We start from the raw sequence: 54,057 nt of genomic DNA on the forward strand, positions 1-54,057 counted from the left end.
ATCAACGAGGCGGGCATCGTCGTCGGAGGATTCGCCCTCGAAGGTCCTGAGACCGGTGTGCGCGTCAGGAGGGCGGCCGCTGAAACTGTCGTTACCTCGGGACCGTTCGCAGAAAGCAGCGAATTTGTCGGCGGTAGCTATATCATCGAGGTCGCGAATATCGACGAGGCGATCGCGTGGGCGGAGAAGAGCCCGGGTTCGGCTCTTGGCCACATCGAGATACGGCCTCTCGCCGATTACTGATGGTCTCTGCAGACAGGGCCGAGCGGCCGGCAGTCGCCGCGATTCTTCATACAATCGATGTTGAGGATCGTGGGCGACTGCTTGCAGCTCTGGCAGCGAAATTCCATGATCTCGACCTCGCCGAGGATGTCCTCCAAGAGGCCATGGTGCGGGCCTTGGAGACCTGGACTCAACGTGGTGTGCCGCAGAATCCGCAGGCATGGCTGATGACTGCTGCGAAAAATCGGGCACTCGACATCATCCGCTCCGATGTGGTGAAGGCGCGTCGACTCGCCAGACTTCGGATCGAATCCGAAGCCGACACCGGTGATCATGTCGACCACGCGGTCCGCCTCGGCGAAGAGCTGAGCTCGGTGAGCATTCCCGATGAGCGACTTGGCCTGTTCTTCACCTGCTCGCACCCGACGCTGAAGGAACGGGAGAAGATCGCCCTCATCCTGCGCTTCCTGGCCGGTCTGAGCACCGCCGAGGTGGCGGCAGTCTTCCTCGTGGATACGACGACCATGCAGCAGCGTATCGTCAGAGCCAAGAAACGGATCACCACGACGGGAATTCCTTTCGGCGCACCCACTGTGGAGCAGCTGCACGAGCGCCTTCCCGGGGTCCTGCGGGTTGTCTATCTCATCTTCACCCAGGGGTTCACACCCACGACAGGTGTCGACCACAGCCGAATCGATCTGCAGCGGGAGGCAATAGCATTGGCGCGGCTGCTCGTGACGGCGTTGCCGCAGGTGACCGAGGCCAGAGGTCTGCTGTCGCTGCTGCTGATCACGGGTGCGCGAGCCCCGGCACGAACTGACTCCGCCGGGGCGCCAGTGCCCTTGGCCGAGCAGGATCGCAGGCTGTGGGATTCGAAGCTCATCGCCGAAGGGCTGGGGCTGGCGCTCACCGCCGCGAGTGAACCAGAGGCCGGCTCGTACACAGTCCAGGCCGCGATTGCGGCCCTGCACGCTGAGGCCGCCACCTATTCGGAAACCGACTGGGCGCAGATCCTCGTCCTCTACGGACTTCTCGCAAGACTCGAGCCTGGGCCCGTCGTGGAGCTCAATCGGGCCGTGGCCAAGGGAAAGGCGAAGGGCCCCGAGGACGGGCTCACGGCGCTCGAGGAGCTGGCCGCGGAACCAGGGTTGGAAGGGTATCGCCCCTTCCACATCGCACGGGCCCTGACATTCGGTGAGCTGGGGATGCCGGAGCTTGCAGAAGCGGCATTCAGGAAAGCGCTGGACTGCCCGGGGAATGATGCCGAGTCCGACTACATTGAGAATCAGATCAGGGATCTGCTCTCCTGAGATTGCTTCAGGCTGCGAATCGGATGATCGGTTCGCCTGACCTCACCGAGACACCGGAATCGACGAGCACCTCGGAGACGGTGCCGGAATGACCGGCCTTGAGCGGCTGCTCCATCTTCATCGCCTCGATCACGGCCAGGGTGTCACCGGCTTCGACAGTGTCACCGGCTGCTACGGAGACTGACACGATCGTGCCCTGCATGGGTGCGTTGAGCGAGTTCGAGTCGTCGGCCAACGAAGCGCCCTTGCGGCTGAGGCTGCGTTTGCGGCGCGGCACACTCGGGCTCGGGACATGCCCGAGGTCGGAGATGACGTCCTTGGGTACCGAGACGGTCATCCGGCGGCCATCGACTTCGACCACAACACTGAAACTATCGGCTGCTGTGCTCATCTGATCTCCTGGTTGAGGGTCGGCAAGTGGATTGACGAAAGTAGTTTCGAGCCAATTGGTCCAGACGTCGAAGTCCTGGGCAAAGGCCTTCTCCGCGAGGAGTACGCGATGGAGGGGAAGCAGGGTCGTTACGCCCTCGATGCGGTACTCATCCAAGGCCCGTCGAGCGCGCGCCAGAGCCTGGTTCCTGTCGGCTCCGGTGATGATGAGCTTGGCCAGCATCGGATCGAAGTCCGTGCCGACGACGCTGCCTTCGCCGATGCCCGAGTCAAGGCGTACGCCCGGCCCGGCCGGAGTCCGGTAGTTCTTCACCGTACCCGTGGCGGGGAAATACGTCGTAGGGTCCTCGGCATTGATACGGAACTGAATCGAGTGACCGCGAACCTGCGGGAACGCCTCCGGAAGGTGTTCTCCCGAGGCGATGCGCAGCTGCCAGGCGACGAGGTCGACGCCTGTGACCTCTTCTGTCACCGTGTGCTCGACCTGGATCCGCGCGTTGGCCTCCATGAAGATGATCGTGCCGTCGGTGCCCAGGAGGTATTCGCAGGTGGCCGCCCCGACATAGCCGACATGGGCGAGAACGCGGCTGGAGGCCTCGGTGACGAGTCGCTCCTGATCGGGGGTGAGGAACGGCGCTGGGGCCTCCTCGACGATCTTCTGATTTCGGCGTTGCAGGGTGCAATCGCGGGTGGAGAGGACCTGCACGTTGCCGTGGGCATCGGCCAGACACTGGGTCTCGATGTGGCGCGGGCGCACGATCTGCTTCTCAATGAGGCATTCGCCGCGTCCGAAGGCGCTGAGTGCTTCACGGGTGGCAGCGGTGTAGGCAGTCTCGAGGTCCTCGGCTGCGGCGCACGCGCGAAATCCGCGTCCGCCGCCTCCGTGCACGGCCTTGATGACGATCGGATAGCCGATCCTGTGGGCCACCTCGGCGGCCTCTGTCAGATCTGCGACGGCTCCGTCGGAGCCGGGAGCGACCGGAGCTGAGACAGCCTCAGCGACCTCCCGAGCACCGGACTTGTCACCCAGGAGCTCGATCGCCGACGGGGGAGGACCGATCCAAGTCAGACCGGCATCGATCACGGCCTGAGCGAACAGGGCGTTCTCGGCCAGATATCCGTAGCCGGGATGGATCGCATCGGCTCCGGAGCGTTTGGCCAGGGCGAGGATCTTGTCCATGTCGAGGTAGGTCTCCCCGGGACCGGCTCCGTCGAGGAGCCATGCGTCGTCGGCCAGATGCACGAAATCCGCGTCTGAATCCGCGCGGGTGTAGACGGCGATGGCTTTGACACCGAGGTCGTGGGCCGCACGAATGATGCGCAGTGCGATCTCACCGCGATTGGCGATGAGGACGCGGCGCACAGCAGCTGTGGGGACGCGGGTGTGCAATGGTGCAGTCGACTGTTCGGGGAGAACTGTGGTCATGGCGCTCCTTTGTATGATCACAGAACAATTTAGAGATCGACGCCAAGTGTTTGTAGGTCAGGGATAAAAACTTCGGCCGAAAACTTCAAAGGCTTCGGGCGTGTCCGTCTGCCCTCAGCGATTCTACTCGCGTGGTGACCACAGATCAGGCCAGAACAGGCCCGAGTCGCGGACAAGATCACGGATCACAGGGAGGCTGAGGCCGAGGACGGTGAGATGGTCGCCTGCAAGGCGTTGGACGAACGCTCCTCCGTACCCGTCGATGGTCAGTGCACCGGCTACGTGGAAGGGCTCCTCGGTCGCGATGTACGCCTCGAGCTCCTCAGGAGTGGGCTCGCCGATGAGCACCGATGTCGTCGATCGCTTCGAGCGGATGTCGACGAGCTCGAAATTCACCGTCGACGAGTTTGCACGTCTGAGCACGGCGAGCGTGTGTCCCGAGTGCAGCTCGGTCCACGCCCCTGCTATGTCCGCCCACACCTCACGTGTGCGTTCGGCTGTTCCGGGCTTGCCGATCGCTTTGCCTTCATGTTCGAGCAGCGAGTCCCCGGCAATGATCACTGCGGTATCCGCTGCGGCCAGCTGCGCGGGAGGGGAGGCGAGCACACGGTCGATGACGGCACGCGCCTTCGCCTCGGACAGGGCCGTGGTGAGATCCGCGACAGAGCCCGCGAAACGTGACTCTATGGCGGACTCGTCGACCTTGGAGACGATGATGATCGGATCGATTCCCGAAGCGGTGAGGATCTCTCGGCGGGAAGGGGACTGTGAAGCCAGGACGACAGGGATCACAAGGCTGCCTCAGCTTCGGGGACAGGATCGGCGTCTGTCTCAGGTTCCGTCTCCGCCAGCGCTGCGGGGACCGGCCTGCGTGCGCCCTCGCCCTTCTCCGGGATGTCGAGGCTGCGGTCGACCTCGATGGGGGCTTCGATGCGATCGGCGATTGCTGCGAGAACGGTCGAGGACAACTGGGCATAGCCCAAAGTGCTGGGGAACCGCCCTGACTCGTTGAGCAGTGATCTGCGTGTGGTCCCACTCAGCGAACCGGTGGCTCGCAGCGGAGTGGCGCGGGCAGCCAGGGCCGCCAGCCACTGCGAGCCGGCGAGCACTCGGGAAGTCCTTCGCAAGGACGTTTTAAGTGGGTCCCGCAGGCCCGGAAGGCCGCCGAGGTTGGGGCAGACCAAGACGAAGACGGTATACCTGCCCTCTCTCTGGAGTCGATTGATCGCCTGATTGAGCACGGGAATGCCGATGGTGCCGTGAATCGGGTGGATGATGTCGCCGGTACCGATGGAGATGATCGCGAATCGACGCTGGTCGGTCCAGGAGTCAGAGAGCTGGCGCGAGAGCCAGGCGGAGCGCAGAATCTCATCGACTTGCCGCGGCAGGTCTTCGGACAGAGCTGAGGGGCGCGCGGTTGATTGGACGCGCACGGTTGTGCCCAGGATGCGGCCAAGCCCCCGGGCGATGAGGTTAGGCGGAGCCATCGTCGGGTCGTCGACATCGATTCCGCAGAGCCATGAGTCGCCGATGATCGCCAGCGCGGCGGAATCCTCGTCGTCGTAGTTGCGTGGGGGAGCGACCGCCTCGGCGAAGGTGGAATACGCCCGCTGGGCGTCGTCGTCGAACGCTTTGCGAAGCGCGCCTGCCTGGTGGCGGAGGAGACCAACGGCCGACGCGCCGACACCTACAACGGTCCCCGTCATGGTGGCCAAGGTGTACAGCATGCGTTTTCCCACGAAATTCCCTCCTTTAACCGTCATCATTGCACTTGTCCGAGCTTCCCAACAACTATTGTTGAGTTATGTCTGACAATGAGAAGAAGCAATCCCCGAATCGGTTCCGTGGGGCCTGGGAAGCGTTCCGTAGGGGCCGCAGCGACGGCCGTTCCAAACCTGCCGAGCAGCCTTCGCGTGTTCAGGACGTCAGCGCTGAGGAGATCGCGCACAGCCGCATCGAAGCCGAAGCCGTCCCCTATGTGGCACCGGGTCTCAAGCTCGCTGCCGCGTGGTCCTGGCGTTCACTTGTCGTGCTCATTGCCATCGGAGTCGCATTCTGGCTGCTGGCGAAGATCTCGAGCGTCGTTCTGCCCGTGCTCATCGCCCTCCTGCTCACGGCCCTCCTCGCACCGTTCACCAACTGGATGGTGAAGAAGGGGCTGCCCCGCGTCGCCGCCGCTCTCATCGCCTTCCTCGGGTTCATCGTCGTCGTCTCGGGACTCTTCACCCTGGTCGGACAGCAGATCTACTCGGGTATGCCAGACCTCGTCGATCAGGTGATCACAGGAATCGCCGGCATCAGCGACTGGTTGGCCAGCAGGCCCTTCGGTCTGGACGCGTCGACGGTCACCCGTTATATCAACGATTCACTCGATGCGGCCACGAACTTCTTCCAGAACAACAGTTCCCAGCTTCTCGGCGGAGCATTGCAGGCGACGTCATCGGTCGGCACCTTCCTCACCGGTGCCGCGGTGTGCCTGTTCGCGACCTTCTTCTTCCTCTATGACGGAGAGAAGATCTTCCGCTGGGCCATGCGTCTGCTGCCGCTGCCGGCTCAGCCAGTCGCCACCGGAGCGTCGGAGCGTGGCTGGACCACCCTCGTCCAGTATGTGCGTGTCCAGGTCCTCGTGGCCGGTGTCGACGCCATCGGCATCGGCATCGGTGCGGCCTTCCTCGGGATCCCCCTGGTCATTCCGATGACGGTGCTCGTGTTCCTGGCCTCGTTCGTCCCCGTTGTCGGTGCGATCGCCTCGGGCGTCGTGGCTGTGTTGGTGGCCCTGGTCTCAAGCGGTCCTGTCAGTGCCCTGATCATGCTGGGCGTAGTCCTCGCCGTGCAGCAGATCGAGAGCCAGGTCCTGCAGCCCTTCCTCATGGGCAAGGCCGTGTCCGTCCACCCCTTGGCAGTCATCCTCGCGGTGACCGGTGGTGGCTTCCTGTTCGGCATCGTCGGCGCACTGTTCGCTGTTCCTCTGGTCGCCGTCCTCAATACGGTGGTGACCTACATCGTCCGTGCCAAGAATCCGACCAGTGCCTCCGATCGTGAAGGGGATGAGGCAGCGGCCGTTCTCGAGCGAGCAAAGGAAAAGCTCGATGCCGCTGTCCACGAGGCTGCGGTCGAGTCATCTGAAGGTGACGCGACGAAGGGCGACACTCGGACCGACTGAGTGGGGCCGAGCCGGTGGATCAGCACAATGAATGAAGCAGCAGCACAATGAATGAAGCAGTGGGCGGGTGATGATCACCCGCCCACTGCTTCATTCTGCTTGGTGGCTGAACCCGTTCGGGTCCATCGATCAGCCGGAGAAAGGCTCGATGCCCGTGACCTCGACCTTGATCTCCTTGCCGTTGGGAGCTTCGTAGCTGGTCTTTCCTCCGACGGCGACACCGAGCACCGCGGCGCCCAGTGGGGACTTCTCCGAAAACACGTCGATATCCGAATCGCCGGCGATCTCACGGCTGCCCAGCAGGAACCGCATCTCGTTTCCGGCCACCTTCGCGGTGACGACGGAACCGGGGGAGACGGTTTTTCCATCGCTGTCGCTGGATCCGACCTTCGCGGACTGCAGGAGCAGCTCGAGCTGGCGAATGCGAGCCTCCTGTTTGCCCTGCTCCTCGCGCGCCGCGTGGTAGCCGCCGTTCTCCTTCAAGTCACCCTCGTCGCGGGCGGCTTCGATCTTCTCAGCAATCTCTGCACGTCCCGGTCCGGAGAGGTGTTCAAGTTCCTGCGACAGGCGGTCGAAGGCTTCCTGAGTCAACCATGTTTCTTCCTGGGTGACATCCTCGGTCATGACTTCTCCTTCTTCGGTTCGGTGCACTGACAGGCGCGTCAGGCAACGAAAAACCGGGCGTTGGGTACGCCCGGATGTTGAATGAAACTACAGTCTAACGCATCTGCTCGCGAAAACGATGATCTCCGTCACGCGCGCTTACAGATGTTGTGGGCGGTGTGTTCGTGTCGGATGCGAGGCGCATCGTGCTCCACAGGAAGCGTGCAGAAGTTGCTATTCGAACCAGCAGGCGTCGGCGTGCCCGGACGACGCGAATTGTGTCGTGGCCAGATCGACGTCCATCTGTCTGGGCGAGTTGGGGTCGGCGGCGGGATCGGCCGGGAGCGTGATCTCGGTGAAGCCGACAATGGCCTCATTATCGTTCGTCGCCTGCACGATGCAGTGAACATCCCGATCCTGATCAGGAAATATTGCCACTGTGACCTGTGTTAACGAAGAGTCGACAACTGAATAGTCGAGTGTCTTGGGGGTCGTGGGACTGGTCTGTGGACGAAATGCCACAAACGCAATCGCGATGATCAGGGCAGAGACGATGACGACGGCGATGATCTTGGCTGTTTTTCCGAGATGCCGTTTGGGCTCGCGGACACGGCCGTATCGATCATCATGCAGTGGCTTGTCCACTGTTACCTCAGTCATTGAATTCCTCATCTACGAACATTGCGCACTAATCTAGAGTAGTCGATCCGTCTCCTGCGATCATTTCAGCCATTGCGCAGGAAACGGAACGTCACCAGGCTGAATCGAAAGGGACACACCAAACATGACTTCGCTTCCGTACCATGGACTGCGTCTGCTGACGGTTCATGCTCATCCTGACGACGAATCCTCGAAAGGTGCGGCCACGAGTGCGAAGTACGCGGCACTCGGAGCTCGAGTCCTCATCGCCAGCATGACCGGTGGTGAAGCCGGAGACATCCTCAACCCTGCACTGCTGCAGAGCCCGAAGGCCAGCCGCGATATCGCGGGCCTGCGTCGCGAGGAGATGGCCACGGCCGCAGCGGCTCTGGGCGCCGAGCACGTGTGGGTCGGTCACGTCGATTCAGGACTGCCCGATGGTGACTTCGACAACCAGACGCCTCCCGGCTGCTTCTACCGTGTCCCCGACGAGGTGGCCATGCTGCCCCTGGTGCACATCATTCGCAGCTTCCGACCTCAGGTTGTGACGACTTACGACGAGCTGGGCGGGTACCCTCACCCCGATCACATCAAAAACCATGCCGTGACGATGGCGGCTGTGGCGGCCGCAGCCGACCCGGAGAAGAATCCGGAACTCGGCGAACCGTGGCAGGTCGAGAAGGTCTACTTCAATCAGGACCTGTCCGCGAAGAAGTGGGTGACCATCCACGAGAAGATGACAGAGGCGGGTCTCGAGTCGCCCTTCGCCGACCACATCGAGGACTTCAAGAAGCGCGATGCCCAGCGGGTCAACTGGTTGAGCACGACGATCGACTGCGCGGAGTTCTTTCCCTCACGTGATCGTGCTCTTCTCTCTCACGCCACACAGATCGACCCGGAGGGCGGGTTCTTCTCCGCCTCGCGTAAAGCCGCGCGGACGTATTGGCCCACGGAGGAGTTCGAACTGGCTGTCGACAACACCGGCCGGACGCCTCTGACTCCCGGCGTTGATTTCCAAGAGACGGACCTCTTCGCCTCGGTGACCATGGATGATGGCCGCAAGGTGCCGGCAGAGGGCATGCTTCCTGCATCACCAGACGAAGACGACTACGACGAAGTGACAGGTGAGAGTGCATGAATCTGGCTGCAGCGCAGGGCGCGACCCCCAGCGGAGGCCCTGACCCCGATCTGGTCACTCCCGGCACGATCGGCTTCCTGTCGACTTTGGTGATCGTCATCTTCGTGATCTTCCTCATTCGTGACGCGCTCAAACGAGTTCGGCGTGTGCGCGCACGGGCCCATGCCGATGATGCGTATCCGATCCCGATGCGCAAGCATGCTGTGCCCAACCAGTCGAAGCTCTCAGGCGAGTCTGCACCGGTCGCGGAAGAGGAATCGTCGCCGGTCGAGACCGAGAATTCGAAGACAGAGGACGGCGACGCCGGGCAGGGCGAACCAGAGCAGAGCGTCGAGCAGCACAAGCCCTTCAGCTGAGTACGAGCCCAGCCGGCAGCAGGCGCCTAGTAGGCGGCCACCGCGGCGACAAGGAGTGCGGCAAGATGGCAGCCGTAGCCGGCGATAGTGAGGATATGGAAGATCTCGTGGAAGCCGAGCCACTTCGGTGAGGGATTGGGCTTTTTGATTCCGTAGATCACGGCACCGACGACATAGCAGACTCCGCCTGCCACGACGAGGATTCCCACTGCGGGATTGCTCGCCCAGATCTGGGGGATGTAGCCGACTCCGGCGACGCCGAAGCCCACATAGATGGGAACGAAGAGCCACCTCGGCGCGGTTGTGAAGATGGTCCTGAAGGCCGCCCCCAGAATGGCTGCGCCCCAGAGGACGGACAGGAGCAGGATCGTCTGGTCTGTGCGCAGGGTCAGCACCGCCAGGGGCGTATATGTTCCCGCGGTGATGAGGAAGATGTTCGCATGGTCGAGTCGGCGCAGGATCAGTCGAGCCCGAGTGCGCCACCGTCCCCGGTGGTAGACAGCGGAGGTCCCGAAGAGCAGCATCCCGGTGATGGCGAAGATCGCGGCGGCGATCCGCGATTCGATGGTGGGGGAGATGATGACAAGAGCCAGGCCGCCGACCATCGCCAATGGAAAGGCTGCGGCATGGAACCAGCCACGCAGCTTGGGTTTGACCTGACCGGCCAACTTGTCCAACTCACGCCGCAGAGCCGAGCGCCTGCGGGCAATGTGCACAGGGTAGCCGGACCGCGACTCAGCTGAGGGTGTGGAGTCGACTGACCGCTGACCTTCGGAGCCGGGTGAAGATGGTTCAGTGACTGGAGCGTTCATGGTTCCAGGATATCGACCTCAGCTGAGGGAACGTGCAACGCCACCGCCGGCGGAGCCGACGACGACGTGAAGCCGTTCGGGATAGTACTGTGTAAGGTGGTCGAACCGACCGGATATCGAGTGTGAAAGAGGACAGTGTGGCGCGACCGGTGAGCCTGCTCTACCGTCTCTATGAGCGGCGGCTCCTGCGCGAGCTGGACAAATCTGTACCCGTGCCCAGGCACGTCGGTGTCATCACTGACGGCAACAGGCGCTGGGCGAAGGAATTCGGTGCCACCACCGCCGACGGGCACCGGGCCGGAGCAGAGAAGATCGTCGAGTTCCTCGGCTGGTGCGACGAGATCGACGTCGATATCGTCACTCTCTACGTCCTGTCCAAGGAGAACCTCGCCAGATCTGCCGAGGAGGTCGAGGTCCTCATCGAGATCATCTCCGATCTGGTTGAGAAGATCGCGGCACTCAAGGGCGTGCGTGTGCAGTTGGTCGGGGACCTGGAGATCCTGCCACCTGGCCTGCGGGCACGTTTGGAAGCGGCCACATCGACGGGGGACTGCCAGATGCGCGTCAACGTCGCCGTCGGCTACGGAGGACGGCAGGAGATCGTCAACGCGGTGAAGTCGCTGCTGCGTCTGCGCACGGATGAGGGCACAGACCTGGAGACGATCATCTCCGAACTCTCCCCGCAGCAGATCAGCGAACATCTCTACACCAAGGGTCAGCCGGACCCTGACCTCATCATCCGTTCCTCCGGTGAGCAGCGCCTGTCCGGGTTCCTCATGTGGCAGAGCGCCTACTCGGAGTTCTATTTCTGCGAAGCGTACTGGCCCGACTTCCGTCGCACCGACTTCCTACGTGCGGTCCGGGACTACGGACTGCGCCAGCGGCGCTTCGGAAAATAGGTCTCGGGCACACCTCGGTTCATGCGAAGTTCACGCCCACGACTCTCCCGAACACGCGTGCCGTCACTCAGTCGGCATCGGTTCGGGGATAGGTTGGCAGTAGTTGGTCGACACCAACCCGAGATCAGGGGGATGTCAAGACTCGGATCTCGGCGGTACTCACGCCACAGGGGTCCTCATGACCGCACATATCCACACTTACGTTCTCGACACTTCGGTGCTGCTCTCAGATCCGGGGGCACTGTTGAGATTCGCAGAGCACCATCTCGTCATTCCGCTTGTCGTCGTCTCCGAGCTCGAAGCCAAACGCAATCATCCGGAACTCGGTTTCACTGCTCGCAAAGCACTGCACATCCTCGATGACTTCCGATCCGAGTTCGACCGGCTCGATGAGCCGATCCCCGTCGGTGAAGCCGGCGGCACATTGCGGGTCGAACTCAATCATGTCGATGCATCGACGATGCCGATCGGCTTCGATCGTTCGGAGAACGACACTCGTATCCTCGCCGTGGCCCGAAATCTGGCCGCTGAAGGCCAGGACGTCATCGTGGTCACGAAGGACGTTCCGATGCGTGTGAAGGCCTCGGCCCTCGGGCTTCACGCCGAGGAGTATCTGGCGGAGCTGGCCACCGACTCCGGGTTCACGGGGATGAGTGAACTGTCGCTGGACGAGGCCGAGATGTCGCAGTTCTACGAAGAGGGGTGGACCACCACCCAAGCGGTCTCCGATGAGGTCGTCAACACCGGCGTCGTCATCACCTCACCTCGTGGCTCCGCACTCGGTCGTGTCCGCTCGGGCAAGCGGGTGTCGCTGGTTCGCGGTGATCGTGACATCTTCGGTGTCCATGGCCGCTCCGCCGAGCAGCGAGTAGCCATCGACATGCTCCTCGACGATGCGCTGGGAATCGTATCCTTGGGAGGTCGAGCCGGAACGGGGAAGTCCGCACTCGCGCTCATGGCGGGCCTGCAGAAGGTGCTCGAGGAGAACAGACATTCGAAGATCATGGTCTTCCGCCCGATCTATGCCGTAGGCGGCCAGAGCCTCGGGTTCCTGCCCGGCAGCGAGGGCGAGAAGATGAACCCGTGGGCAGAAGCGGTCTTCGACACGCTCGGAGCTCTGGTCAGTAAGAACGTCATCGAAGAGGTGATGAACCGTGACTTGCTCGAAGTTCTGCCGCTCACCCACATCAGGGGCCGGTCCCTGCATGATGCGTTCGTCATCGTCGACGAGGCACAGTCGCTGGAACGCAACGTGCTGCTGACTGTGCTCTCTCGCATCGGCATGAATTCGAAGGTGGTGCTGACCCACGACGTGGCTCAGCGAGACAATCTTCGAGTGGGTCGACATGACGGCGTCGCGGCGGTGATCGAGAAACTCAAGGGCCATGACCTCTTCGCCCATGTCACCTTGACCAGGTCGGAGCGCTCCGAGATCGCAGCCCTGGTCACCGATGTGCTCGAGGAGTTCGATCCCTTCCGCTCCTAGTCTGCGCAGCACGCACCGGCGACTCGATAGCCGACGGCGGCGTCGATAGCTGACTTCAGCGTCGATAGGCGACCGTGGCCTTGAAGGGCGAGTTCAGGGAGTCTGCTCTCGACGCCGCGGTGTGCGCTCGGTGAGGTGAATGCGAGGGGCCGGTTGCCAGGAGAATGTGATGTCCTGGCAACCGGCCCCTGTGCTGTGAGACTTATCTGCTGTGTGGCCTACTTGCAGTCTGAGTGACTTACTTGTAGTCACCGATCATCGTGGTGACTTACTTGTAGTCGCCGATCATCGTGGTGACATCGAGTGCGCTGTCGAGGTCAGCCTCGGTGATGGAGCCGTCGGAGACGAAGCCGAGATCCATGGTGGCTTCCTTGACGGTCATCTTGTTGGCCACGGCGTGCTTGGCGATCTTCGCCGCCGATTCGTAGCCGATGACCTTGTTCAGCGGAGTCACGATGGAGGGGCTCGCCTCGGCGAGGAAGCGGGCGCGCTCCTCATTGGCCTGGAGCCCGTCGATCATCTTCTCGGCCATCACGGTCGAGGAGTTCGCGAGCAGTCGAATGGATTCGAGCAGATTCGACGCCATGACAGGAATGCCGACGTTGAGCTCGAAGGCGCCGTTTGTCGACGACAGCGCAACAGTGGTGTCGTTGCCGATGACCTGGGCCGCGACCTGGATCGTGGCTTCGCAGATGACCGGGTTGACCTTGCCTGGCATGATCGAGGAACCGGGCTGCAGGTCGGGGATGGCGATCTCGCCGAGGCCGGTGTTCGGTCCCGATCCCATCCACCGCAGATCGTTGCAGATCTTCATATAGCCGTAGGCGATCGTACGCAGCTGACCCGAGGCTTCGATGAGTCCGTCGCGGTTGGCCTGAGCCTCGAAGTGGTTGCGTGCTTCCGTGATGGGAAGCCCGGTCTCTTCGGCGAGGATCTCGACGACGCGTGCGGAGAATCCGGCAGGGGTGTTGATGCCGGTGCCGACGGCAGTTCCGCCCTGTGGGACCTCAGCGACGCGGGGCAATGACGCCTCGATGCGCTCGATTCCGTAGCGGACCTGGGCAGCATAGCCGCCGAATTCCTGCCCCAGCGTCACCGGGGTGGCATCCATGAGGTGGGTGCGGCCCGACTTGACGATCTGGGCGAATTCCTTCGCCTTCTTCTCCAGTGAGGTCGCCAAGGTCTCCATGGCCGGGACCAGCGTATTGACCAGTGCCTTGGTCACGGCGACGTGCACGGAGGTGGGGAACACGTCGTTTGAGGACTGCGATGCGTTGACGTGGTCATTGGGATGAACGTCGATGTCCTGGGATTCGAGGGCCTTCGTCGCCAGGGAGGCAAGAACCTCGTTGGTGTTCATGTTCGACGATGTTCCCGAACCTGTCTGGAACACGTCGATGGGGAAGTGGGCGTCGTATTCGCCGGAGATGACCGCCTCGGCGGCCTTTTGGATGGCTCCGGCCCGGTCAGCATCGAGGACTCCGAGTTCCAGGTTGGCCTTCGCAGCTGCCTTCTTCACCTGGGCCAAAGCGGCGATGTGCGCCGATTCCAGGGTCTTGCCGGAGATCGGGAAGTTCTGCACGGCGCGCTGTGTCTGCGCGCTGTACAGGGCATCTTTGGGTACTTTCACTTCTCCCATGGTGTCGTGTTCGATGCGAAATTCTTCGCTCATAGTTGTCCTTTCCGACAAGGTGTCTGGGCTGTTAGTCATTGTTCATCGGCCGCAGATGCGGCCGTGGTCAAGCGAAGCGGGTCGAGACCGCGTCTTCGTCACCGCCGTGCTGCGCGACGACCGTTGTGCGGCCGTCATGCAGCTGGTAAGTCAGGCCGACGATGATGAGGCGACCTTCTTCGACTGCGCGGGAGATGATTGCCGAGAGCTGCATGATCTTCTCCACCGTGTCCATGGTGTTCTGCGCGACCGTCTCATTGACGGTTGTGCGGTTGTTCTTGCGAGCTCTGGCCACAGTAGGGAGGATCCGGGCCACGACGTCGGAGATGAACCCGGGGGGAGTCTCTCCGGTGTCGTAGGAGTTGTACGCCGCCGTCACCGCGCCGCAATTGTCGTGACCGAGCACGACAAGTAGGGGAGTGCCGAGAATCTCGACCCCATACTCGAGGGAGCCGAGGGTCACGGGATCGACGACCTGTCCGGCATTGCGCACGACGAACATGTCGCCGAGGCCGACGTCGAAGATCATCTCCGCTGCGACTCGAGAATCCGAACAGCCGAAGAGGGTGACGAAAGGCATCTGGTTGTTCGACAGTGCCTCACGCCGCGCGGTGTCCTGATTGGGGTGCTGCGGGACATCATCGACGAAGCGATGGTTGCCTTCGAGCAGACGTTTCCAAGCCTCGTTCGGCATCAGAGAGATCCTCACTTCCGGTTGTCAGGCCAGGGATCGAATCGGTGGTGTCCGAATTCGACAGTGACCGTGGTGGATATCAAGGGGTGGGCTCAGATGAGTCCTCGGCGGGCTGCCTCCTCGGCGGCCTCCACGTACGAGTGGGTCTTCGCTGCTTGATGCTCGGCGAAGACCGAACGCACGGTTCCCGACTTCGAGCGCATGACCAGCGAGTGAGTGGTGACGTGTCCGCCGTCGAACTTCACACCGTCGAGCAGGTCGCCGTTGGTGATGCCTGTGGCCACGAAGTAACTGTTGTCACCGGTGACGAGGTCATCGGTGTTGAGTACCTTGTCGACGTCGAGCCCGGCTGCAGCCGCAGCCTCACGCTCGGAATCGTCCTGTGGCCACAGACGGCCCTGGATGACTCCGCCCAGTGCCTTGATTGCGCAGGCGGTGATGATGCCCTCGGGGGTGCCGCCGATTCCCATCAGCATGTCGACACCGGTACCGGGACGGCAGGCGGCGATTGCACCGGCGACATCACCATCGGTGATGAGCTGGATGCGTGCCCCTGCGGCTCGGATCTCGTCGATCATCGTCTGGTGGCGCGGACGATCGAGGATCATCACGGTCACAGAAGCTGGATCATTCGTGCCTTTGCCCTTGGCGACGCGGCGGATGTTCTCTGCCACAGGCAGGCGCAGGTCGACGGCATCGGCGGCAGCAGGGCCGGTGACGAGCTTCTCCATGTAGAAGACAGCCGACGGGTCGTACATGGCGCCGTCTTCGGTGACTGCCATGACCGAAATGGCGTTGGGCATCCCCAGCGCGGTCAGACGGGTGCCGTCGATCGGATCGACGGCCACATCGCAGTGGGGGCCTCCGCCGTCGCCGACCTGCTCACCGTTGAAGAGCATCGGCGCTTCGTCCTTCTCGCCTTCTCCGATGACGACTCGTCCGGCCATGCGGACGGTCGAGATTACGTTGCGCATTGCGGCGACAGCGGCACCGTCGGCAGCGATCTTGTCGCCGCGGCCCACCCAAGGAGCGGCTGCAATAGCGGCGGCCTCGGTGACTCTGACGAGCTCGAGGGCGAGGTTGCGGTCGGGAGCGTCGGCTCCGACCTGAGCTTTCTGGGACCAGGCATCCGTCACAGCGACGGGAGGAGCCTCGGCATCCACTCGGCCTCGGTCATGATGAGATTTCACGTCAGCAGATTCATTGGAGTCACTCATAGGTCCAATTGTGCCACCCCACACGTTCGGCGCCGACATCGGGACGATTTCGCGCCGCTACTGTGGCCACCATCATGAAAGCCCACCCAGGATTGGCCCTTGGAGCCTTCCCCGAGGACAATGGCGATGTGAACGCCCAATCTGATACCAACACTGTGGGAACGCAGGCGCCCGTGACACGCACGGATGCCGGTCCCGAGGGAGTGCCAATGGCTGACGAGTCCGGAGTGATGCTCCCGGGGTCCAGGGAAGAGATGCGCTTCCTTCGGAAGAACTCGAACTGGGTCAATATGATCATTGCGATCTTCGCCTGCCTGGCCGTCGTCGCAGTGGTTCTGCTGATCGCCCCGCAGCCGCAAGTCGACTCCCAGCGTGTGGTTGACTACCAGACGATTGCGGAGCAGTCCCAGGACAGCGCCGACTTCGATCTCATCGTGCCGGAAATCCCGAGCGGGTGGACATCGAACGAGGCGAACTTGGACCGTGTGGGCGAATCCGACCACACGTCCTGGTATATGTCCTTCGTCGGAACTGAGCGGCAATGGGTGAGCATTGAGCAGGCCAAGGCCAGCGAGAGCTGGGCCGAGAACCAGGTCGATGATGCGATTGCCGCTGAGACGGTGACCGTCGGCGGCTCTGACTTTCAAATCTATCGGACCGAGGATGCCAAGGAGCATTGGGTCACAGGCAAGGGCGACACCTTCGTCGTCATCACCGCAATCGCGAGGCCCGACACCATCGATGCCTTCGCGAAGCAGGTCGCCGAACAGCTGAAGTGATCAGATCGTCGATCAGCTCACTTCGGACTCACATCGGAGCTGATGCGTCTCTTCCTGTTCTCAGGAGGTCGGCTCGGTCAGCCCATGCCCGGTCTCAAGGACGGTCTTGAGACCGCTGAGGACCATCATCCAACCAGGACCTGAGACCTGCTCCGCTGTTCTAGGCGAAGCGCCTAAGTGGTCATGGATCACGGTGAGCAGAGAGACTGAGTCATCGTGACGACGGATCTCCCAGGTCACCCTGCTTGTCGGTTCCGCCGCGAGTTCGGTGTCATAGAGTGATCGCCACCCGACGACGAGTCGGAACGGTCGATCGGATTCGATAACCGTTTCATCACCCCACAGGGACTCACCGTCGGGGGAGAGGTATCGAAATGGCGATCCCGACTCTGCGGTGGTCTCCACTCGAGAGCCGTAGAAGTATTTTGCCGAGAACTCCGGCTGGATGATTGCATTCCAGATCTCTTCGGGTGTCGCCCTGATGAAGATCTGATAGACCTGGTCTGTCGTCGACTCAGGCTTCTGTTTCGTCGGGGGTGTCTGGTCCTGCTGTGGGGGCTGTGACGTCGGTGCCATGATCGTGTGACTCCAAATCTTCTGCCAGGCTGATCAGCGCAGAGATCGGTGCCTCTGCATATCTACTCATCCAACGATCATGGATCTGCCGGATCGGCACAGGGTTGAGAAAATGCAGCTTCTCGCGACCCTGTCTGCGAGTGGCAAGTAGGTTCGCCTCCTCAAGGATCCTGAGGTGCTTCGCGATTCCGAACCTGCTCATCGGCATGTCAGCTTCGAGCTGGGTGATCGATTGACCGTTGTGGTCGAACAATCGGTCAAGCAGCCGTCGACGTGTCGGGTCGGCAAGTGCTTTGAAAACTGTGTCCGAATCCACGCCAGCAGAATAAGAGACTAAATAGTCTCGCGTCAATGGTCTATCGGCCAGCAGGTGCCTGCGTTGTGCCCACGGGCAACGCAGGCCGCGGGTTCTCCAGCGTTGCGAAAATCAGAGGCCACCGATATCAGTCGTCGTCGGCGGACTCTTCGCGCGCTTTGTCGAGGCGTTCGCGTGCTCCGTCGAGCCACGACTGGCAGCGGTCGGCCAGAGCCTCACCGCGCTCCCACAGGCTCAATGACTCTTCGAGAGGCAGGTTTCCGGCTTCGAGGCGTTTGACGATTGTGACCAGTTCCTCACGCGCCTGCTCATAGCTGAGAGCGGCGACCCCGGGGCGATCCTGTGCTGGAGATGGTTCGGTCATGGTGTCCTCCGTGTGATGTGTCGAATGCGTTCAGTGCGTTGGGGCGTTCACTTGTTGTCGCGAGACTCGTCTGTGGCAGTCACATCGGCATCGAAGCGTCCGCGAGCCACCCGGACGTGGACTGATGTTCCGACGGATACCTCGGCGGATTCTCTGATGGCCTCACCGTTGTCATTCTGGACGACGGCATACCCGCGTTCCAGTGTGCGCAGGGGCGAGAGGGATTGGGCTTGCGAACGCAGGTGGTTGATCTCGTTCTGCCCTTGGAACATCAGACTGGTCGTTGCCTGCAGGCTGCGGCGGCGAATCGTACGAAGTTCGTCTTCACGAGCGGCCACCATAGTCTGCGGCTCGGCCAGAACCGGACGTGATCGGACTGCGGTGAGCATCTCCTGTTCCCGGTCGATGATCCGATTGACGGCGGCATCGAGCTCAGCCCGAGTGCGGAGCAGGTTCATCGCTTCCTCGGCTACATCCGGCACGATGCGTTTGGCGGCGTCGGTGGGAGTCGATGCTCTCATATCGGCAACCTCATCGAGGATCGGGCGGTCGGCCTCGTGGCCGATCGCCGACACGACGGGGGTGTTCGCATCGGACACGGCCCGAACCAGGGCCTCGTTGGAGAACGGCAGCAGGTCCTCCATACTTCCGCCCCCGCGAGCGATGACGATGATGTCGATCTGTGGGTCGGCATCGAGCTCGGCGAGATTCTTCATCACGCCCGGCACAGCGTCGGGGCCCTGGACAGCGCAATTGCGGATCTCGAACTCGGCGGCCGGCCAGCGCAGGGCGACGTTGCGAACGACGTCCTTCTGCGCATCGGAATCCCGGCCGGTGATGAGGCCGATCCGATTGGGCAGGAACGGCAGGCGTTTCTTCCGATTCGGATCGAACAGTCCCTCCGCACCGAGCTGCTTCTTCAGTCGCTCGAGCCGGGCCAGCAGCTCACCGAGGCCGACAGCCCGGATGTCGTTGGCTCGCATGGTCAGACGGCCGGTCTTAGTCCAAAAGTCTGCTTTGAGGTTGGCGACGACATGGCTGCCCTCAGACAGCGGAGCTCCGGTGCGGTCGAGCACGTTCTTCCAGATCTGGACCGGCAACGACATTTCGACGTCGTTATCACGCAGAGTCAGGTAGCTGGCCTTGCCTCGGTGATTGAGCTCGACAACCTGTCCCTCGATCCACACACTCGACATGCGATCGATATACGACTTCATCTTGCTTGAGAGCAGACTCAGGGGCCACGGGTTCTCCGCTGTCGTCTCGCCTGCCGTCGCAGCCAGTTCCTGAGCGTCGACTGTTTCGCCGAGGGTCCCGGGAGTGCCGGAAATTCGTTGCGCCATGTTGTCTCCCCTTCCAACCCACTACCCTAACGAACGGTGGTGACATGACGAATCATCGCCGCGCTGGAACTCAGGCGGTCGGGGATGGAATCCAGATGGTGGGAGCGTGTGATGTGGATTGCTTCACCTTTGTAGCCGTTGTTCAGGTCCCCGGCCTAAACTTAAGTTGTGACTGCGATATCTGTACCTATGCCCACCATTCCGCGCAAGCGTCTTGCTCCGGAGGACATCCGGACGCCCGAAGGCGCTGATCAGAAGGTGCTTCTGGCCGCCCCGCGCGGATACTGTGCCGGTGTTGACCGCGCAGTGATCGCCGTCGAGCGCGCACTCGAGCATTATGGTGCTCCCGTCTACGTGCGCAAGGAGATTGTGCACAACCGTCATGTGGTCGACACCCTCTCCGAACGAGGCGCGGTCTTCGTCAACGAGACTGATGAAGTTCCCGAGGGCGCTCGACTTGTGTTCTCCGCACACGGAGTGTCTCCTGCGGTGCACGCCGAGGCGGCCGCTCGTGAGCTGTCCACGATCGATGCCACATGCCCACTGGTGACGAAGGTTCACCGCGAGGCAGTTCGATTCGCCCGTGACGGTTACCGAATTCTTCTGGTCGGCCACGCGGGTCACGAAGAGGTCGAAGGCACAATGGGAGAAGCTCCCGACGACATCACGCTGATCCAGAACCCTGAGGAAGCCAAGACTGTCGAGATCGGCGATGCAGAAAGCCTGGTCTGGCTGTCACAGACGACGTTGAGTGTCGACGAGACGATGGAGACGGTCAACATCCTGCGGGAACGATTCCCCCACCTGCAGGACCCTCCAAGCGACGACATCTGCTATGCCACCTCGAACCGGCAGGTGGCCGTGAAGAAGATCGCCCCGCAGTCCGATCTGGTTCTGGTTGTCGGTTCAGCCAATTCGTCGAATTCCGTGCGTCTGGTCGAAGTTGCTCTGGAGCACGGGGCCAAGGACGCACGTCGCGTCGATTTCGCTCGAGAGGTCGACGAATCCTGGTTCCATGATGTCGCAACGGTCGGCGTGACCTCAGGAGCGAGCGTGCCGGAAGGGCTGGTCCAGGACCTTCTCAAGCTGTTGGGTGAGTACGGCTTCGGCTCGGTCGAAGAAATCGTCACAGCGGAGGAAGACATCATGTTCTCCCTGCCGCGCGAACTGCGCAAGGATCTCAAGGCCGCCGGGAAGAAGACATCGAACAAACGTGATGGCGCTGACCGGGATCACGACCTGATCTGATCGGTCTCTGGTCTAGTCGGAGCCCGTATGGCGACGTCTCAGATCAGTGGGATGCTGTGCTGCGAATGGATCCTGTCCCGCAGCGCTTGGCCGTGTGAGTTCTTCAGCGCTGACTCCGCGGCTGCGTGAGTCGAGCTCAGCAACTGCATCAAGTTCAGTGGCAACGATTCCCGTGTTCGGAAATTTTCGGGCAGTGACGAGGAACCGCGACTCCAGTGAAGAGACGAAACGATTGTAGTCCTCAACCGATCGATCCAGACTCGATCCCATCCGCGTCACGTGCGTGACCAGAGTGCCGATGCGTTCGTAGAGTTCGGTGCCGAGTTTGAGCACCTCGGCCGCAGACGTGCTCATGTCCGCCTGTCGCCAGTTGAGCGCCACGGTCTTGAGTAGAACTAGAAGCGTGGCGGGGGAGGCGAGCACGACGTTCTTGCCGAGAGCATGATCAATCATCTTCGGATAGGTGGACGCTGCCGAGGACAGCAGCCCGTCCGTGGGGACGAAGCAGACAACGAAATCCGGGGCCGAGTCGAAGGACTTCCAGTACTCTTTGGATGCCAGCGAATCGATGTGTCGCAGCAGTGCGCGAGCGTGATCATCGGCGTTGGAATCAGTACTGTCCATCCGGGCAGACAGTGGGGTCTTGGCGTCGATGATGATCGTTCCGCCGCCGGGTAGGTTCACGGTCATGTCGGGGCGATGGCGTTTGCCATCACGCACACTGCTGACCTGAGTCTCGAAATCCACATGGGGGAGGAGGCCTGCATATTCGACGATGCGTTTGAGCTGGACCTCGCCCCAGTCTCCACGCTGAGTCGTCGAATTCAGTGCGCTTGCCAGTGATCCGGTGGACTCCTGCAGTCTGAGATTCTGTTGGCTCAGGTGCCCGATCTGCGTATTGAGGCGCGTAATCTGCTCCAGCTGTGTTCGGTCCTGAGACTGAAGGTTCTCCTGCAGGTGATTGACACTTGCCGCCAACGGACCGATCGCCGCGGTGATCTCACCAGCCATCTGCGCATCGGCTTCCAGATCCTCTGTCCGACTAGTGAGAATCCGAGACGTAGTCTCCGCTCTCGTGAGTCGCTCAATATAGCGAGAACGAGTGTGCGCGCGTCCGAGGAGGAAGCCGAGGAGGACGCTGATGATGATCGCCAGGATGAGGACGACGATCACTCCTGTGGCGGGGAAAGAATTCATGACTCAAGCGTGACAGACGGCACTGACACGAGATTTAGACCCGCACCTCGGCGCCGGGATAGACTTAGCTACCGTGGCTCTAACTATCGGAATCGTGGGACTGCCCAATGTCGGCAAGTCGACCATGTTTAATGCATTGACCAAGAACCAAGTTCTCGCGGCGAACTACCCGTTCGCGACGATCGAACCCAACGTTGGCGTGGTGCCGTTGCCCGACGCGCGATTGACTCGACTGGCAGAGATCTTCAGCTCGGAGCGTATCCTCAACGCGACAGTCGACTTCGTCGATATCGCAGGAATCGTCCGCGGCGCATCCGAAGGCGAGGGTCTGGGCAATCAGTTCCTGGCGAACATCCGCGAGGCTGAAGCGATCTGCCAGGTCATCCGTGGCTTCGTCGATGATGACGTGATCCACGTCGAAGGAAAGATCAGCCCAGCTGATGACATCGACACCATCAACACCGAGCTCATCCTCGCCGACCTCCAAACCTTGGAAAAGGCGCGGCCGCGGATCGAGAAGGAAGTCAAGGGCAAACGGGCGCCGGCAGAGCAGCTGACTGCCATCGACGCCGCTGTCGAGATCCTCGAGAGTGGAAAGACTCTCTATCAGGCGATGCAGGCCGACAAGTTCGACGTCACCGAGCTGCGCGAGCTTCAGCTGATGACCGTCAAGCCATTCCTCTACGTCTTCAACGTCGATGACGATGTGCTCGCCGATGAAGAGAAGAAGGCAGAGATGCGTGCATTGGTGGCACCTGTCGAAGCGATTTTCCTTGACGCCAAATTCGAGTCGGAACTCGCCGAGCTCGACGCCGAGGAAGCCCTCGAGATGCTGGAATCCACCGGTCAGGACGAAGCCGGTCTCGACAAGCTGGCTCGCGTCGGTTTCGACACTCTGGGTTTGCAGACCTACCTGACCGCTGGCCCCAAGGAATCCCGCGCCTGGACGATCCCGAAGGGCGCAACCGCCCCAGAAGCCGCCGGCGTTATTCACACCGACTTCCAAAAGGGCTTCATCAAGGCCGAGGTCGTCTCCTTCGATGACCTCGACGCCAATGGTTCGATGGCCGCAGCCAAATCAGCCGGCAAGGTCCGGATGGAAGGCAAGGAATACGTGATGGTCGACGGGGACGTGGTGGAGTTCAGGTTTAACGTCTAGTCGCGTTCCGGTTCAACGTCTGGTCAGTTCAGGGCCTGTACGACCTGCACCAGGTGTCCATCGGGGTCCTCGACCCATGCGATGAGAAGCCGATCGAGCCACGTCTCCGGTGTCTTGATTGGCTTCGCGCCGAGATCGATCAGTCGGGCATAGCCTGCAGGTACGTCGTCGGTCCAGAGGATCACCGCCGCGCGCTGGCCGTCGGCGGTCGGGTCAAGTCCGTGGTCTTCGCGGGTGCTGGTCTCTGTCGCGAGACCGATTCGGTATCCGTCGAGTGCCAGGTCGACGTGAATCGGTGTTCCGTTACTTGGCGTGCGGAACACCTCCTCGAAGCCGAGCGCGTTGTAGAACGCGACAGCGCCGTCGATGTCACGCGTGAACAGAACGATCTGTGGCGTCCGGAAGAGGTCCATCCGTCAATTCTGCCGTCGCCCGGCTCGTGTCGCAACGAGTCGCCTGCCGGGCACGGACTCAGTGGTGTCGCCAAGTGTCCGCAGAGGTTGTTCTGTGCCGGAATGTGGTGGAGTTCCGTTTCAACGTTTAGGCGGATCGTCTGAAATCGTCGACTCAGTGAGCGCGGCGGCGTAGTTACGCATCGAGCGCTGGTATCGGGGCAACATTCCTAGCTGCGATTCGATGGCGACTCGCAATGCTTCATCCTTTCGCCCGGCGCTATGGAGCGCCAGAGCCAATACAACGCGGGGTGCGGAGCCTGTCGACTCATGCGTCGGCGCAGCTTGCAGGACGGCGATCGCTTCGTCGAGGCGGCCGAGGTTGCGAAGGGTCGATCCGTATTGGACGGCGAGCTGCGCATGTCTGGCTGCGTCGAGGCCGAGTTCGAGAGCGCGTTCATACTCGGCGCCGGCCTCAGCCTCGAATCCCACGGAGTCGTACATGCCTGCGAGTTCAAATGCGGCCCTGCCGTCGGCGGCAGGGCATGCCGCGGCCACGTCGCGCATAGCAGCCACGCCGTCATCGCAATCCAACGAGGCGAAGCGCTCCCAGAGATCAGCGACGGAGGCTTCCCACTGTTCAACTGTTGGTGTCATAGCACCAACTCTGCCACGAGGCGAAGCTCGTGGACATCGGACGGACGACATCAGCGCCAAATGACCCAGAAGTTGGTCTGGGCCGGAATGCGGTTGAGTTCAGGTTCAATGTCTGACCGTAGCGGCGATAATTTGGTCTGTTCTACTCTGCTTCGACTCTCGCCGTTGTAAGCGCCTGCGGTATCCTTGGCGTGGCAGCACATGCTGCCGACTGCACTTCCAGGCGCGGACCGCCTGAAACATCGCGGAGAGGCCTGACACGTTCAGGACATGTCCGGATGAGGTGCGGCGCATCATTGCGCCGACTTCACCTGCCGATGTGAGCCATCGGCTGAGGAAAGGACATGACATGGCATCAAAAGATGAGAAGAACCTCGCACAGGTGCTCGACAAGATCGCGAAGATGGACGAACCGGAGCGGTCACTCGTGCAGCAAGTGCACGAGGTCATCATGGCTGCCGGGCCCAGACTGAAGCCGCGGATCTGGTACGGTATGCCCGCCTACGCGCTCTCTGCGAGTACTCCTGCGCTGATGACGCTGCGCAACGACGAACGCGTCAACCTCGCTCTCACCGAGAAGGTTGCGCTCGTCCCTGCTGGCGGTTCCGACGGGACAATGATGCCCGCAGCATGGTATTTCGAAACTCTCGACGAGTCCGCGGAGAAGCGCATCGCCGAGATCGTCCGCGCAGTGGCTTTTTGAGCGGGGTGATCGGACGCGACGTGGTGCGGTTCTGAACGCGCAACACTGCGTCGTTCGGGCCGAATCCGGGCGCGTATTCTGTTTATCGGCTCCCCGGCGAGTTGAAGCGCGTCGCCGACGCCGAGGTGTCGCGTGAGGTTGCCGCGTACCGGAACTCGGTCGAGTTCCGGCTCAACGTGTAGCACGAGGCTAATTGCGCGATATTCATACGTTCGTCATGTCGCGACTGTCGGACGCTATCGTAGCCCACGGCTCATGTAGAGCGCTGTGTCGTTACTGGGGCAATCTCCATACAGAGTTTGCTCAAGGTCGACGATGCGGAACCCCATGCTTTCGTAGGCGCGGATCGCCGGTAAGTTATCCACCTTTGTCTCAAGCCAGACATGTTGAGCGTCTGCAGATTCGGGCGCGTTGAGCAATGTGTTGAGAAGGACTCCGCCGACGCCCTGCCCACACATCTGGGAGTCCACGTACAAGTGAAGGAGGCAGAGTCGTCGGTTCCAGGAGTTGAGGATACACGCAGCGAATCCGCAGCCCCGATCGTTGCGCATCGCCAGATATGCACTTTCCCACCCTGGGGGATCTTGCGCTAAGTGCTGGGCCAGATCGTGACGTTTGAAGGAGGGGAAGGCGAGCATCATCTCCTGCCAGGTGCACGAACCGTTGTGGAATTCAACGTCTGCGTACGTCGTGAGTGGCGTTGCTGTATCAAGGTCGATGACCGCTTCGCGGTCGTTGCTGCCATACGTCCTTACCCTCCTATTGAAGAGGCTGCGCAGACGAGTCGGCAGACTGAATCGGGAGGCACGGGGCCTGGCGTCGTTGGTCGAGCACCAACTCGTGAAATTGTGCCCTCAGGTCGTGATGTTCTCGAGTGCACAAACTTGTCTGTAATCCGCGCCGATATTGCTGTGAGCGAACTCAGCGTGGATCAGAGATGGCTCTAAGTGCCGGAATGCGGCTGAGTTCAGGTTCACCGTTTGGTCGGACCGTCTGGAGTCGCCAAATCTAGCCCGTGCCGTTTAGCTGGCGGATATCGACCCGCCTCGTCTTCTTCGTCTTAGTCTGATGTGGGCGGCTGGGCGAGGAGCGCTTCGAGATTGTGTTCGTTGTTGCCGATACCGCTGAGGAGGGTTTGCATGATGCGGTTGGCCCAGTGGGATGCGGATTCGTTTTCGGAGCGAATGGTCGATGCTTCGTGGATCAACGCCATGTACACGCTACGTGCCCATGGGATGTCGATCCCAGGACGGAAAAGCCCGGCGTCTTGGGAGCGTTGCAGGAGAGCATCGAGGTGGGAGATGTTGCTGGGGTCGATTCCGCGTTGGTCGGTGGCGTCAAGGTCGATCAGCTGCCAGGACGCTCGCCAATCGACTTTCAGGTCGAGGGTGGCGACTGTCAACTGATACAGGGCGACCAGAGGGGGCGCTGTGTCGGTGTTCGCGCTGGCGATGGCGTCGCGGAGCTTCGTGTTGATGGCATTGACGAGAGCATCTCGGAGATCGTCTCGGGAGGAGAAGCGACGGTGCACGGTGGCGCGTGCCACGCCGGCAGCAGAGGCCACGGCTTCGAGAGTCGCAGAGGGGTCGGCAGCGAATACCTGCTCCGCCGCGATGAGGATTCGGGCGATTGATTGCTCGGCGTCGGCGCGTAGGGGCCGCGAGGATCGTTGAGGAATGTCTGGCACAAGATCAGTCTACAGTACACCTATTGACTTAACTGCGACATGTGTGTTGCAGTTAGTGTATCGGCGCTGGGCCGTTCTGAGCGGAGGAAGACATCATGGACTTACAGCTTGCGGGCAAAATTGGCCTCGTGACCGGTGCAAGTAAGGGGATTGGGTTGGAGGTGGTGCGTGTCCTCCAGAAGGAGGGAGTCACTGTGGTGACTGCCTCGCGCACGGTCACCCCGGAGCTTGCTGCGACGGGGGCGGTGACGCTGACCGGCGACCTCTCGGGCCCCGACGTTCCCGCGCGAATCGTCGCGGAGGCTCTCGGAGTGTCTGGCACGCTCGATATCCTCGTCAATAACGTCGGGGGCGGCGACGGGACACCTGTCGGCGCAGGATTTTTGGACTTCACGGATGGGCTGTGGGCATCGACTTTCGAATTGAACGTGTTTGCGGCTGTCAGGGCGACGAGGGCCGCGTTGCCCGCGCTGCTTTCATCCCACGGGGCGGTGGTGAATGTGTCCTCCGACAGTGCCCGACGACCGCACACCGCGCCGTTGCCGTATGGCGCAGCGAAAGCGGCGTTGAATGCGGTCACGAAGGGACTCTCGGAGGAGTTTGGTCCGCAGGGGGTGCGGTTCAACACCGTGTCTCCGTCCTCGACTCGGACGGCGTTGTGGGAGGGGGAGCAGAGCTTCGGTGCGGACCTGGCATCGACGATGAACGTGACGCAACAGCAACTCATCGAAACCCTTCCCGTGCAGGCGGGCATGCTCACCGGCCGCTTCATCGAGCCACGGGAAGTCGCAACCGCCATCGCGTACCTGGTGTCGCCCCTCGCGTCCAGCGTCCACGGAGCTAACTGGATCGTCGACGCCGGCGTCGACAAGAGCAGCTGACGCACCCGCGGAAGTTGCGCACCTGTCGGAGGTGTCGGCGATGCACGCGATGTTCCCGGGCGGTTGCCGGAATGGTCATCACGCAGGAGCCGGGCCCGAACGAGGTCGTCGTCGAGGCCGCACAGCACCTGCGCTGGGCCGAGCGCGACGGCAGATACACCGAACAGCTCGAAGGCCGTTCCGCCGCGCTGGCAACGCTTCTCGGCCGCTGACCGGCGGTTCGGAGTCTGTCAGACCTCTGGGAACCCATCTTCGCAATGCGAATCTTCGGACCCGAGCAATCAGCGGGCCGAGCCGATATCGCGGTCGCCCTCGTCGCCATCGAGCATTATCGTGACCTCCTCCACCCTGTCGAAGCGCCCATCCCGTGCCAGGGTCCCGAACAGGTAGACCTCTTGGACTACCTCGCCCCCGTCCTGCTTGATGATGTGAGCTATGTGACGATCGGCGTACCGGTCACCGTCCCGCAGCTCATCGCGGATGGTGATAGTCGCATTCGCGACGATCGTGCGGAGGTGCGCAATGTGCTGAACGAACCCGGCGCGGTCGTCCCACGTGCCATCGGTTCGTTGACGGTATGTGTCGGTGAAATGCCTGCGCACGGCCTCTTCCAGCGGCAGTTGACGCTCATTGAGCAGATCGTGCAGTGCTGCGGCGATGTCGGTCATGTGGTCTCCTCTTCTTAGCTATGCTGGTTGCATAGGTAAATTTAGCACCCATCTGTGCAAGTTGCATAGATATTTTGTGGATCTTGCGGTCGTTTCCTGCACCGGCGCAGAGGCCAGGGCGGGTGGCGACGGCGGTAGCCAGGTGGCACGAGGAGGCTGGACATGAATGACGAACGGGTGATTGCCGAGGCCCTTGGGAAGATTCTCGGGCGAGCTTTCAGAGGTCGTCTCTACTCTGATCTCACGCACGGCATCGCGGAAGGGCTGAACGAGTCGACCTATCCGGTGCTCAGCGCGGTCGCTCGTGCCGATGGGTCGCCGTCGGCGCGTGATATCGCTCTCGAGGTGGGCACAGATCGATCGGTGGTGAGCAGACGCGCGGCGACACTGGCCGCCGCCGGACTGATTGACACTGTGGGCGGCCCAGATCGGAGGGCGGTCTACTACGCGCTGACCAGCCTCGGGACAGAAGCCACAACGGTGATGAGGCGACGGTTGGACGCGGCCATTGCCGAGCACATAGGCGATTGGGCACAGGACGACATCTCTCGATTCGCCCGCTTGCTCACCACATTCAGCGAGAAGCCTCTGTAGCTGTACCGGGCAGATGCTTGAGCGCGACGTAGTCTCATGGAGTATGTCCCATGCATCAATGTTGTGCTTTCTCGTCTTTGCTGAGCCCGGTGAAAGGTGCATGGGAGAATCCGCTGCTTACTAGTGTGTGGCGTGGCGTTGCACTCAGAAGGCCCGATATGTAGGCACGTGGCGGGGCTCCGGGCTAGTGTGGAATCGAGTTCCGGTTCGACGTCTGGGGGCAGGTAGAAGTGAATCGCCAATTCTGCGCCAGGGGCGTGCTCGTTGCTGACGGCGTGGGATGCGCGATCGCCGGATCGGCAGTGCTGGGCAGTGATCGCGTCGCCTCATCCATCGATCTTTCGCTGACGTCCCGCCCGATCATAGTGACCGCACTGGGCGCAACAAGCGCAACGCTGTTTGCAGGCGCGGTGCGTTCCCGCGACAGTGACCTCGCACTTGCGGCGGCTGTCAACCTCGGCTGGGTCGGAGTCTGTCTCATTGCGATGTCACGACGGCCGTCCCGGCTGGGCGTCGCACTCATTGCGGCGACAGCTGCATTCGACAGCGTGGCTGCGACTGCCCAATGGCGTCTCCGGGCCACGACGGAGGCTCTGGAGCGTTCCGACCGCTCCTGGAATCAATCTATCTGATAATCCAGATAGTCCAGGCAGGCAGGCAGGCGGTCGGGATCGTGATCGGCGGAGTCCGACGGCGATCCCTGTATCGGCTTGTTGAGGTCAAACTATGCCGTCAGGGGGTTCAAGAGCTTGCGACAGAGAGCTCTTCACGAACGATGCTCGTTCCCGCGCTCAGCGCGCTCAACTTCCCGAGGGCAACATCCCGCGAGAACGGCGCCATGCCGCAGTTCGTGCTCGGGATGAGTTTGTCCGAGTCGACGAATCTGAGCACCTTGCGCAGGGTGTCGGAAACTTCCTCCGGAGTCTCGATGGTCTCATTTGCCACGTCGATGGCCCCAAGCATGACTTTTTTGCCGCGAATGAGCTCGAGGAGGTCCATAGGGACACCGGAGTTATGGCACTCCAGTGAGACGATGTCGATGGTCGACTGCTGCAGGAGCGGGAATGATTCCCCGTACTGGCGCCATTCGGACCCGAGGGTTGCTTTCCAGTCATTGTTTGCCGTGATCCCGTAGCCGTAGCAGATGTGTACGGCGGTTTCTGCGCGCAGTCCTTCCGCGGCTCTCTCCAGCGTGGCAATTCCCCAGTCCGTCATCTCGTCGAAGAAGACATTGAAGGCAGGCTCGTCGAACTGGATGATGTCCACTCCGGCTGCTTCCAGATCCCGCGCCTCCTGATTGAGGACAGCGGCGAACTCCCAGGCCAATTTTTCGCGGCTCTTGTAATAGCCGTCGTAGAGCGTGTCGATCATGGTCATCGGGCCCGGGAGCGCCCATTTGATCGGTTGGTCGGTCTGCTGCCGGAGGAACTTCGCGTCGTCGGCGAACACCGGTTCCCCACGGCTCACGGCGCCGACCACGGTAGGCACGCTTGCGTCATAGCGATCGCGGATTCGAACCGTCTCCCGCTTCTCGAAATCAACACCGTTGAGGTGCTCGATGAATGTGGTCACGAAGTGCTGTCGGGTCTGTTCTCCGTCGCTGATGATATCGATTTCGCGGTTGGTCTGCTCGTGGACTGCGATACGCAGGGCATCGCGCCTGCCCTCAGCCAGGTCATCGCCCTGCAGGTTCCACGGTGACCAGAGAGTCTCAGGCTGTGCGAGCCACGACGGCTTCGGCAGACTGCCGACGATCGAAGTGGGCAATAGTGTCGGCGTCATCGATTCTTCTCCTGTGGTCATGCAGCTGGAATGGGATAGTTGGCGGCCCACTGTTCGAGCATCTCCCGGTGTGGGTTGACGAAAGCCTTCGCCGTGTACTTTCCCTGCTTGATTGCGAGCTGACTACGTTCGGCGCGATCGTAGGCGATCGGTGTCTCCGAGAAGTCCTGCCGCTTCAGCGTCGGTCGGTAGGTCTTATCGGCGGCCACGTGCGCGTTGTAGATCTCCGGTCGATAGATCCTTTGAAAGGTCTCCATCGTGCTGATCGTGCCGATGAGCTGCAGATTGGAATAGTCGTTGAGGAGATCGCCGCGGAAATAGAATGCAAGCGGCGCGACACCGCCGGGCGGCATGAAGTATCTCACCTGCAGTCCCATCTTTCCGAAGTAGTCGTCGGTCAGCGAATACTCGTCTTGCTGGTACTCCACGCCGAGAATCGGATGGTGATTCTCGGTCCGATGGTATGTCCTGCTCGTCGACACGCTGATGCAGACCACGGGTGCCGCCTGGAAGCGTTCCCGATATGCTGCGGAATCGAGGAAGTGCTGGAACAGTTTGCCGTGGAGATCGCCGAAGTCGTCGGGGACGGTGAATTCGCTCGCAGCATCGTTGACCGCTGGAAGGCGCACGCTGAAATCGAAATCGCGGACATAGGACGAGAAGTTGTTTCCCACGATCCCGGGGTGGCGGTCACCAGTCTTTCGATCGAGGATCTGGATATCCAGGACTTCGAGCAATGGGAATTCCTGATCGCAGCCTGTGGCTGTGAACAGGAGCTCCCCGGAAACTATCTCGAGGGCGACGGTGTAGCGGTCCCTATCGGGGTTGTCCCAGTGGGCGAGGTCGTTGAACCGACGATTGATAGTCGTCAGGGTGTTGCGGAGGTTCTGCCGACGATGCTCGCCCCTGGCGAGGTTCGCGAAGTTCGTCGTGGCGCGTGAACTATCCGATGGCGAGTAGTGCTCGTCGAATCGGGTGGTAGTGATGCTGAATGTGAACTCGGTTGTCATGGACGTCCAATTCCGTAATCGATCGGCCGGGGTCGGCCATGCGGAGGTCTTCGAAACCATCCTGCAGGCAACGGGCTGATATCGGGTAACTTGTCTGAACTATGGGTTCATATAGTCTTTATCTATGTCCCGAGGCTTGAGAAACATCACACTGCTGCAGCTCCACTACTTCATCGAGGTCGCGGCGGAGGGCTCGATCACGGCCGCTGCTGATCTGCTCTATGTCTCCCAGCCGACGATGTCTGCAGCTATGAAGGACCTTGAGGCCCGGGTGGGTCGGGCCTTGCTTTTCCGATCCGCCCGCGGGGTGACACTCACTGTTGATGGTGCGGAGTTCCTCGGCTATGCGAGGCAAGTCGTTGAGCAGGCGGACCTCCTCGAGCAGCATTATCTCGGTCGGCCCCCATCGCGGCGTCTGCTCGGGGTATCGGCGCAGCACTACTCGTTCGTGGTTGATGCATTCGTGCGGATGGTCAAGGCCAGCGATGCGGCCGAGTATGAGTTCTCGCTGCGAGAGACTCGCACCTGGGACATCATCGAAGATGTTCGCACACTCCGCAGCGAGCTCGGCATTCTTTACCGGAACGACTTCAATCAGAAGGTCATCGACAAACTGCTGCGGGACTCCGGGCTTGCCTTTCACCCGCTTTTCGTTGCAGTTCCGCACATCTTCATCTCCCGGAAGAACCCGCTTGCCGCACGAGATCGCGTCACGCTCGACGATCTCGCCGACGTGCCACGGCTCACCTTCGATCAGGGAGCGAACAACTCGTTCTACTTCGCCGAGGAGATCCTGTCGACTTTGTCGAGTAGGCAGGAGATCCGGGTCTCCGATCGTGCGACGATCTTCAACCTCATGACCGGGCTCGACGGCTACACGATCTCGACGGGCATCATCAGTGACGACCTCGATCCAGAGATCGTCGCGATTCCGCTCGACGTCGACGAACGCATCGAGATCGGTTGGATCGACCATTCCGGGATCCCGCTCACCGAGCAAGCGCGACGCTTCCTCGAAGAAGTGCGGGCCGTCGTCGCGGGTTTCGGGGTCGAACTGCTCGGCTAGCTCCGACAACGCTGTCGGCGTCCATGATGCTCCCGCGCACGGGCGGTTGCTCACCTAACCGGATCATGCCCTGCGCTAGAGTGACCCCTGGCGTCAGCATATGATCGCGACGATGAGATCTGATGCAGGTGGAGTGTCAACCTGGAAGATCGAAAGTTGAGGACAGAAGATGACCAACAGCACGAGTTCGCTACCGCACTCGGAAAGAGGCGGCGTCGCGAAGGTATTCCGGGTATCGGTCCTCGTTCTCGGTCTCATACTGGGCGTGATTGCAGCGATCTTCGGACTTGCCTCGCTGTTTCCCGGGCTAGGGCCACTCAGTACGGTTGCGGCTCGGTTCGCGCCCACCGTTGCGCCGATAGCGGCTCTGGCAGGTCTGATCGTGCTCCTCGTCGGAATCGTCGCTATGCGCAGGGGGCATCGGCGCACAGGCGCAGTCACGACAGGGCTCGGCGGGATCGGCGCGGTCGCTAACATCGCTGTGGTTACAGTTCTCGTCGGTGCCATCACGTCGGCCGGCGGATCGGTCAACCTTTTCACCGCGACGTTCGGGCTCTCCGCAATGGACGCGGCGTCGCCCGACCGCCAGGAGGTGTACGACAAGACCAGCGCGGGGGATGACCTCTCCCTCTCGATCTACGAGCCGAAGAATGTGGACGGCTCGACACCGACCATCATGGCCGTCCACGGTGGCGGCTGGATCGCGGGAGAGCCAGATGCAGTGAGCTCAGAGCTTCGCACCTTGGCTGACCACGGCTACTTGGTAGTGGCGGTCGAATACGAACTTGCCACCAAGGACAACGCGACCTGGCAGAGTGCGCCCTCGCAGGTTGCCTGCGCCGCAAGCTGGATTCAGGACCACGCCGACACGCTTGGTGCAGATATGGATCGTCTCGCGTTCTGGGGTGAGAGCTCCGGTGGAAATCTGGTCGCCAACACCGCCGGCGCCGCAGCGGACGGCACCGCTGAGTCGTCGTGTGGTGGGAACGTCCCCGTTCCCGCTGCGGTCGTCGCCGACTATCCTGCGTTCGACGTGACGGGCCTTTACGAGAACGCCCCTGCAGGTCCGGGCGCGGGCACAGGCTCGCGCATATTTGCGACCAGTTACACGGGTGGCACCCCCGAGGAATTCTCGAAACGCTACGCCGCGGTGAATTCCGCCGCGCATCTCAATGCAGCGGCCCCGCCGACGCTCGTGATGACCGCCATGCGTGATGACGTCATCATCCCTGCTGACCAATTCGCGTGGGTCGACGCGGCCCGAGACCGTGGAGTCGACGTCGAAACTGTGCAGATTCCACTCGCGAACCACGCCTACTCGCAGAAAGCGAAGAACTCCATCGGCAGCCAGGGGCACCTCAGCATCGCAGAGGCCTACCTATCAGAACAACTTCGATAACCCAGCAGTGCAGGCTCGGGAAGCACCTCGGCGACTTAGCGTGAGAATCGGTCTCGGGCGGCCTCGGTGCTCGGCGTGAAGAAGTTGATCAGGGTGCCGTCGGGATCCCTGACCAGAAGTGAGCGGTTGCCCCACGGCATGTCCGTGGGCTCATTGACGAATACCTCGACGACACCTTGCAGCGCCAGATAGGTTGCATCGACGTCGTCGACGAGGAAGTCGAGCGTGATGCTGCGATTCGCCCGCGCCTCGGCAGCATTGTCTCCGAGCAGCGGCACCGTGGCGCTGCTGGCGATGGCCAGGGTGCCGGACGTGGTGCGCACCTCGGCGAACATCGGATGCAGTCGGACAGCGGTGATCCCGGTGGCAGTCTCATAGAACGCGACCAGCGCTTCGACGTCGTCGGTGATGATGCGGGTGGCTGCCAGTTGCATGGTCTTCTCCTCTTGCGGCGAATGCGAGCCGTGATTGCGGCCGCAGACATGAGAGTACTGTCAATACCGGGCGAAAACTGTCCTGTATATACGAGAGGGTGGACGTTATGGCCGACACGACTGCACGAACTCTGCGACTGCTCGAGCTGCTCCAGTCCTCACAGCTGAGGACCGTTGCGGAGCTGGCCGACAGACTCGATGTCGATGACCGCACGGTTCGCAGGGACGTGGCGCGACTGGGCGAAGTGGGGGTCCCGGTCGAGACGGTGCGTGGTCGCTACGGCGGGTACCGGCTCGCCACCGGCCAGCGTGTCCTCCCGATCATGTTCAGCAGTGCAGAAGTCGTCGCGGTCTATTTGGGGCTGTCTCGCGAACAGCCCGCATCCAGCGAGCCCAGCATTTCCGTGCAGACGGCTCTGGCCAAAATCAAACGAGCGCTGCCGACAGCCGATGCGAAGCGGATCGATGCCGTGCTGGCGGCAATGGCACCCTCATCGGAACCCAGTGGCGTTTCGGTTGATCCTGGGGTGATGCTGAGTCTGGCTGACGCGGTCGACCGTCACGCGGTTCTCGACCTGCGCTATCTCAACTCGGCGGGTATCGCATCGAGGAGGACCATTCACCCCTATGGCGTGATCGCGCATTCGGACAAGTGGTACCTGCTCGCACTCGACACGAGGCAGCAGGAAGAGCGCACATTCCGAGTCGACCGCATTCGGTCAGTTCGGTCGACGTCAGAAACGTTCGCTGCGCCGCAGAAGTCTGATCTCAGGCAGCGTCTCGTCGACCTCTTCGCCGAGGCGGACTATCGGTGGCATGTCGTCCTGCACATCCGTTCGAGCCAAGACCAGATCCGAACACACCTGCCGGCCAGCGTTGCACGACTCGAACGATCCGAATATGCCAGGCAGCGGCCGCAGGACTCGGACTCGGCTTGGTTTCGGGCAGAGATCCATGCGGAGAGCCTCGACTGGCTGCCAGCCGTCATCGCCGCGCTCGGATGCGAAGTGGTGCTCGAGCAGCCCGAGGAGCTGCGTAGAGAGGTGAGTGCGGCGGCGCGGAGGCTGTCTGCCTCCGCGAAGTTCCGGTTCGACGCCAACCCTCGTTCCGGGTGAGCGGCGTAAGGTGGCCACCGGGAACGCCGCATGCGGGTTTCTGGCGGGGCCATTATTCGCCCTCTGCAGGTGTCCGCGATCTCTCCCACAAGGTCCATGTGCAGGTGGGGGAGCCCGCCGCGCTCTTTTCGATAACAGCGGATGACGCAATCCTGTTGAGCAGTCATGAGCGAACGCAGTGCTATCGTGCCGTATGGCCACCTTCAGAGTGAACGGCGTCACCCTCGGTGTAGAGAGCTTCGGCTGCGAAGAGGATCCCCTTGTGCTGTTAGCCGGCGGAACCACGATGTTGTCGTGGCCCGACTCGCTCTGCGAACGGGTGGCCGAGGGCGGGCGCAGAGTCGTTCGCTACGACCTGCGTGATTCGGGTGCTTCAACCACCAAAGACCCGGAGAACCCGATGTACGACCTGCGTGATCTCGCCGATGACGCCGCGGACCTTGTCGCAGCTCTCGGCGCGGAGTCCGCCCATCTCGGTGGGCAAGGTGTCGGAGGCATGGTCGCCCAAGTTGCTGCGCTGGATCACCCGGAGTCATTTTCGGCACTGACGCTGGTGAGTACCCGACCGGTTGCGCCTGGTCCTGTCGATGATGACCTGCCGGACCACGATCAGACGGTGATGTCTGCTGTGTTCTCGAGTCCTCAGCCTGATTGGAACAACCGTCGAGCCGTAGCCGAGTATGCAGCTGGCAACGCCGCTATTCTGGGCAACGATCCCGCACAGGCTCTCGAGATCGCAGCTCGGATCTGGGACCGAACTCCGACGTCGGGGGCCGCGGTCCACCAGGCGAATCAGTTGGGCATGACCTTCTCCCGGATCGACTGCTCACCACGCTGGCGAGAACGCCTCGGTGACCTGCGAATACCCAGTCTGGTTGTCCATGGTCGAGCCGACCCCTTCTTTCCCATCGGCAACGGTGAAGCGCTTGCCGCAGAGATCCCTGAAGCGCAGCTGTTGATCCATGAGGATATGGGAACACAGATACCGGAATGCGCGAACGGCGCCATCGCGACCACTATGCTCGGCCTGGAACGGTGACGATGACATTGTCGATCCGGTGGAGTGGGACGAAGGGGAGGGCCAGCTACACGTCTATGCCCTCCCGCCGACGAAGGCAGGGGCGCAGGGGACGAAGGCTATTGTCGAGAGCCTGAGACCAGCCACGTGAATCAGTCAAGCCCGAGGTTGCGGACTCAGCTCACCTCTGCGATCCGGGTGTACGGATACTCAGATTCCCGGTTCTGAAAACTCAAGATGCTCGGATTCTTGACCTCACCGTTCTGGATCTCGATCGCCCGGGAGATGGTGGGGACCTGTGCCCAAGCGTCCGGCCCCTCCAGAACCGTGCTCAGATACGGCAGGATCGCTTCGCTGATCTCCCACGTCGCCGAGTTCCACAGGTATGAGGGGGTGTGGTCGACGGCGTAGTAGTTGACACCTTGTCCGACTGTGAACATCGGATTCTCGAAGCCCGTGGGCTTCGCCCATTCGAAGCCCATTCCCTCATCGCATGAGACATCGATGATGAGGCTGCCGGGAGCGAACTCCTTCAGGTCCTCTGTGCGCAGGTAGGTCATCGGTGCGGAGACATCTTGGAGCGTGCAGTTGAGGACGATGTCGTGTGAGGCGAGGAAGGTCGGGAGGAGCACGTCGCCCTCGTCCGTGACCACCGTGGACAGGTGGGTCGGACCATCGCCGGTGTTGAGCTGGGTGATGTGCGCGCTGTGAATCGGTGAACCGACGGCTGAGGCCCCTCTTTGTGTGAGGACCTGGATGTCGTAGATCCCTTGGGCCTTCAGCGCAGTGACAGCCCCGCGTGCGGTGGCACCGAAGCCGATGACGACCGCACTCATTCGCGGACCATAATCACCGGTTGAGCCGCGGAGGCTCAATGCGTGCTGGACAGAACAGTAGCCGGCGAGCTCGTTGTTCTTGTGGAATACGTGCAGGCTGAAATCTCCCTGCCGAGTCCAATGGTTCATCGCTTCGAAGGCGATGAGGGTGAGCCGTCGATCAATAGCGGTCTGCGCCATCGCCTCATCCTGCACGCAGTGTGGCCAGCCCCATAGGGTGCGGCCTTCGGGAATCGCCTCCACGTCTGCCGCCTGCGGCTTCGGCAGGAGGAGGACCTCAGCGGACTCGATTACTTCGGAGCGTTCTGCGACTCGTCCGACACGAGACTCGATGTAACCGGGCTCCAGCTGGAAATCTTCAGCATAGCCGCGTTCGACGATCATTTCGGCTCGTACCTCGGGGTCGATGCGATCGAGGTGATGAGGGTGAATCGGAAGTCGCCGTTCGTTCTCCATCGAAGAGTCGGCAAGTAGGCCCAGAGTGAGAAGACCGCTGGTAGGTGTCCCATCAATCGCCGAGGCGGTGGAGTCGGCGGTGATCGGTTGAGCGGTGCCGGTCATCCGGCCTCCCATCGTTGGGGAACCAGAGTCAGCTCCCCCTCGACTATACGCTGAACTATCGCGGAACCGGCATTCCGCGCAATCAAGGACACGGCTGAGGCGTGAGCGTCTTCAGGACAGCAGTCGAGCGAATTCTGTGAGGGCCTGGCGTCCAACCAGCTCTCCTGGCATCAGTGGGAGCTCGGACAGAGGGATGTCGGGCAGCATCAGCCGCACTCGTTCAACCTGTGAGTCCTCGGCGTCACGGCGATCCTTGAGCAGTTGCCCCGCGTCCGAGGGGGAACGCCGATTGGCGACGAGCGCCGCCAACGGTACATTGATGGCCTTGAGAGATTCTGCCAACTCCAAGGTCTCCGCAACCGGCATCCTCTCGGGAGTGAACACGACGAGGAATCCGGTGCGTGAACGGTCAGTGATGACCTTTCGCAGATTCTCGAAGCGGTCTCTGCGGCGAATGAGCGTGCGGCGGAGCTCAGCGTCAGCCTCGGCGGCGGGATCAGCGCCGGACGTGCCCGCGATGCTGCGCATTGCTGCGGAGTAGCGTTCCGAGCGATCACGATTCTTCAACAGCGACTCGGTCCAGGTCGTCAGCTGCGCAGGCAGGGTGAGGATCCTGAGCGTGTGGCCGGTTGGAGCAGTGTCGAAGACGACGAGGTCGTACTCCTCTAACCCCTGTGCGACTGCGTCGGCCACGCGTTCGAGAACCGCTGATTCGAAGCTGCCGGGAGCTTCCCGCGCCAGGGCGAGATGACGCTGAGCATGAGTACGCATGCGTTCGGGCAACATCCGCCTCATCATGCGTTCGACGGAAGCCAGGTGGCGTTCGAGTGTGGCCTTCGGATCGATCTCCATTCCATCGACGCGACCGCCGGACGCATCACCGTCAGTGAAGGCAACCAGTCGCTCGGGTGCATCGCCGACCTCACGGTCCCAGAGATGCCCGAGGTTGTGGGCCGGATCCGTGGAGACGACGAGGACGCGCTGTCCCTTGAGCGCGTGCGCGACAGCCAGCGACGAGGCTACCGTGGTTTTGCCGACGCCGCCCTTTCCTCCGACGAAGACGACGCGAAGACCGTCTATCGAGTTCAACAGCATGCGATGTGGTCCAGAGGTGAGTCGGGCATGCCCATGCGGCGATGCCAGGCGTGGAAGTCCTGGTAGAGGCTGGGGAGGAACTCCGCTGTGTAGTAGGCGGCGGGGTCCGGTACACCTAGTGCTTCGCCCAGAACGATCAGCGTGAAGAAGTCGTCCTCACTCTGCTTCTCCCGGGCAAACATCTGACGGTATGGCCCCTTGTAGAACTCGTCCAAGCCGTCACGGAACGCGGCCCAGCGCTGGGCGAACTCACTCGTCCAACGCTGGGCCGCGTACATACCGCTTTCATCGGGCAATGATCAGACCTCTTCGCGTACGGCTTCGATCTTCTCGTCGGCGTCCTCGGGCTCCGGCGGCTCCGATCGAGCTCGGATGATCGCCCTGATGCCTTCGATCGCTACGAACACGCTGCTGACGATGATGATGCAGTCGATCGCGAAGAGCAGCCAGTCCGCGCTTCCCGGGGTCGCGAAGCTGAAGAGCTGGTCGATCGCGGCCCAGAACGACATGACGAATACGATGGCCAACGGTATGAGCGCCGGCCACGGGTTGCGCCGCTTTCGGATGAGCATGACCGCGAGGATCATCAACGTCAACGATGCCATCAGCTGATTGGTCGTACCGAAGAGCGGCCAGATGCGCAGGCCGCCTTCTCCTCCCAGTCCCTGTGAGAATGTGAGGCCCATGCCCAGCACGACGACGACTCCTGTCGCCGTGTATTTGCCGATCCTGAGGTTGACGCGTTCGCCCATCTCTTGAACGACGAATCTCATCAGACGGAACCCGGTGTCGAGCGAGGTTGCGGCAAACAGCACTGCCATCGTGGCGAGAACGGTGGTGCTCAATGACGCAGGCAGGCCCAGACCGGATTCCATGAGCATGCCGCCGCCCTGGACGAACGACTGCACGCCGGCTTCACCGAACTTGCTGTAAAGCTCTTGCCACTCAGCAACTGTGCGAAGTCCGGCGGAGATCGCGATGATCGTTCCCAATGCTAGTAGGCCCTCACCAACTGCACCGAAGTAACCGACGAATCGGGAATCGGTCTCCTTGTCCAGCTGTTTGGAGCTGGTTCCGGAGGAGACCATGCCGTGGAAACCTGAGATAGCGCCACAGGCGATCGTGACGAATAGCAGAGGCACGATGCTGGGGGTGCCCTCCGGAACATTCATGTTGATGGCAGGGGTCACGATGTCGTGGGCACCGTCGGCGACGAACATGCCGACGACCACAGCTCCGTATAGGAGGATGAGGCCGATGAACAGCTGCACACCGTTGATGTAGTCGCGCGGCTGCAGAAGCACCCAAACCGGAAGCAGTGACGCGAACGCTCCGTAGATGAACAGCGTCAGGATCCAGAAGACGGTCGGCGTCATGCCGAGGAAGGTCTCCGGCAGGACGACGGGTACAGCATCGCCGAGGACGATGAGACCGTAGAGAGCGATGACGCCGACGACTGTCACCGCCACCAACGGCATGCGCAGACGGTATACGGCCACGCCGACGAGCAGAGCGACGCCGATCGCGCCCCAAGTCGGAATGACCGCGGTCGGAGTGGAGATGAGCAGTCCGGTGATGACAACGGCAAATGCTGCGATCACCATGAGCAGCAGGATGAAGATCACGATCAGGAACAGGCCAGCGCCGCGTTTGCCGATGTAACGGCCGGACAACGCGCCGATTGACTGGCCCTTGTTTCGAACCGACGCCCATAGCGCACCGAAGTCGTGCATACCGGCGAAGAAGACAGTGCCGAGTGTGACCCAGAGGAACGCGGGTACCCAGCCCCAGATCAGCGCGACGGCCGGACCGACGATGGGTGCGGCACCTGCAACCGAAGTGAAGTGGTGGCCCCAGAGGATGAATTTGTTCGTCGGGACGTAGTCGACCCCGTCTGTGAGTTCGTGAGAGGGTGTGCGGAATTCGTCATTCAGGCGATAGACGCGTTTCGCGAGGTACTTGGAATACACAAGGTATCCGAGTGCCAGGATCGCGAGACCGATCACCATCAGGAGGACGGGACTCATCAAGTGTGCCTTTCGTCATTGCGTCATTGCGCAGACGGATTGAAGTTCAGTCGGTGCTGCCCGCCAGTATACCAACGTCAGCGTTTCGTTTGAACTTCCTCAGTATTCAATGTGAATGGTTGAGAGCTCCTGCAGCGTAGGCGGCCTGACCGACGTGAACGGCAGCGTCGTCGATGATCGAAGCCAGCCGTACTCCGCGAGTGACCGGGGGAGTCCAGTTCTCGTCGATCACTTCGCTGAGGTCGGTCTCTGAGAGTTCGCCGACGTAGCGACCCAGCGCGCTGAGCGTGGCTTCCACATAGTCGACGAGCAGCTGCTGATCATCGACCTTGATCCCAGCCGCCTGCTCCGGCGTGTGCCCGAGACCGACTGCATCACCAGATTCTCCCAACCCGAAGCCTTCACGGAACTGCTCCCACATCTGCTCGTCACCGGTGAGGTCAGAGAGCTGGACATCGACCTCGCGTCCGCTGTGCCAGAGCAGCCATGCAATCGAATTGGGATGGTCGCCAGGGTGGGAGTTGAGCTGTTCGGCGGTGAGGGCAGGCAGGCGCTTGGCTGCGTCGACAGGGCGCTGAGCCAAATCGGTGAGAATCTCAATGCTGTTCATATGGCCCATTGTGCTCCTCGTTGCCGACCATGTCATGCGGCACTGAGGGTTTGTCTGCTGCTCGCGGCCGGTTCAGGCGCGTACCTCAGTCGAGCCTCGGTCGTCTGCGATTGCGTTTGATCTCGGAGCGCAGGCTCTCCGCTCGAACGCGTCGACGGCGGGAGTTCCTCGACGGCTTCGTCGTCCGACGTTCCACGGGTGGGGCGAGTGCTTCGCGCAGCAATTCGGCCAGCCGTTCTCGTGCGGCATTGCGGTTGCGCAGCTGAGAGCGCTGCTGTTCGGAACTGACCGTGAGCACAGTGCCCGAAAGCCTCGTCGCAAGTCGCTGAAGCACACGATCGCGCTGCGACTCGCTGAGCACGGTGGTCGACCCCAAGTCCACGCTCAGCTGCACCCGGGAATCTGAGGTGTTGACATGCTGTCCACCGGGACCTGACGACCGTGAGAACTGTTCCATCAGTTCACTCGATGGCACCACAAGGCCCTGAGGAATCCCAGGACCGGCGGGTACACGCAGGTCATCCATCGAGTTCGGTTTCCTCCCGCAGCCGCGGCACGACCTGTTTTTCGGGCCGTATGCCTGACTTATCGGCGTAGAAGGCACGGACTCGATCCATGTCGGCAGAGATGTCACCGCTGATGTCGATCGTGGGCCCGAGCCCGGTGGTCATCGTGGTCCGATCGACGTAGCCGAGTGTGACCGGCATGCCGGTCTTCTGGGCGATTCGGTAGAAACCTGACTTCCAGTGGGTGTGGCCACCGCGGGTTCCATCAGGGGTGACGACCAGGCCGAAGACCTCACCGGCGTGGACACGTTCGATCACCTCGGCGACAATGCGGCTGGGATCGGAACGGTCGACGGGAATGCCGCCGAGCCCGCGCATGATCGGATTGCGCCACCCCTTGAACAGGCTGTGCTTGCCCAGCCAATGCACCTCGATTTGCTGAGTCCAGGCGATCGAGAGCATGAGGACGAAGTCCCAATTGGATGTGTGAGGGGCACCGATGAGTACAGTCGGCCGGTTCGGAGCGGGCTGGGTGACCAGCTTCCAGCGGCTGAATTTCCAGAAGGCGCCGGCGGCAAGGCGTCGAAGCATGCTGTCTACGTTAGAGGACTTTGTTCGCCGGAGGTGAAGGCAGACCGACTGTGCCTGAAAGATTCAGGCATCACCGGATCTGCCTCGCATACCGCGTGTGCGCCGCTGATAGGAGTTCGAACAGCTGCCGGTGTGAGAGCTCAAGGCCGGTGCGGAGCATGATTCGTCGAGCGAAGGGACCTGTGTGGCCACGTCGCTCGACGGAGCCGCGAGTCAGGTAGTAGACGACGTATTTGGGTCCCGGTCTCGGGGTGGCCGTGTCGAGGGAGATCCGTTCGATCTCATTCCACGACACAAACGTCGCCGGCAGAACCACCCCGCGGTGGGACTCTATGAGACCGGCACCTGAGACCACGAGCGCATCTGCCCGGCGGAGGCGAACGGCCACGACGATCGGAGCCACGACGAGGCAGCCGATGAGGCCGATGGCGATCGCCCACATTCGCGGATTGAATGCGAAGAGCATCCAACTGACATTCTGATCAAGACTGCTCGTGACGATGAGGAACGCGAGACCGACGAGCACTGCACCGGTTGCGAGCGCTACGGACAGAATGATGACGAGTCTTCGGGAAGATGTTCCCACGACGACACTTCGCCCACTATCCATCGCACGCAGTGCAGCGGCGGTATTCGGGGGCCTGGACATGGCAATGAGAATACCCGTTGTGGAATAAATCGCAGCCATTTGGAGCTGTGCCCAGTGTCAGCGCCACCAGCACACCGACGAAGGAGAAGTACATGTCTGATGCAGACCGCGTAGTCATTCTCGGAGGCCACGGAAAGATCGCCCTCATGGCCGCACCGAAGCTGAAGGAATCCGGATACTCGGTGGATTCCGTCATTCGCAATCCGGATCAGACCGCCGAGGTGGAGGCTGCGGGCGCGAACGCCGTTGTCCTCGACATCGAATCGGCCGATACCGGCAAGCTCGCGGAGCTCTTCACCGGAGCAAAGGCCGTGGTCTTCTCGGCAGGCGCCGGCGGTGGCAATCCTGACCGGACCCGCGCTGTGGATCTTGAGGCAGCGAAACGCTCCATCGATGCCAGCGCGCAAGCGGGAGTCGATCGCTACGTCATCGTGTCCTATGCCAGTGCGGGCGTCGACCTCGACCGTGTCGATCCGGAGAGCTCGTTCTACCCTTACGTTGAAGCGAAGCACGGAGCAGATGAGCACCTGCGTGCAAGCTCCCTGAACTACACGATCCTCGGGCCCGGCGGTCTGACCTCGGAGCCGTCGAAGGGCAGCGTGCTGCTGGCCGATGGCGCCGGTGACGTCGACGGCACGACCCCGGACGATGACACGCGAGTGACCTCACGTGAACTCGTCGCCGATGTGATGACCCATGTCATCGCCAACGATGCCGCGAAGCGAGAGACCGTGAACTTCTACGACGGTGACACCCCGATCGCCGAGGCTGTGAAGTAGGACTTCGCGACACACATATTTCGCGACACACACATGGGGAGATCGAACTCAGCCTTCGATCTCCCCATTGTCACGCTCACGACGTCTTCATCCTCGATCTTTCCTGTTCCAGAGCTGGTGGGTCAGTCCACTCGACGAGCCGATCGTCTCGATCGTGAAGCGGTCCTCGATGCCGCTGATGCCTTCCCATAGCGAAACACCCGTGCCCAACGTGATCGGAACGATCGCCACAGCCATGAAGTCGATGAGGTCAGCGGCGAGGAACTGGCGAATGGTCGACGGGCCACCCCCGATGCGTACGTCGCGACCGTTCGCGGCATCGATCGCCTGGTCCAGGACAGCCTCAGGGGTGTCATCGACGAAATGGAAGCTCGTCCCGTTGGAAAACTCCATCGCCTCCCTCGGGTGGTGAGTGAGGATGAAGCACGGAGTCTTGAACGGCGGTTCCTCGCCCCACCAGCCGCGCCACCCATCATCGGGCCACGGCCCCTCCTGCGGCCCGAACTTCTTCCGACCCATGATCTCGGCGCCGATGCCCTGTCCCCACATTGCGAACAGCGCGCGATCAAGAGTGACGGGCCCATCGACGCCGCCGATCCCTTCGATTCCTTGACCGTCGAACCAGCCGAAGAGTGCTCGGGCACCGCCGATCGGCTCGTCGAACGTCACATAGTCACCGGCGGAGTAGCCGTCCAGTGAGACGAATTGACTGTGTACACGTACTCGAACCATGATCACTCCGATGTGATAGTCAGCGATGAGTGAGTCAAGCGTAGGATGTAGTGATTGCCGATTGCAACTACTTGGGAGGAAGAATTGCGAAGCGAACCGCGCTCGGGCTGCGCGATCAACGCAGCCGTCGAAGTCCTCGGTGATTCCTGGAGCCTCATCGTGCTCCGCGACATCGTATTCGGCAATCGCCGCCATTTCCGCGAGCTCCTCACTCTCAACGACGAGTCAATCGCGTCGAATATGCTCTCCAGTCGCCTGAAGAAGCTGGTCGACGAAGGCCTGCTGACCCGGGCAGACGCGGTTCGCGGCCAAAAGGCCGCCTATTCCCTCACTGAGGCGGGGATCCAGGTGGTGCCGGTCATGGTCGCGCTCGGCGCCTGGGGAATGAACCACCGCCCGACCTCTCACGAACTGACAGTGAGGGCCCGCATTCTCGCTGAGTCGCCCGAGCTGGTCGACGATCTCATGGACGAACTGCGGGAGGCCCACCTCGGCGTTGCCCTTCCTGAATCTCCTCGGCCACGGGCTTCGGAGCGTCTGCAGGCCGAGTATGAGGCTGCACTCGGAAAGATGTGATCAATCTTCTGACCTTCGCATTCCTCGCCTGGGGCTGATTCTCACTGACGCCATCTGGAATGTGAGTGCGAAGAAGGCCTTGTCCGAGCCGAGGCTGTGTGCTTCTATAGGGTGAGTAGTTGCAGAATGCAATTGCTTTGCATATTGAATCGACTCATCGATCTCAATGGAGCGATCATGTTCACCGGACTGATGGCCAGCATCACCGTCACTGATCAGGGCCAGGCGCACGACTGGTACTCGAAGGTCTTCGAGCGCGGCCCCGACGCCACTCCAATGCCGGGACTGCTCGAATGGCACTTCGGAAGCGAGTTCGGAGTTCAGGTCTGGACCGAGCCGCAGCGTGCCGGATACTCGACCGCGGTCATCGGGGAGTCGGACCTCGATGCACTTGCTGAGCAGCTGGCTGCTGCTGGTATCGACCACGGTGGACCACAGCCGGGCGGTGGTCAGCGGATTCTGCCGATCGCTGACCCCGACGGCAATCGAATCGTCTTCTCCGGTGAGTGAGGCTGCAATGTACCCCACGACCGACACCATTCGACTGAGCACGGAGATCGCACGTCCCCGCGGGGACGTCTGGGAAGCCTTCGCCGACACCGAAGCCAGGCAGCAGTGGAGTGCCTCAGCCGGCGAAGGTGTCGTCTACGACCGCGATGACTTCCGGACCGGAGGCCGTGCGGAATATCGGTGTGGGAGCCCCGAAGCGCTCGAGTACGGTGCGGCCATCGACTACATTCACGTCTAAGTGGAGGACTTTGCCGTTCACACCGACACAATGTGGCGTGGGGACGATCTTCTCGTCACAGGGATGGTCACCTGGTCCTTCATTGACGTCCCCGCGGGGACGTTGGTGACGATCGTGAACCAGGTGGTGTCGTTCGTCGGCACCGACATGATCGATGGCAGTCGGAACGGTCACCGAATCGCCCTCGAGCAGCTAGGCGCCTTCTTCGCTGGCCCAGGGGAGGTCCGCTCCAGCACGACCGACGGTGATGGCCGCCCGGCGTGAGGCATTCTCGCCGAGGTCGGTGAGCATGACCTCATCCATGTCCTCGAATCGGGTGCCTGTGCTCTGCAGATCGTGCACCAGAGATGACATGAAGGTATCTCCGGCACCGATCGTGTCCCTCACCTTCACTGCTCCTGCCGGAACCCTCACCCTGGCCGAGGCGGTCGAGAGGATCGAGCCCTCCGACCCGCAGGTGAGTGCGACCTGTTTGGCCCCGAGACGAAGGATCCGATCCACCTGAGCATCGGCACTCTGTCCGGGATAGAGCCAGTCCGCATCGGCATCACTGAGCTTGACGACATCGACACGTGCAGCGAGAGACTCGAACCGAGCCAGCGCCTGCTCATGGTCGCCGATGATGGAGGCCCGGATATTGGGGTCGAAGCTCAGCAGTGCTGAGGAGTCTCGTCCGCGCTGGAGAAGAGAATCGACCGCAGCGGCACCGGGGGTGAGGAACGCCGCGATCGAACCGACATGAATTGCCGCCCAGTCGCCGCTGCCGACCAGCGATGCATCGGGGGCCCAGCGCAGTGAGAACTCGTATTCGGCAGAGCCGTCCGCCGACAGCAGAGCTCGTGCCGTCGAGGTCGAACCAGTCGGGCGGGCGTGCACACGGACGTGCGACTCCCGCAGATGAGCCAGAAGGAACCCACCGTGGAAGTCATCTCCGACATCGGTGAGCAGCTCGACATCGGCGCCGAGGCGTCCCAGGCCGAGGGCGACATTCGCCGGCGCCCCGCCGGGAGCATAGCGATCTGATGATCCGGCCGAGCTGACGATGTCGATGAGAGCCTCACCGATGACAAGAATGCTCATGGGCTCGATTCTATGCGCACACGAGCGTTCAGTTTCCTCATCAGTACGAATAGTACGTATATAGTCCAGAGGTCGACTTTGACATCAGTTCATGTCAGTGCCGTCTGGAATCGTTGCCGCATGGACAAAGACACGATGGAATCAGAAGTCAGAACGATCGTCGACGCAGCCTCAGCTCGCATCCTCACACCGCGGGAAGGCGAATGCTTGGTCTGCTACGTCTTTCGCCAGCTCGGAGAATTCGGCTGCGACGGAACACGTCGCTTCGCCCTGACCTTTCGGGACCGAACAGCTCCTCGGGCCACTGCGCTGATGGAACGTTTGGGAAGCATGGGTGCCTGCTGCTGTGACTGCGAGGTTTTCAACAACGCATATACGTTCGCAGAACGCCCGTGGATCACCGGAGCCGCATTCGGGGCAGAGATCGGCACAGGGTTCGAATCCCAAGAGCCGGTCGACCTACGCGAGGAGTTCGGCATCAATGAGCCACCCGCGAAGATCTTCTACCTGTGCTGCCAGTTCGTGCGTCGAGGCTCGACGCGGCCCTGCCCGAACTGGGTGCGAATGAGTCGGTGGTGAGGAACTGGGCGATGGGATTCCGGCAGAATAGGACACATGCCTCCACACCTGCCGCTGTTCCTCGACTGTGACCCCGGGATCGACGACGCCATCGCCCTCGGATATCTGCTGTGCCAAGACGACGTCGACATCATCGGCATCGCGGCCTCAGGCGGCAACGTGTCCACCGCACAGGTCAGCGCCAACGCTCAAGGCTGGCTTGAACTTGCCGGACGGACTGGCATACCCATCCACCCGGGAAGCGAGTTCCCCACAGCTTGGCCGACCGAAGGCACCGACGGAGACTCTGCGATGTCGCCTATCGCCGAGCCCGAGTACGCTGACCTCACCCACGGACCCACCGGCGTCGGATATGCGCGGCTTCCACAACCGGCGACACCGGCCAGCTCCATCAGTGCCGCTCAAGCCTGGGTCGATGCTGCACGGTCTCACCCCGGAGAGCTCATCGGCGTTGTCATCGGACCGTCGACGAACCTTGCCCTGGCCATAGCCATCGAACCCGAACTGCCCAACCTGGTGAGACGACTCTTCATCATGGGCGGCGCCTTCAACTATCGCGGCAACACCCACCCGACCACCGAATGGAACGTCACCTTCGACCCCGAGTCGACGGCGACGGTCGTCGCCGCCTTCGACCACGCTCACCTCGAGGGTACTCATCGGGCCCTGCCGGTGATCGCCCCGATCGAAGCCACCGAGGCTCTTGAGATGACTCCCACACGGTTGAGAACGATCCTCGACGCGGCTCCGAAACCTCACGACGGGACAGGAGAACCGTCGGCCGCAGGTGAGAGATGGGGCAGCTGGCTGGCCCAGATGGCCGAAGCCCTGCGCTTCTACTTCGAGTTCCACGAATGGGACGGTCTGGGCTACATCGCCCACATCCATGATCCCTTCGTCCTCGCCTGCGCCCTCGAGTGGGCACGCAGCGACGAGATCTCAACCATCTCGGCGGTCAGCGACGAGCCCATTGCGAACGGAACTCGAGGCACCCTGCCGTGGGCCACCACGATCTGTGCGCCCGTCGACGTCGAACTCACCGGTAAACTCACACGTGGCGAAACCGTCGCCGATTGGCTGGGACGGTGGGGGAAGGGCGTCAATGCCGAGATCATCCGCACGATCGATGCGCAGACCTTCCTCGACCACCTCGGCGAGACACTGAGCAAAGGACCCCATCATGACCACGAAACCAACACAGTCTGGGCAGGGGCCGGCACACACCGTCGGTCCCGCACAAAACCAGAGCACTGAGAGTCACGGCACCAAAAGTCACCAGAGCCACACACTTCCTCTCACACTGACCTTGCTCGGCACCATCGTCATCCTCGGCACATATATCGCGGTCCTCCTGACACAACCGGCCAACCTCGGCACGAACTTGGGACATACGACCCTGTGGGTCATGCTCGGATACCTGTTCGGGGGAGTCCTCCTCGCAGCCGGCACACTGCCGCTGATCCCGCGCAGCATTCTCGCGCTCATCCCCGTCGCCATCGCCGCCAATATCGTCATCGGCCATGTCGTCGGCAATGTCACCCCCATCCCGCTCTACCTCGACTCGATCGGGACCGTGATGATCGGTGTCCTCGCCGGTCCTGCAGCCGGAGCGTTCACCGGCATCATCTCCAACCTCATCTGGGGAGTCACCCTGAGCCCCAGCGTCATCGCCTTCAGCTCTGGGGCGGCCTTCATCGGTGCGGCTGCAGGGTGGGCGGCACGGCTCGGTGCCTTCCGCACTCCCTGGTTCGCCGTCATCACCGGCGCTCTTGCAGGAATCCCTGCCGGAGCACTCGGCGCTCCTGTGGCTGCCTACGTCTTCGGCGGCGGTCTGGGCTCTGGCACCGGCGGCGTCGTCGCCATCCTGCAGGCAGCCGGCCTCGAGATGCTCAATGCGACATTGGCACAGAGCCTGTTCTCCGACATCATCGACAAGGCGCTCATCTTCGCCCTGGCCTATGTGGTCGTGCGCACCCTGCCGCGGCGAATTCTCGACAGGTATCCGTTCACCGACCACAGTCTTTCGCGCAGATCCCGCACACCGGTGCGGGTCGGCTGAATGACCTCGACTGTTCTCGACCGGGAACAGCAGGCCACACACCGTTGGCATCCAGCCACCGAGATCATCGTCCTCGTATGCTCTCTGCTGCTCGTCTTCGGCATCCCGTCCCCGGTCGTGCCCATCGCCATCATCGCCGCCACGCTCATTGCCGCGGTGATCTCACCCGCAGTGAGTCTGCGCACCTGGGCGATCGGCGTCGGCGTGCTGTGCCTGCCGACGCTGATCGTCCTCAGCGTCGTGCAGGGACTCTTCTACCCCGGCGCCGAGGTGACCGTGCTGTGGGAATACGGTCTCGCCCAGCTCACCGTCGAAGGACTGGCGATCGCCGCACAGATCTGGCTGCGGGTCAGTGCGCTCGTGTCCCTGTGCGCATTCTTCGGACTCGGAGTCGACTCGGCTCGCCTGTATGACGGGCTGCGGGCCCTGCGGCTGCCCTCCTCGGTGGCCTATATCTGCGCCTCGGCGATCGGCCTCATCCCACTCATCCGCACCCGCACTCAGCAGATGATCGAGGCCCGCGCCAGTCGCGGTTGGGACGTGAGCAGTTGGGTGGTCCGCACTCGGCTGCTGCCGAGCATCGTCACCGGCCTGTTCACCTCCGTCCTCATCGAGGTCGAACAGCGTCACGACGTGCTCGAACAACGCGGTCTCGGACAATCAACGCAGGTGACGTCGCTGCAGGATCACCACGATGGCCGGAGCCAAAGGTTCCTGCGGCGAGGTGCTCCCCTCCTCACCTGCGTCCTCGTCGTGTCCTCCGTGGCCGATGTCCTGCCCCTGCCCACTGCCGACCAGATGATCTGGGGTGCCTGAGAATGCTTCTCGAACTCACCGGTGCCGGCTTCACCTACCGCAGCAATGCGGCTGCGACACTGACCGACATCGACCTTCGGCTGGCCCCCGGACAGATGCATACGATCCTCGGCGAGGTGGGCTCGGGTACGTCCACCCTGGGGCGGCTGATCACTGGGTTGTTGTCCGAGCGTGGAACCAGCGTCGGGCACATCCGTGTTGCAGGGACTGCAGTGATGCTCGGCGATGACCCCGAGGCGCAGCTGAGTGGAATGACGAGCCTCGTCGGCGATGAGGTTCAGCTGTCCGGGCGGCTGAATGGGGACGAGGTCTCAGCGGTCGAGAGGCGTGCACGGAAGGCCCTTGACTCGCTGGGCATCGGAGATCTGTGGCGTCGACGCCTGGATACTCTCTCCGGTGGTCAGCGCCAACTCGTCGCACTGGCGGGACTGCTCACCGGGAATCCATCATCGCTGGTCCTCGACCAGCCGTCTCTGTCGTTGGACCCGGAGACTCGGCGGCGTCTCGGCGCAGTGCTTCGGGCCTTCTGCGTCGCTGGCGGTGCGGTCCTCATCACCGCCCATCAGTTCGACGAGGTGGCCGAAGCCTGTGACCAGGTGAGCATCCTTGACTCCGGTCGGCTGATCACGACCGACATCCGCCCCTCAGCCAGCGAACTCGAACGACGCGGGATCTGGGACACTCGACCACGTGAGCAAGGTGAGCCACATCAGAAATATGAGCCACGCGAGGCCGACCGCCCTGAAGCTGCCGGACCGTCGGCCCCGGCTTCTGTCGCACTGTCGGTGAGCGGGCTGAGCGTCGCCCGCGGTGGGGTCACCGTTCTGACCGACATCGATCTCGACCTCGCATCCGGCGAGATGGTGTCGATCATGGGCTCCAACGGCGCAGGGAAATCCACCCTCCTGCGCAGTCTCGCTGGTCTTCTCGGGGCCGGGGTCAGAACGTCGGGCATGATCAACGTCGATGGCAACGGTACTCCGGTGAGCCTCGGCGATGCTCCTGCCCATGAACGAGCACAGCACCTCGGCTGGGTGGGACAGGACCCAGGAAGTCAGCTTTCTGCTGCGACCGTGCGCGAAGAACTCATGCGCGCCGTGCCACTGCCCTCGCACAGACGCCGCGACAGGGCAGCGATCCGCACCCGCCGACAGAAGTCGGTCGCCTCGGCGATGGCGATGACTGGGCTGGATTCGTTCAGCGAGACTCATCCCTATGATCTGAGCATCGATCTCCGCAAGGATCTGGTGATGGCGTCGGCACTCATCTTGAGCCCTCGGATTCTCCTCCTCGACGAACCCACTCTGGGCAGAGACCGCAAGGCCGTCGACAGGCTGAACGTGTTCATCAGGGATTTCCGCCGCCGTGGTGGATCCATCCTGGCCACAACCCATGACCGGCACTGGGCCGCAGTGACAGCGGATCGCATCCTGCTTCTGGGCGAGGGGAGGGTGAGTCACGACGATCAGTGCGGGGGATCAGCCGGATGAGCATCTCAACGCTGCCGGATGACGAGTTCGTCATGTCAGATGCGGATCGTCAGGTTGTGGTCGTCAACGGTCATATCGTCCTCCTGGACTCAAATCCTGTGGACTCAGTTCGCGGCGCTGAGAGCGCAGCTCGCCCCTGACTCGATGCTAGGCGGGACCTGCGCTGCTTGACCATGTCCGCAGGTGATTGCGCTTGCTTCGGCCATGTCAGTGCCGAGTCGTAGCGTGAGGTCATGGATAAGAACGTGAATTCGTTTGATGCACTGTACGCCGAAGTCGGCAGTCACAGATCCGTGATGCCATGGGGCGAGCTGCTCGGCTTCGTCCGCCGATTTCCCCAGATCGCCGCGTTCAACGCGGCTCTCATCGCGCAGCAGAACGCCGGAGCGATATTCGTCGAAACAGAGCACGCGTGGCAGCAGAAATTCGGCAGGCTCCTCGCAGACGAAGCCGTGGCATTGATCGTGCTGCACCCCTTCGCGCCGGTGCGCTTCGTCTACGATGTCGAGGATACCCACGGGCCTCCGGTCCCCGATGCCGCAGTCAACCCTTTCAAAGCCGCTGGGGCACCGACGTGGGACGGGCATCGTCTCGTCATGGAGGTCCTGCACCGAAAGGGGCTGGACCTCGCGGGCTTGCCGAAGACGCAGAGTCCCACTGTGATGTTGAAGCATGTGCTCGATGAGCTCGCGCTGGTCTATGCCGGACATCTCGGAGCTTTTCCGAAATTGGGGATTGCTGCCAGTGAGACGGACATCGACGGACGACAGTCCCGCTTCGAAGCCGAATGCATCACCTGGCTGATCGCCGGACGCCTCGGCCTGAAGATGGCGGCGACCGGGACGTTGAAGGGCTACCTCAAGCACGGTGAGCTCCTGCCCCCGCTGTCCAGGGATCGGGTCCTGCACTCGGTCAATGCCATCGAAAAGCTCTTCGGTGGCGCTCTGGCGTTCGGTCGAACCATCCGCGAGGACGTGCCGAGCCTGTTCCCGCTGACCCAGCAGTGGTCTCTCTCCTCCTAGCACGTGGCATCAGCCTGCCGCACCTTGACGCACACCCGTGGACAGTTTTCTGCAGATCCCTGGTCAATGCCGCGACGGGCGAGCAGAATGCCTATATGTTCACAACCCCGAACAGATGGACCAAAGCCACCGTCGATCGAGGAGTGCACCAGGCATTGCGGGCATGCGGCCCTTCTGCGGGAGTGCATCGACGGTCGAACAGGTCAGTGACCACGGAGCAGAAACAGATACCCTTGATTGAACGATCTCAATGAGGAGACATCATGACCCGCGCAGTACAGATCACCTTCGATTGTCACGACCCGATCGGCCAAGCCACCTTCTGGGCAGAAACGCTCGGATACGTCATCCCTGGCCCTCCCGGAATCAGCCTCAGCGCCGGTGACGATCCTTTTGCCGCATGGAAGGAATTCGTCGAGGGGCTGGGCATCGACTTGAAGCCTGCGGACTTCCGCGCCGCGATCGAGGATCCGCAAGGCCGCGGGCCCCGAGTGTTCTTCCAGATAGTCCCCGAGGACAAGATCGTCAAGAACAGAGTGCATCTCGATGTGCGTGCTGCCCCCGGTCTGCAGAACTGCGAACGGATGCAGGCGTTGGAAGACGAATGTCAGCGTCTGCAGGAACTGGGTGCACAGCGGCTCGAACGGGTCGATCCCAACCCGCCGATGGAGACTGGATTCATCGTCATGGCCGATCCCGAGGGAAACGAGTTCTGCCTCGACTGACTAGGGCTCTGACCAGGATGAGAATCCTCTTAGCAAGGGGGCAGTGGGGGCACCTCCTTGTTACCGTTGAGAGCATGAAGACACAGAAGTTGGCCACGCGAGCCGCTGCCGGGACCATGATTCTCGCCTTCGCCCTCACCGGCTGTTCGAGTGGGGGCTCA

Annotated in this window: 64 protein-coding genes (2 of these 64 cut by a window edge); 32 read left to right on the forward strand and 32 right to left on the reverse strand. The window is 61.9% G+C overall.

Annotated elements, in window-relative coordinates:
* Positions 1–243, forward strand: partial view of a YciI family protein gene (locus FO013_RS03955; protein WP_143921258.1) — the 3' portion only. 99 nt of this gene lie to the left of the window's left edge; 243 of the gene's 342 nt are visible here — the last part of the coding sequence; its start codon lies off the left edge, out of view; its stop codon occupies positions 241–243.
* Positions 243–1,532: an RNA polymerase sigma factor gene (locus FO013_RS03960; RefSeq protein ID WP_143921259.1), complete on the forward strand. Its 1,290-nt coding sequence runs from the start codon at positions 243–245 to the stop codon at positions 1,530–1,532. Before FO013_RS03955 ends, FO013_RS03960 begins: the two co-directional genes overlap by 1 nt.
* A 7-nt stretch (positions 1,533–1,539) precedes the next feature.
* On the opposite strand, the gene FO013_RS03965 is transcribed toward FO013_RS03960, so the two are convergent.
* From FO013_RS03965 to FO013_RS03975, 3 genes are all read right to left on the reverse strand, one after another.
* On the reverse strand, positions 1,540–3,348 hold the full coding sequence (locus FO013_RS03965) for an acetyl/propionyl/methylcrotonyl-CoA carboxylase subunit alpha (RefSeq protein ID WP_143921260.1): 1,809 nt from the start codon (positions 3,346–3,348) through the stop codon (positions 1,540–1,542).
* A 123-nt stretch (positions 3,349–3,471) separates the two neighbouring features.
* Positions 3,472–4,140 carry a Maf family protein gene (locus FO013_RS03970; protein ID WP_143921261.1) on the reverse strand — a complete coding sequence of 223 codons (669 nt, stop codon included), beginning with the start codon at positions 4,138–4,140 and terminating at the stop codon, positions 3,472–3,474.
* Entirely contained in the window at positions 4,137–5,087 is a 951-nt protein-coding gene (locus FO013_RS03975) for an SGNH/GDSL hydrolase family protein (RefSeq protein WP_260847982.1), read from the reverse strand. The genes FO013_RS03970 and FO013_RS03975 overlap by 4 nt, the downstream gene beginning before the upstream one ends.
* Positions 5,088–5,152: 65 nt before the next feature.
* On the opposite strand from FO013_RS03975, the gene FO013_RS03980 reads away from it, so the two are divergent.
* Positions 5,153–6,511: an AI-2E family transporter gene (locus FO013_RS03980; RefSeq protein WP_143921262.1), complete on the forward strand. Its 1,359-nt coding sequence runs from the start codon at positions 5,153–5,155 to the stop codon at positions 6,509–6,511.
* A gap of 129 nt (positions 6,512–6,640) precedes the next feature.
* Here the strand turns inward: FO013_RS03980 and greA are convergent, their stop codons facing one another.
* A complete protein-coding gene (gene greA, locus FO013_RS03985; RefSeq protein ID WP_143921263.1) occupies positions 6,641–7,135 on the reverse strand; it encodes a transcription elongation factor GreA in 495 nt (164 codons plus the stop codon).
* A 213-nt stretch (positions 7,136–7,348) separates the two neighbouring features.
* Positions 7,349–7,774 (reverse strand): DUF4307 domain-containing protein, encoded by a 426-nt coding sequence (locus tag FO013_RS03990; protein ID WP_260847983.1) that lies wholly within the window; start codon positions 7,772–7,774, stop codon positions 7,349–7,351.
* Positions 7,775–7,898: 124 nt separating this feature from the next.
* Between FO013_RS03990 and mca the strand changes: the two genes are divergently transcribed.
* Together mca and FO013_RS04000 are read left to right on the forward strand one after the other, a co-directional pair.
* A complete protein-coding gene (gene mca, locus FO013_RS03995; RefSeq protein WP_143921264.1) occupies positions 7,899–8,891 on the forward strand; it encodes a mycothiol conjugate amidase Mca in 993 nt (330 codons plus the stop codon).
* A complete protein-coding gene (locus tag FO013_RS04000; protein ID WP_143921265.1) occupies positions 8,888–9,247 on the forward strand; it encodes a hypothetical protein in 360 nt (119 codons plus the stop codon). Before mca ends, FO013_RS04000 begins: the two co-directional genes overlap by 4 nt.
* Before the next feature lie 26 nt (positions 9,248–9,273).
* Here the strand turns inward: FO013_RS04000 and trhA are convergent, their stop codons facing one another.
* Positions 9,274–10,059 carry a PAQR family membrane homeostasis protein TrhA gene (gene trhA, locus FO013_RS04005; protein ID WP_143921266.1) on the reverse strand — a complete coding sequence of 262 codons (786 nt, stop codon included), beginning with the start codon at positions 10,057–10,059 and terminating at the stop codon, positions 9,274–9,276.
* A 137-nt stretch (positions 10,060–10,196) separates the two neighbouring features.
* Here trhA and FO013_RS04010 point away from each other — a divergent pair, with 137 nt between their 5' ends.
* Together FO013_RS04010 and FO013_RS04015 are read left to right on the forward strand one after the other, a co-directional pair.
* Complete coding sequence (locus tag FO013_RS04010; RefSeq protein WP_143921267.1) at positions 10,197–10,958, forward strand: isoprenyl transferase; 762 nt, start codon at positions 10,197–10,199, stop codon at positions 10,956–10,958.
* Positions 10,959–11,136: 178 nt separating this feature from the next.
* Entirely contained in the window at positions 11,137–12,444 is a 1,308-nt protein-coding gene (locus FO013_RS04015) for a PhoH family protein (protein ID WP_143921268.1), read from the forward strand.
* 268 nt (positions 12,445–12,712) lie between these two features.
* Here the strand turns inward: FO013_RS04015 and FO013_RS04020 are convergent, their stop codons facing one another.
* The 3 genes from FO013_RS04020 to glpX all read right to left on the reverse strand — a co-directional run bounded on the left by FO013_RS04020 (position 12,713) and on the right by glpX (position 16,027).
* The gene (locus tag FO013_RS04020) at positions 12,713–14,116 is read right to left on the reverse strand and encodes a class II fumarate hydratase (RefSeq protein WP_143921269.1); all 1,404 of its coding nucleotides are present in this window, start codon (positions 14,114–14,116) and stop codon (positions 12,713–12,715) included.
* A 67-nt stretch (positions 14,117–14,183) separates the two neighbouring features.
* Entirely contained in the window at positions 14,184–14,810 is a 627-nt protein-coding gene (locus tag FO013_RS04025; protein WP_143921270.1) for a carbonic anhydrase, read from the reverse strand.
* A 92-nt stretch (positions 14,811–14,902) separates the two neighbouring features.
* Positions 14,903–16,027 carry a class II fructose-bisphosphatase gene (gene glpX / locus FO013_RS04030; protein ID WP_009883708.1) on the reverse strand — a complete coding sequence of 375 codons (1,125 nt, stop codon included), beginning with the start codon at positions 16,025–16,027 and terminating at the stop codon, positions 14,903–14,905.
* Between the two features lie 74 nt (positions 16,028–16,101).
* Between glpX and FO013_RS04035 the strand changes: the two genes are divergently transcribed.
* Entirely contained in the window at positions 16,102–16,806 is a 705-nt protein-coding gene (locus FO013_RS04035) for a DUF4245 domain-containing protein (RefSeq protein ID WP_260847985.1), read from the forward strand.
* Positions 16,807–16,866: 60 nt separating this feature from the next.
* Here FO013_RS04035 and FO013_RS23135 read toward each other — a convergent pair whose 3' ends face one another.
* The 4 genes from FO013_RS23135 to xseA form a co-directional block, all read right to left on the reverse strand.
* The gene (locus FO013_RS23135) at positions 16,867–17,382 is read right to left on the reverse strand and encodes an SRPBCC family protein (protein ID WP_143921271.1); all 516 of its coding nucleotides are present in this window, start codon (positions 17,380–17,382) and stop codon (positions 16,867–16,869) included.
* Positions 17,321–17,698 (reverse strand): ArsR/SmtB family transcription factor, encoded by a 378-nt coding sequence (locus FO013_RS23140; protein ID WP_313900566.1) that lies wholly within the window; start codon positions 17,696–17,698, stop codon positions 17,321–17,323. Before FO013_RS23140 ends, FO013_RS23135 begins: the two co-directional genes overlap by 62 nt.
* Positions 17,699–17,825: 127 nt before the next feature.
* Positions 17,826–18,062: an exodeoxyribonuclease VII small subunit gene (locus FO013_RS04050; protein WP_143921273.1), complete on the reverse strand. Its 237-nt coding sequence runs from the start codon at positions 18,060–18,062 to the stop codon at positions 17,826–17,828.
* 47 nt (positions 18,063–18,109) lie between these two features.
* Positions 18,110–19,405, reverse strand: a complete 1,296-nt coding sequence (gene xseA, locus FO013_RS04055; protein ID WP_143921274.1) for an exodeoxyribonuclease VII large subunit — start codon at positions 19,403–19,405, stop codon at positions 18,110–18,112.
* 189 nt (positions 19,406–19,594) lie between these two features.
* Between xseA and FO013_RS04060 the strand changes: the two genes are divergently transcribed.
* Positions 19,595–20,653 (forward strand): 4-hydroxy-3-methylbut-2-enyl diphosphate reductase, encoded by a 1,059-nt coding sequence (locus FO013_RS04060; RefSeq protein ID WP_143921465.1) that lies wholly within the window; start codon positions 19,595–19,597, stop codon positions 20,651–20,653.
* 12 nt (positions 20,654–20,665) lie between these two features.
* Here FO013_RS04060 and FO013_RS04065 read toward each other — a convergent pair whose 3' ends face one another.
* A complete protein-coding gene (locus FO013_RS04065) occupies positions 20,666–21,850 on the reverse strand; it encodes a DNA recombination protein RmuC (protein ID WP_143921275.1) in 1,185 nt (394 codons plus the stop codon).
* Positions 21,851–21,923: 73 nt separating this feature from the next.
* Between FO013_RS04065 and ychF the strand changes: the two genes are divergently transcribed.
* Positions 21,924–23,009: a redox-regulated ATPase YchF gene (ychF, locus tag FO013_RS04070; RefSeq protein WP_143921276.1), complete on the forward strand. Its 1,086-nt coding sequence runs from the start codon at positions 21,924–21,926 to the stop codon at positions 23,007–23,009.
* Between the two features lie 23 nt (positions 23,010–23,032).
* On the opposite strand, the gene FO013_RS04075 is transcribed toward ychF, so the two are convergent.
* Together FO013_RS04075 and FO013_RS04080 are read right to left on the reverse strand one after the other, a co-directional pair.
* The gene (locus FO013_RS04075; protein ID WP_143921277.1) at positions 23,033–23,422 is read right to left on the reverse strand and encodes a VOC family protein; all 390 of its coding nucleotides are present in this window, start codon (positions 23,420–23,422) and stop codon (positions 23,033–23,035) included.
* A gap of 120 nt (positions 23,423–23,542) precedes the next feature.
* Complete coding sequence (locus FO013_RS04080; RefSeq protein WP_143921278.1) at positions 23,543–24,058, reverse strand: tetratricopeptide repeat protein; 516 nt, start codon at positions 24,056–24,058, stop codon at positions 23,543–23,545.
* 349 nt (positions 24,059–24,407) lie between these two features.
* On the opposite strand from FO013_RS04080, the gene FO013_RS04085 reads away from it, so the two are divergent.
* Positions 24,408–24,761 carry a DUF1801 domain-containing protein gene (locus FO013_RS04085; RefSeq protein WP_143921279.1) on the forward strand — a complete coding sequence of 118 codons (354 nt, stop codon included), beginning with the start codon at positions 24,408–24,410 and terminating at the stop codon, positions 24,759–24,761.
* Between the two features lie 236 nt (positions 24,762–24,997).
* On the opposite strand, the gene FO013_RS23225 is transcribed toward FO013_RS04085, so the two are convergent.
* Positions 24,998–25,402 carry a GNAT family N-acetyltransferase gene (locus FO013_RS23225; RefSeq protein WP_143921280.1) on the reverse strand — a complete coding sequence of 135 codons (405 nt, stop codon included), beginning with the start codon at positions 25,400–25,402 and terminating at the stop codon, positions 24,998–25,000.
* Between the two features lie 419 nt (positions 25,403–25,821).
* Complete coding sequence (locus FO013_RS04095; protein WP_143921281.1) at positions 25,822–26,448, reverse strand: TetR/AcrR family transcriptional regulator; 627 nt, start codon at positions 26,446–26,448, stop codon at positions 25,822–25,824.
* A gap of 95 nt (positions 26,449–26,543) precedes the next feature.
* On the opposite strand from FO013_RS04095, the gene FO013_RS04100 reads away from it, so the two are divergent.
* Both FO013_RS04100 and FO013_RS22280 read left to right on the forward strand, forming a co-directional pair.
* Entirely contained in the window at positions 26,544–27,329 is a 786-nt protein-coding gene (locus FO013_RS04100) for an SDR family oxidoreductase (protein ID WP_143921282.1), read from the forward strand.
* Positions 27,330–27,400: 71 nt separating this feature from the next.
* Positions 27,401–27,541, forward strand: a complete 141-nt coding sequence (locus FO013_RS22280; RefSeq protein ID WP_186292977.1) for a hypothetical protein — start codon at positions 27,401–27,403, stop codon at positions 27,539–27,541.
* 69 nt (positions 27,542–27,610) lie between these two features.
* On the opposite strand, the gene FO013_RS04105 is transcribed toward FO013_RS22280, so the two are convergent.
* Entirely contained in the window at positions 27,611–27,997 is a 387-nt protein-coding gene (locus FO013_RS04105) for a nuclear transport factor 2 family protein (protein ID WP_143921283.1), read from the reverse strand.
* A gap of 162 nt (positions 27,998–28,159) precedes the next feature.
* Between FO013_RS04105 and FO013_RS04110 the strand changes: the two genes are divergently transcribed.
* Together FO013_RS04110 and FO013_RS04115 are read left to right on the forward strand one after the other, a co-directional pair.
* Positions 28,160–28,591: a MarR family winged helix-turn-helix transcriptional regulator gene (locus tag FO013_RS04110; RefSeq protein WP_143921284.1), complete on the forward strand. Its 432-nt coding sequence runs from the start codon at positions 28,160–28,162 to the stop codon at positions 28,589–28,591.
* A gap of 230 nt (positions 28,592–28,821) precedes the next feature.
* Complete coding sequence (locus tag FO013_RS04115; RefSeq protein ID WP_143921285.1) at positions 28,822–29,223, forward strand: hypothetical protein; 402 nt, start codon at positions 28,822–28,824, stop codon at positions 29,221–29,223.
* A gap of 109 nt (positions 29,224–29,332) precedes the next feature.
* Here FO013_RS04115 and FO013_RS04120 read toward each other — a convergent pair whose 3' ends face one another.
* Positions 29,333–30,373, reverse strand: coding sequence for a methionine synthase (locus FO013_RS04120; protein ID WP_143921286.1), 1,041 nt, complete (start codon positions 30,371–30,373; stop codon positions 29,333–29,335).
* Positions 30,374–30,390: 17 nt separating this feature from the next.
* Positions 30,391–31,383, reverse strand: coding sequence for a putative oxygenase MesX (locus FO013_RS04125; RefSeq protein WP_143921287.1), 993 nt, complete (start codon positions 31,381–31,383; stop codon positions 30,391–30,393).
* Positions 31,384–31,507: 124 nt separating this feature from the next.
* On the opposite strand from FO013_RS04125, the gene FO013_RS04130 reads away from it, so the two are divergent.
* Entirely contained in the window at positions 31,508–32,449 is a 942-nt protein-coding gene (locus FO013_RS04130; RefSeq protein ID WP_143921288.1) for a LysR family transcriptional regulator, read from the forward strand.
* Between the two features lie 169 nt (positions 32,450–32,618).
* Positions 32,619–33,848: an alpha/beta hydrolase gene (locus FO013_RS04135; protein WP_143921289.1), complete on the forward strand. Its 1,230-nt coding sequence runs from the start codon at positions 32,619–32,621 to the stop codon at positions 33,846–33,848.
* Positions 33,849–33,883: 35 nt separating this feature from the next.
* Here the strand turns inward: FO013_RS04135 and FO013_RS04140 are convergent, their stop codons facing one another.
* Positions 33,884–34,282, reverse strand: a complete 399-nt coding sequence (locus FO013_RS04140) for a VOC family protein (protein ID WP_143921290.1) — start codon at positions 34,280–34,282, stop codon at positions 33,884–33,886.
* A gap of 107 nt (positions 34,283–34,389) precedes the next feature.
* On the opposite strand from FO013_RS04140, the gene FO013_RS04145 reads away from it, so the two are divergent.
* Entirely contained in the window at positions 34,390–35,397 is a 1,008-nt protein-coding gene (locus FO013_RS04145) for a helix-turn-helix transcriptional regulator (protein ID WP_143921291.1), read from the forward strand.
* A gap of 193 nt (positions 35,398–35,590) precedes the next feature.
* On the forward strand, positions 35,591–36,436 hold the full coding sequence (locus FO013_RS04150) for an alpha/beta fold hydrolase (RefSeq protein ID WP_143921292.1): 846 nt from the start codon (positions 35,591–35,593) through the stop codon (positions 36,434–36,436).
* A 155-nt stretch (positions 36,437–36,591) separates the two neighbouring features.
* On the opposite strand, the gene FO013_RS04160 is transcribed toward FO013_RS04150, so the two are convergent.
* From FO013_RS04160 to FO013_RS04195, 8 genes are all read right to left on the reverse strand, one after another.
* A complete protein-coding gene (locus FO013_RS04160) occupies positions 36,592–37,812 on the reverse strand; it encodes a N(5)-(carboxyethyl)ornithine synthase (protein WP_143921293.1) in 1,221 nt (406 codons plus the stop codon).
* Between the two features lie 111 nt (positions 37,813–37,923).
* Complete coding sequence (locus FO013_RS04165; RefSeq protein WP_143921294.1) at positions 37,924–38,907, reverse strand: ArsA family ATPase; 984 nt, start codon at positions 38,905–38,907, stop codon at positions 37,924–37,926.
* Complete coding sequence (locus FO013_RS04170) at positions 38,898–39,203, reverse strand: cory-CC-star protein (protein ID WP_395949342.1); 306 nt, start codon at positions 39,201–39,203, stop codon at positions 38,898–38,900. The genes FO013_RS04165 and FO013_RS04170 overlap by 10 nt, the downstream gene beginning before the upstream one ends.
* 3 nt (positions 39,204–39,206) lie before the next feature.
* Positions 39,207–40,934 carry a carbon starvation CstA family protein gene (locus tag FO013_RS04175; protein WP_143921295.1) on the reverse strand — a complete coding sequence of 576 codons (1,728 nt, stop codon included), beginning with the start codon at positions 40,932–40,934 and terminating at the stop codon, positions 39,207–39,209.
* A 106-nt stretch (positions 40,935–41,040) separates the two neighbouring features.
* The gene (locus tag FO013_RS04180; protein ID WP_143921296.1) at positions 41,041–41,544 is read right to left on the reverse strand and encodes a mycothiol transferase; all 504 of its coding nucleotides are present in this window, start codon (positions 41,542–41,544) and stop codon (positions 41,041–41,043) included.
* 85 nt (positions 41,545–41,629) lie between these two features.
* Positions 41,630–42,070: an alternative ribosome rescue aminoacyl-tRNA hydrolase ArfB gene (gene arfB / locus FO013_RS04185; protein WP_143921297.1), complete on the reverse strand. Its 441-nt coding sequence runs from the start codon at positions 42,068–42,070 to the stop codon at positions 41,630–41,632.
* Entirely contained in the window at positions 42,063–42,641 is a 579-nt protein-coding gene (locus FO013_RS04190; protein WP_143921298.1) for a 1-acyl-sn-glycerol-3-phosphate acyltransferase, read from the reverse strand. Before FO013_RS04190 ends, arfB begins: the two co-directional genes overlap by 8 nt.
* 70 nt (positions 42,642–42,711) lie before the next feature.
* Entirely contained in the window at positions 42,712–43,290 is a 579-nt protein-coding gene (locus tag FO013_RS04195; RefSeq protein WP_143921299.1) for a hypothetical protein, read from the reverse strand.
* A 92-nt stretch (positions 43,291–43,382) separates the two neighbouring features.
* Here FO013_RS04195 and FO013_RS04200 point away from each other — a divergent pair, with 92 nt between their 5' ends.
* A complete protein-coding gene (locus FO013_RS04200; protein ID WP_143921300.1) occupies positions 43,383–44,069 on the forward strand; it encodes an SDR family oxidoreductase in 687 nt (228 codons plus the stop codon).
* 87 nt (positions 44,070–44,156) lie between these two features.
* On the opposite strand, the gene FO013_RS04205 is transcribed toward FO013_RS04200, so the two are convergent.
* The gene (locus FO013_RS04205; protein WP_143921301.1) at positions 44,157–44,801 is read right to left on the reverse strand and encodes a dihydrofolate reductase family protein; all 645 of its coding nucleotides are present in this window, start codon (positions 44,799–44,801) and stop codon (positions 44,157–44,159) included.
* Between the two features lie 54 nt (positions 44,802–44,855).
* On the opposite strand from FO013_RS04205, the gene FO013_RS04210 reads away from it, so the two are divergent.
* From FO013_RS04210 to FO013_RS04220, 3 genes are all read left to right on the forward strand, one after another.
* Positions 44,856–45,377, forward strand: a complete 522-nt coding sequence (locus FO013_RS04210) for a winged helix-turn-helix transcriptional regulator (RefSeq protein WP_260847986.1) — start codon at positions 44,856–44,858, stop codon at positions 45,375–45,377.
* A 177-nt stretch (positions 45,378–45,554) separates the two neighbouring features.
* The gene (locus FO013_RS04215) at positions 45,555–45,887 is read left to right on the forward strand and encodes a VOC family protein (RefSeq protein WP_143921302.1); all 333 of its coding nucleotides are present in this window, start codon (positions 45,555–45,557) and stop codon (positions 45,885–45,887) included.
* Between the two features lie 7 nt (positions 45,888–45,894).
* Positions 45,895–46,125: an SRPBCC family protein gene (locus FO013_RS04220; protein ID WP_143921303.1), complete on the forward strand. Its 231-nt coding sequence runs from the start codon at positions 45,895–45,897 to the stop codon at positions 46,123–46,125.
* A 192-nt stretch (positions 46,126–46,317) separates the two neighbouring features.
* On the opposite strand, the gene FO013_RS04225 is transcribed toward FO013_RS04220, so the two are convergent.
* Positions 46,318–47,205 carry a carbohydrate kinase family protein gene (locus tag FO013_RS04225; RefSeq protein WP_143921304.1) on the reverse strand — a complete coding sequence of 296 codons (888 nt, stop codon included), beginning with the start codon at positions 47,203–47,205 and terminating at the stop codon, positions 46,318–46,320.
* 120 nt (positions 47,206–47,325) lie between these two features.
* Here FO013_RS04225 and FO013_RS04230 point away from each other — a divergent pair, with 120 nt between their 5' ends.
* The 9 genes from FO013_RS04230 to FO013_RS04270 form a co-directional block, all read left to right on the forward strand.
* The gene (locus tag FO013_RS04230; RefSeq protein WP_186292978.1) at positions 47,326–47,784 is read left to right on the forward strand and encodes a DUF2695 domain-containing protein; all 459 of its coding nucleotides are present in this window, start codon (positions 47,326–47,328) and stop codon (positions 47,782–47,784) included.
* Positions 47,785–47,820: 36 nt separating this feature from the next.
* Positions 47,821–49,038: a nucleoside hydrolase gene (locus tag FO013_RS04235; protein WP_143921306.1), complete on the forward strand. Its 1,218-nt coding sequence runs from the start codon at positions 47,821–47,823 to the stop codon at positions 49,036–49,038.
* A gap of 52 nt (positions 49,039–49,090) precedes the next feature.
* The gene (locus tag FO013_RS04240; RefSeq protein ID WP_260847987.1) at positions 49,091–49,843 is read left to right on the forward strand and encodes a histidine kinase; all 753 of its coding nucleotides are present in this window, start codon (positions 49,091–49,093) and stop codon (positions 49,841–49,843) included.
* Positions 49,844–50,659: an energy-coupling factor transporter transmembrane component T family protein gene (locus FO013_RS04245; RefSeq protein ID WP_143921308.1), complete on the forward strand. Its 816-nt coding sequence runs from the start codon at positions 49,844–49,846 to the stop codon at positions 50,657–50,659. It abuts the gene before it with no gap.
* Between the two features lie 2 nt (positions 50,660–50,661).
* The gene (locus FO013_RS04250; protein ID WP_143921309.1) at positions 50,662–52,149 is read left to right on the forward strand and encodes an ABC transporter ATP-binding protein; all 1,488 of its coding nucleotides are present in this window, start codon (positions 50,662–50,664) and stop codon (positions 52,147–52,149) included.
* Positions 52,146–52,289, forward strand: coding sequence for a hypothetical protein (locus tag FO013_RS22285; protein WP_186292979.1), 144 nt, complete (start codon positions 52,146–52,148; stop codon positions 52,287–52,289). The genes FO013_RS04250 and FO013_RS22285 overlap by 4 nt, the downstream gene beginning before the upstream one ends.
* Before the next feature lie 93 nt (positions 52,290–52,382).
* Positions 52,383–53,171 carry a hypothetical protein gene (locus FO013_RS04255; protein ID WP_143921310.1) on the forward strand — a complete coding sequence of 263 codons (789 nt, stop codon included), beginning with the start codon at positions 52,383–52,385 and terminating at the stop codon, positions 53,169–53,171.
* 263 nt (positions 53,172–53,434) lie between these two features.
* Positions 53,435–53,896 carry a VOC family protein gene (locus FO013_RS04265; RefSeq protein WP_143921311.1) on the forward strand — a complete coding sequence of 154 codons (462 nt, stop codon included), beginning with the start codon at positions 53,435–53,437 and terminating at the stop codon, positions 53,894–53,896.
* A gap of 74 nt (positions 53,897–53,970) precedes the next feature.
* Positions 53,971–54,057 carry the start of a PepSY domain-containing protein gene (locus tag FO013_RS04270; RefSeq protein ID WP_143921312.1) on the forward strand. 621 nt of this gene lie beyond the right edge of the window, so 87 of the gene's 708 nt are visible here — the first part of the coding sequence; its start codon is at positions 53,971–53,973; its stop codon lies beyond the right edge, outside the window.

It is taken from the genome of Brevibacterium aurantiacum (assembly GCF_007558825.1).
Taxonomy (GTDB): domain Bacteria; phylum Actinomycetota; class Actinomycetes; order Actinomycetales; family Brevibacteriaceae; genus Brevibacterium; species Brevibacterium aurantiacum_A.

Excerpts from the sequence above, each read along its gene's own strand:
- FO013_RS03960 (WP_143921259.1), top strand. The coding sequence starts at position 243 with ATGGTCTCTGCAGACAGGGCCGAGCGGCCGGCAGTCGCCGCGATTCTT.
- FO013_RS03965 (WP_143921260.1), bottom strand. The coding sequence starts at position 3,348 with ATGACCACAGTTCTCCCCGAACAGTCGACTGCACCATTGCACACCCGC.
- FO013_RS03980 (WP_143921262.1), top strand. The coding sequence starts at position 5,153 with ATGTCTGACAATGAGAAGAAGCAATCCCCGAATCGGTTCCGTGGGGCC.
- greA (WP_143921263.1), bottom strand. The coding sequence starts at position 7,135 with ATGACCGAGGATGTCACCCAGGAAGAAACATGGTTGACTCAGGAAGCC.
- FO013_RS03990 (WP_260847983.1), bottom strand. The coding sequence starts at position 7,774 with ATGACTGAGGTAACAGTGGACAAGCCACTGCATGATGATCGATACGGC.
- mca (WP_143921264.1), top strand. The coding sequence starts at position 7,899 with ATGACTTCGCTTCCGTACCATGGACTGCGTCTGCTGACGGTTCATGCT.
- FO013_RS04000 (WP_143921265.1), top strand. The coding sequence starts at position 8,888 with ATGAATCTGGCTGCAGCGCAGGGCGCGACCCCCAGCGGAGGCCCTGAC.
- trhA (WP_143921266.1), bottom strand. The coding sequence starts at position 10,059 with ATGAACGCTCCAGTCACTGAACCATCTTCACCCGGCTCCGAAGGTCAG.
- FO013_RS04015 (WP_143921268.1), top strand. The coding sequence starts at position 11,137 with ATGACCGCACATATCCACACTTACGTTCTCGACACTTCGGTGCTGCTC.
- FO013_RS04020 (WP_143921269.1), bottom strand. The coding sequence starts at position 14,116 with ATGAGCGAAGAATTTCGCATCGAACACGACACCATGGGAGAAGTGAAA.
- FO013_RS04025 (WP_143921270.1), bottom strand. The coding sequence starts at position 14,810 with ATGCCGAACGAGGCTTGGAAACGTCTGCTCGAAGGCAACCATCGCTTC.
- glpX (WP_009883708.1), bottom strand. The coding sequence starts at position 16,027 with ATGAGTGACTCCAATGAATCTGCTGACGTGAAATCTCATCATGACCGA.
- FO013_RS04035 (WP_260847985.1), top strand. The coding sequence starts at position 16,102 with ATGAAAGCCCACCCAGGATTGGCCCTTGGAGCCTTCCCCGAGGACAAT.
- FO013_RS23135 (WP_143921271.1), bottom strand. The coding sequence starts at position 17,382 with ATGGCACCGACGTCACAGCCCCCACAGCAGGACCAGACACCCCCGACG.
- FO013_RS04050 (WP_143921273.1), bottom strand. The coding sequence starts at position 18,062 with ATGACCGAACCATCTCCAGCACAGGATCGCCCCGGGGTCGCCGCTCTC.
- xseA (WP_143921274.1), bottom strand. The coding sequence starts at position 19,405 with ATGGCGCAACGAATTTCCGGCACTCCCGGGACCCTCGGCGAAACAGTC.
- FO013_RS04060 (WP_143921465.1), top strand. The coding sequence starts at position 19,595 with ATGCCCACCATTCCGCGCAAGCGTCTTGCTCCGGAGGACATCCGGACG.
- FO013_RS04065 (WP_143921275.1), bottom strand. The coding sequence starts at position 21,850 with ATGAATTCTTTCCCCGCCACAGGAGTGATCGTCGTCCTCATCCTGGCG.
- FO013_RS04075 (WP_143921277.1), bottom strand. The coding sequence starts at position 23,422 with ATGGACCTCTTCCGGACGCCACAGATCGTTCTGTTCACGCGTGACATC.
- FO013_RS04080 (WP_143921278.1), bottom strand. The coding sequence starts at position 24,058 with ATGACACCAACAGTTGAACAGTGGGAAGCCTCCGTCGCTGATCTCTGG.
- FO013_RS04085 (WP_143921279.1), top strand. The coding sequence starts at position 24,408 with ATGGCATCAAAAGATGAGAAGAACCTCGCACAGGTGCTCGACAAGATC.
- FO013_RS23225 (WP_143921280.1), bottom strand. The coding sequence starts at position 25,402 with ATGATGCTCGCCTTCCCCTCCTTCAAACGTCACGATCTGGCCCAGCAC.
- FO013_RS04100 (WP_143921282.1), top strand. The coding sequence starts at position 26,544 with ATGGACTTACAGCTTGCGGGCAAAATTGGCCTCGTGACCGGTGCAAGT.
- FO013_RS22280 (WP_186292977.1), top strand. The coding sequence starts at position 27,401 with ATGGTCATCACGCAGGAGCCGGGCCCGAACGAGGTCGTCGTCGAGGCC.
- FO013_RS04105 (WP_143921283.1), bottom strand. The coding sequence starts at position 27,997 with ATGACCGACATCGCCGCAGCACTGCACGATCTGCTCAATGAGCGTCAA.
- FO013_RS04110 (WP_143921284.1), top strand. The coding sequence starts at position 28,160 with ATGAATGACGAACGGGTGATTGCCGAGGCCCTTGGGAAGATTCTCGGG.
- FO013_RS04120 (WP_143921286.1), bottom strand. The coding sequence starts at position 30,373 with ATGACGCCGACACTATTGCCCACTTCGATCGTCGGCAGTCTGCCGAAG.
- FO013_RS04125 (WP_143921287.1), bottom strand. The coding sequence starts at position 31,383 with ATGACAACCGAGTTCACATTCAGCATCACTACCACCCGATTCGACGAG.
- FO013_RS04130 (WP_143921288.1), top strand. The coding sequence starts at position 31,508 with ATGTCCCGAGGCTTGAGAAACATCACACTGCTGCAGCTCCACTACTTC.
- FO013_RS04135 (WP_143921289.1), top strand. The coding sequence starts at position 32,619 with ATGACCAACAGCACGAGTTCGCTACCGCACTCGGAAAGAGGCGGCGTC.
- FO013_RS04140 (WP_143921290.1), bottom strand. The coding sequence starts at position 34,282 with ATGCAACTGGCAGCCACCCGCATCATCACCGACGACGTCGAAGCGCTG.
- FO013_RS04145 (WP_143921291.1), top strand. The coding sequence starts at position 34,390 with ATGGCCGACACGACTGCACGAACTCTGCGACTGCTCGAGCTGCTCCAG.
- FO013_RS04150 (WP_143921292.1), top strand. The coding sequence starts at position 35,591 with ATGGCCACCTTCAGAGTGAACGGCGTCACCCTCGGTGTAGAGAGCTTC.
- FO013_RS04160 (WP_143921293.1), bottom strand. The coding sequence starts at position 37,812 with ATGACCGGCACCGCTCAACCGATCACCGCCGACTCCACCGCCTCGGCG.
- FO013_RS04165 (WP_143921294.1), bottom strand. The coding sequence starts at position 38,907 with ATGCTGTTGAACTCGATAGACGGTCTTCGCGTCGTCTTCGTCGGAGGA.
- FO013_RS04175 (WP_143921295.1), bottom strand. The coding sequence starts at position 40,934 with ATGAGTCCCGTCCTCCTGATGGTGATCGGTCTCGCGATCCTGGCACTC.
- FO013_RS04180 (WP_143921296.1), bottom strand. The coding sequence starts at position 41,544 with ATGAACAGCATTGAGATTCTCACCGATTTGGCTCAGCGCCCTGTCGAC.
- arfB (WP_143921297.1), bottom strand. The coding sequence starts at position 42,070 with ATGGATGACCTGCGTGTACCCGCCGGTCCTGGGATTCCTCAGGGCCTT.
- FO013_RS04190 (WP_143921298.1), bottom strand. The coding sequence starts at position 42,641 with ATGCTTCGACGCCTTGCCGCCGGCGCCTTCTGGAAATTCAGCCGCTGG.
- FO013_RS04195 (WP_143921299.1), bottom strand. The coding sequence starts at position 43,290 with ATGTCCAGGCCCCCGAATACCGCCGCTGCACTGCGTGCGATGGATAGT.
- FO013_RS04200 (WP_143921300.1), top strand. The coding sequence starts at position 43,383 with ATGTCTGATGCAGACCGCGTAGTCATTCTCGGAGGCCACGGAAAGATC.
- FO013_RS04205 (WP_143921301.1), bottom strand. The coding sequence starts at position 44,801 with ATGGTTCGAGTACGTGTACACAGTCAATTCGTCTCACTGGACGGCTAC.
- FO013_RS04215 (WP_143921302.1), top strand. The coding sequence starts at position 45,555 with ATGTTCACCGGACTGATGGCCAGCATCACCGTCACTGATCAGGGCCAG.
- FO013_RS04220 (WP_143921303.1), top strand. The coding sequence starts at position 45,895 with ATGTACCCCACGACCGACACCATTCGACTGAGCACGGAGATCGCACGT.
- FO013_RS04225 (WP_143921304.1), bottom strand. The coding sequence starts at position 47,205 with ATGAGCATTCTTGTCATCGGTGAGGCTCTCATCGACATCGTCAGCTCG.
- FO013_RS04230 (WP_186292978.1), top strand. The coding sequence starts at position 47,326 with ATGGACAAAGACACGATGGAATCAGAAGTCAGAACGATCGTCGACGCA.
- FO013_RS04235 (WP_143921306.1), top strand. The coding sequence starts at position 47,821 with ATGCCTCCACACCTGCCGCTGTTCCTCGACTGTGACCCCGGGATCGAC.
- FO013_RS04245 (WP_143921308.1), top strand. The coding sequence starts at position 49,844 with ATGACCTCGACTGTTCTCGACCGGGAACAGCAGGCCACACACCGTTGG.
- FO013_RS04250 (WP_143921309.1), top strand. The coding sequence starts at position 50,662 with ATGCTTCTCGAACTCACCGGTGCCGGCTTCACCTACCGCAGCAATGCG.
- FO013_RS22285 (WP_186292979.1), top strand. The coding sequence starts at position 52,146 with ATGAGCATCTCAACGCTGCCGGATGACGAGTTCGTCATGTCAGATGCG.
- FO013_RS04255 (WP_143921310.1), top strand. The coding sequence starts at position 52,383 with ATGGATAAGAACGTGAATTCGTTTGATGCACTGTACGCCGAAGTCGGC.
- FO013_RS04265 (WP_143921311.1), top strand. The coding sequence starts at position 53,435 with ATGACCCGCGCAGTACAGATCACCTTCGATTGTCACGACCCGATCGGC.